This is a genomic window from Acinetobacter lwoffii (genome assembly GCF_024129735.1).
Taxonomy (GTDB): Bacteria; Pseudomonadota; Gammaproteobacteria; order Pseudomonadales; family Moraxellaceae; genus Acinetobacter; species Acinetobacter lwoffii_H.
This window is the reverse complement of record NZ_JAMXXK010000010.1, coordinates 1-57,671: the sequence shown is the minus strand read 5'-3', so window position 1 is coordinate 57,671 and position 57,671 is coordinate 1. Positions and strand designations below refer to the sequence as shown.

Sequence of the window (57,671 nt, the reverse complement as noted above, 5' to 3'; positions counted from 1 at the left end):
ATAGGAAAACTCTTGAGGTCTGTTTATCGTTTCCCTTCTATCTGAAGAGCGGTCGAAATTATTGATATCTTAATTTTTTAGAGTTAATTCAATTTACTATTTTCCATTGCGAGATAAACAGGCTTCAATTCAGTTAAAGGCGCAGGTTTTGCATAAAAGAAGCCTTGTAGCAGATCACAACCCTGTTGATAGAGCAAACTGGCCTGACTTAAAGTTTCGACCCCTTCCGCGACAACTTCCAAATCCAGCTGATGTGCCAAGTGAATAATCGATTGCACAATTGCAGCATCCTGACCATCGAGGGTCAGCTCTTCAATAAAACTACGGTCTAACTTGATTTGATTAATCGGCAAGCGACGCAGATAACTGAGACTCGAATAACCTGTACCAAAATCATCAATGGCAACCTGTACACCTAAAGCACGTACTGCTTTCAAAATTTCTATCGTTCGATCTGCACCATTAATGATGACACCTTCCGTAATTTCAATTTTAAGTAATTCCGGCGGTAATTGACTGAGTTCAAGCGCATGTTCAAGTACCTGCAAAAAGCCTGCTCTACGGAATTGCAAAGGAGAAATATTCACCGATACTGTGATCTGGCTATTGTGCGTCTTGTTCCACTCCGCAATATCTAGACAGGCCTTTTCCAATACCCATTGACCTACGCTAATAATTTGCCCGGTTCTTTCTGCAAGTGGAATAAAAATCGCTGGGGAAATATAACCCTGCTGTGGATGGCACCAACGGATTAAAGCTTCTACACCTGTTACCAGTCCAGTTTCAGGATGAATCAACGGCTGATAGAACAGGTCAAAATTTTCCTGATTGATCGCTTCCATGAGTTCCAGACGCAGATTCGTATAGTCTATTTCTGCGACATGTTGCATTCTGTTTTTTTCATACCACTGCCACATATTACGACCTTGTCTTTTAGCTTCCTGCATCGCCAAAACAGACTGATAGATCAATTCAGAAGAATGATGGATTGAACTGTCATCTGCCACGATACCAATACTGGCACTTAAATGGATTTTGTACTGATCGACGATAAACAGCATGGAAAGAAGATCAAGAATTTCTCCGGCGATCGCCTCGACTTCAGTGTGCTCATCTGTCCCTGAGAGCAGTAAAATAAATTCATCTTCAGCAAAGCGGCATAGCACATTATTGCCTTGAACAAATTTTTGCAGCCGCTCGCCCACACTTTTGAGAATCTGGTCACCCACCAGATGACCTAAGCTGTCGTTGATATTTTTAAAGTCGTCCAGATCTATATACAGCAAGACTAAAGGTTGTGAGCTCTCGTGCTGTACTTCAAAAATATTTTCCAGAATCTGTTTGAATGCATGCTGGTTCGGTAAACCGGTTAAATGATCATGAGTATGCTGATGTTGAATATATTCTTCGTGAATACGTTGCTGGGTAATATCTTCCTGAATCCCCAAAAAATGGGTGCAGGTTCCTGTCTGGTCAAAAATAGGACCTATAGTTAAACGATTCCAGAACCAGCTACCATCTTTACAGTAACTTTTTATAGTCACCTGAATTTCTTTTTGTTCTTTGACCGCTTGCTTGAGTAATGCAATCTGATCCGGATCAGTATCTGGACCCTGTAAGAAAAAACAGCTTTGTCCTAATACTTCTGCTGCTGTATAACCGGTGAGCTTTAGAAAAGCCGGATTTACATACACCATTAGCCTTTCTTCAGAGACATCGGTAATAAAAAGACTATTCGGACTGGCCTCTACCCCCCGTTTTAATAATCGTAGAGACTCCTTGTTTTCACGCGATACAGTAATATCTCGGGCAATGCCAATAATACCGGTGACTTTCTGATTTTGAATAATCGGTAAATTGGTCAGATCCAGCCATAAGATATCGCCTGCAACATTATAAATTGGAAGTTCATAATGTTGAGATTTACCTTGCGCCGCTTCTGAAAATGAAACGTTAGCAAGTTCATGGAATTCGGGCGGTATGAAGGCACAATAGTGCTGACCATAGATTTGCGCTTTAGAAAAACCTGTAATTTCTTCGCAAGCAATATTGGTATTAAGCACATGTCCCTGTAGGTCAAGTTCAAAAATAATATCTGGATGATAGGTATAAAATGAGCTGTATTTTTCATTAAGCTCATGTCTTTTTTGACGTTCCTGATCAAGCTCAATTGCGAGAGCAACTAATTTTGCCGCTTGCTGTAAAAGCTGAATATGATGTTCAGTCGGTATTTTCGGTGTTCGATAATAAGTGGCAAACGTTCCGTACAAAATATCTGAAGCATTAATAATCGGCATAGACCAGCAGCTAGACAATTTTTCTGCATTTACCAAAGCACGGTAAGACTGCCAGTTTGGGTCTTTCATTAAATTCGGACTAATGACCAACTGACGTAAGAAAGCAGCTACGCCACACGATCCTTGATTTGGCCCAATTTTCAAATCTTGAATAGCATTACAGTACTCTTTTGAAAAGTGCTGTTTGCCACTTATAACATTTAAAGTTTGGGTGTCATCCTGATAGAGCATAATGGTGACAAGCGCATCTGGAATGCGCGATTCAAGCCACTGGCTAATGACATCGAGGATAGGCTTAAGTTCAGTATGGCGACCAATCAGATTAAAAATATGAAAAATTTCTTGATCATCACAATTATTATTCATTCAGACTATCACCTTCCTTAGCTTGTTAACATTTTAGACTTATTATTAAAATAATCATTAGCAAAAGTTTGTATTTATATCTTTAAAATACGGAAATATGGTCAATATTACGTGTATTTGATAATAATTCTAAAATTTAAAAATCACAGCCGAAGCTGTGATCTAAAACTATACTTTTACTCAATCAGAATATTACGGACTTATTTTTAGGCTGCTTGTTGACGACAGTCCACTAATTTACAGCCAGTCTGCCGTTGCAATTCTTCAAAACTTAAGCCATCCACTATTTCAATAACCTGAGCCTGGTTGTCTTTTAATTCAATCACACAGAGATCGGTATAAATACGGTTGACACAATGTTTACCTGTTAGAGGATAAGTCAGTTCTTCAACAATTTTTGCCTCACCGTTTTTGGTCACATGTTCCATGCAAACATAGACACAGCGAGCACCCACTGCCAGATCCATCGCACCGCCTACAGCAGGTACAGCATCAGCATTACCGGTATGCCAGTTCGCCAGATCACCATTAATAGCGACCTGAAAAGCCCCCATGATACAGATATCCAGATGCCCGCCTCGCATGATATCGAAAGAGTCGGCAGAATTCATAAAACTGCCACCTTGCAACATGCTTACGAGTTCTTTGCCGGCGTTAATCAGATCATCATCTGCCTGTTCAGGATCACTCAATGCAGCAAAACCTAAAACGCCATTTTCCGAGTGTAGAATTACTCCTTGTTCAGGTTTTAAATAACCTGCTACGCGTGTCGGTAAACCAATACCCAAATTTACAAAAGAGCCGGTTGGAATGTCTTGTGCAACTTTAGCTACAATCTGTTCACGACTACGTTTTTGAATATTCATTATTTAATATCTCCAACCTTGACCACATGCTGTACAAAAATTCCTGGCGTTACAATGATCTCTGGATCAAGTTCTCCCAGTTCCACAACTTGATGGACTTGTGCAATGGTGGTTTTTGCTGCTTTGGCCATGATCGGACCAAAATTCCGTGCTGCCTTACGGTAGGTCAAGTTGCCCCACTGATCTGCCTGATTGGCATAAACCAAGGCATAATCAGCATGTATCGGATATTCCAGCACATAATCTTTTCCATTGATATTTCGGGTTTCTTTACCCTCAGCTATCTTGGTACCAAAACCGGTTGGAGTAAAAACAGCCCCTAAGCCAGCACCGGCTGCCTGAATACGGCAGGCCAGATTACCCTGTGGTACCAGTTCTAGCTCAACTTTTCCTGCTTTATACAAATCTTCAAATACTGTTGAGTTATTGGCCCGTGGAAATGAACAGATCATTTTTTTAACCAGTCCAGACAACAGCAGATTGGTTAGACCACGATCTCCAGAAGCTGCATTGTTGTTAATAATGGTTAAGTCTCTAGGACCAAAGTCAATTAATGCTTCGATTAATTCTACCGGCTGACCTGCCAGGCCAAAACCACTGGTCATAATGTGTGCACCATCAGGAATTTGCTTAAGTACCGTCTCGATATCCTGCGTGATTTTATTCATCATATTGCTTCCTAGCATGTTCTATCTATATTACGAGTGCAGATTAATCTGCCTTTTGTGGATCAAATAAGCGGTCTTTAATAAAGAAAGCGGGTATCAGGCCGCAAAGAAAATAGGCAATGCCCATAATCAGTAAGCCGGTACCAATTGAGCCTCCTTGAGCAAAATAGCCAATCGTAAGAGGTGCAAACACCGCACCCAGTCGGCCCACGTTATATGCACCACCTACTGCTGTTCCACGTACTTTGGTGGAGAAGCTTTCTGTCATGTAAGTCGCATTAATACCGTATGGAATACCATAGAGAAAACCGAAAAATAACATCAGCCAGAGAATGTTATCTGGCGTATTACCAAAGACAATCACAGGGATAAAAATCGCAGTACCCATGGTACCGAAAGCAAATACCGCACGGCGGCCAATCCGGTCAGCGATAAAACCGGCAATGACTTTGGTACACATCATGATCAGAAAAGTTCCGATCATATACATGGTCATTTCTTTAAACTTGATTCCCAGATCAGTCTCTAAATAGGCCGGTAGCCAGTTGCTGACTCCATAATAGCCAAACTGTAAAAATGCGGTACTGAAGGACCAGAGGATAAACATGCGACGGCTGAGTGCATCTTCAAAAATCATTTTGAAAGTGTTCTTGGGCTTTTCCTGCACAATGCCACTGGCTTTTGCATCCAGGCGTGCTTGACGCGCATCTAACCAGGCTTTCGGTTCAGGCACCAAGAAGTACATCGCGAAGGCCAGTACAATTGGAATAATGGCAATATAATAGAGGTATCGCCAGCCAAATTCAGGCAACAGCCATCCAGCCAGAACAGTTGCGACCACCGAGCCTAAAGTCCAGCCAGTCATGAGCGTTGCCAATACTGTAGAGCGATATTTGGTGGGTACATACTCTGCCATGAGTGTATTACAGGCAATATATAGAGCACCTAGTCCAATCGCAGACGTAAAGCGCAGCCATTTGAACTGATCATAACTTTCCACGAATCCCAACCAGAAAGTTAATGAAGAAAATAATGCAATGGCAATGACGATCACACGAACCCGGCCAAAACGGTCACATGCCCAGCCACCAAAAAAACCGCCGATAGCCATGCCTGCAAGCGTCCAGCTCCCTAAGGCACCGGCCTGCATATTACTTAATGAAAACTCTTGTTTCAGACTGGTCAGACTGTAGGCTAATAACGCAATATCAGCACCATCAACCAATAATGCTAAAAATGAGAAGATAAAGGCCAGAATCCAGACTCTTTGCTTGGGTTCGTTTCCACCTTCCACTGGGTGTTGTTGTGAACTGATCGTATCCATAATGCTCTTTCTACTTTTCGGCACTCCTGTGCCTTTTTAAAATGCATATTTCACTTAATTATTTAGGTGAAATATAGAATATTTACTGATCATTACCACGCTTGAACCAGGTGGTATAAAAATGATTTTCAAAGTTTTTGATAAAGTTGCTCTATAGAAATCACATAGCAATACATTGAAAGATGTGATTAAGCCGCGATTCTTAACCCCGAAAACAATCTAGCCAGCAATGCTGGCTAGAAGTTGATGTCAGGTTTAGTTGCAAAAGGCTGCAATTCCGGTTTGTGCACGACCTAAAATCAGGGCATGTACATCATGGGTACCTTCATAGGTATTTACCACTTCCAGATTAACCAGATGACGGGCTACACCGAATTCATCGCTAATGCCATTTCCACCCATCATGTCACGGGCCAAACGGGCAATATCCAGTGCCTTGCCGCAGTTGTTGCGCTTGATCAGTGATGTACCTTCAACTGAAGCAATGCCTTCATCCTTCATGCGGCCAAAACGTAAAGCCACCTGCAAACCGAGTGCAATTTCAGTTTGCATATCTGCCAGTTTCTTCTGGATCAGCTGATTCGCAGCGAGTGGTCGACCAAACTGTTTACGGTCCATGGTGTATTGATGTGCGGTATGCCAGCAGAACTCTGCAGCTCCCATGGCACCCCAGGCAATCCCGTAACGTGCACTATTCAAGCAGGTAAAAGGCCCTTTTAAACCGCGAACTTCCGGAAATGCATTTTCTTCTGGAACAAAGACGTTATCCATTACAATTTCACCGGTGATTGAGGCACGTAGACCCACCTTGCCGTGAATCGTTGGAGCAGAAAGCCCTTCCCAGCCTTTTTCTAAAATAAAGCCACGAATGTCACCGATATTACCTTCGGCAGAAACTTCTTTGGCCCAAACTACAAATACATCGGCAATCGGACTATTGGTAATCCACATTTTTGCGCCAGTTAAACGGTAACCACCCTCGACTTTTTTAGCACGACTAATCATGCTGCCCGGATCCGAACCATGATCCGGCTCGGTCAAGCCGAAGCAACCAATATATTCACCGGTTGCTAATTTTGGTAAATACTTCTGCTTTTGCTCTTCAGAACCAAATTCATTAATGGGTACCATCACCAGAGAGCTTTGTACGCTGGCCATTGAACGGTAACCTGAATCGACACGTTCAACTTCACGCGCAATCAGACCATAACTGACATAATTTAAACCTGCACCGCCGTACTGTTCCGGAATGGTTGGACCGAGTAAACCCAGTTCTCCCATTTCACGGAAAATAGCCGGATCGGTTTTTTCATGACGGAACTGTTCCAGTACACGCGGCATCAGTTTGTCTTGACAGTACGCTGCCGCTGCATCGCGAATCATGCGCTCTTCTGATGTCAGTTGCTGTTCTATTAAAAACGGGTCTTGCCAATCAAATCTAATTTTTGTCGTCATTTTAATATTTCCTTATTTTAAAATTATGAGATCAGGCGGTTGCTTGTTTAATCATTTCACGCGCAATAATAATTTGCTGGATTTGTGTCGTTCCTTCATATAAACGGAACAGACGCACATCACGGTAGAAACGTTCAATTGAATATTCACTGATATAACCCGCTCCGCCATGAATCTGCAAACAGCGATCAGCAACTCGACCACACATTTCAGTTGCAAACATTTTGGCACAAGAGGCTTCAGTCGTAACATTTTGGCCAGCATCACGCAGACGTGCAGCATCCAGCACCATACATTTGGCTGCATAAATCTCGGCTTTGGAGTCTGCCAACATACCTTGAATTAGCTGGAAATTCGCAATGGGCTGACCAAACTGTTTGCGTTCCACTGCATAGTTAAGTGCGTCTTCTAGCATGCGCTCAGCCATGCCGACGCTATAACCGGCAATGTGCAGACGGCCCTTATCCAGAACGCGCATTGCTGTTTTAAAGCCGATCCCTTCTACACCGCCAATCAGCTGATCTTTATGTACTTTACAGTTATCAAAAATTACATCACAGGTATAGGAACCATGTTGGCCCATTTTCTTGTCAATTTTACCTAGGCTTAAACCAAGTGTGCCTGCTTCGACTAGAAATGCTGAAATACCGCTCGCACCTTTAATCTCTTGATTGGTACGTGCCATCACGGTAAATGTCGTGGCACGTGGTGCATTGGTGATAAAGCGTTTAGTTCCGTTTAAAATATAATAATCGCCGTCTTTGACTGCACTGGTTTTTAAAGCAGCAGCGTCTGAGCCGGAATCCGGTTCGGTCAAACAGAATGAACCAATAATTTCGCCTGTTGCATAACGCGGTAAATATTTCTGTTTTTGCTCTTCTGTACCATCAATTACAATGCCACTTGAGCCAATGCCGTTGTTAGTACCAATTAAAGAGCGAAAGGCAGCCGATGTATGACCTAATTCCATCGCCACCAGAATTTCTTCTTCCATGGTAATGCCTAAACCGCCATATTCTTCTGGAATCGTCAGGCCAAACAAGCCCAATTCTTTCATCTGTTCCACAATATGTTCAGGAATGGCGTTGTTCTCTTCTACTTCATGCTCAAGAGGCACCAGTTCATTTTTTACAAAATCGCGAATCGTTGACAGAAGTTGGTCTAGCATTTCCGGATCACGAATCATATGAATCTCCATGGATATAATTTAGGTAAATTCCTTTACCTTTATTTTTGTTTCGTATTGCGAAATAAATAATCATAAAAAATCATTTTGAGCAAGTGAAATTATTAAAAATTTTATGTTTTAACTAAAAAATGAAATTTTTCTGGTATTCCAGTTGATTTGTGTTTAATATTTAATTTCACGATACGAAATATTTTAATGAATGATTGTTTTATTTATCAGTTTTTTTGAATAGATAATTAAACCTTTTTTCTTGCTGTAATACTTATCGGTCACTGACTCTTTCGGAGAAATCGAAACTTTTTAAATGTGTTGGCTACGTATTAAACCTAAAAAACTAGATGATTTTATGTTGTCTTTAAACTTGGGTAACAGAATTCTTTCCGACTACAAATAATTTCGGCACTTTTTCTTATATTTTATCTTTTGTAGAAGTGTTTTATTTTGTATCGTGAAATTATGTTGCTATCATATTCATTAATTTAACTTTAATTGCCCTGACCATGACAAAAAATAAAACTGGTGAAATTCCCAACTTTGATGAAATCCGTTTAGATCCGATTTCACATATTCATAGAGAAAATAATCCTCAATTTATTGCATCTATTGCGCGTGGATTAGAAATTTTGCGTTGCTTTTCAGCGACCAATCAATTGCTTGGCAATCAGGAAATTGCACAATTAACCAACTTACCCAAGCCAACTGTGGCCCGTATTACCAGCACCCTGGTTTCTTTAGGTTATTTAAAACAACTACCGAATACCACGAAATATCTGTTGGATGTTGGCGTATTGGCTTTGGGTTATGCAGCTTTGAGTAATATTTCTGCGCGGACTCAGGCTTATCCGTTTATGGAAGAAATGTCACGCTATTCCCAAGCCCCTGTGGCAATGGCTACCCGTGACCGTTTGAGCATGATTTATCTGGAAGTGGTACATACAGAATCGACGCTAACCATGCGCCGCCCTGTCGGTTCGACTTTACCGATTCATAGCAGTGCCATGGGACGGGCCTGTCTGGCAGCGATGGATGTGAAGGAACGCGAATATTTATTTGATGCCATCAAGAAAAGAAACGAAGATCAGTGGCCAACCATCAAGCGTAATCTGGAACGTGCAATCCGTGATTATCAGGATTATGGCTATTGTCTGTCTTTAGGTGACTGGGCAAAAGATGTGAATTCCGTGGCAGTTCCGTTGGTTCACCCCAAACATGGGATATTAACGTTTAACTGTGGTGCCCCAAGTTATCTGTTAAATCAGGAAAAACTGGAAAATGAAATTGGACCGCGTCTGATTCACATGGTGAATAATATTGCAATGAATCTCAATAACATATAAAAAAATTAATTATCAGAGCGACATTAAGTCGCTCTTTTTATTGAATACCCAATCTACACATCTTCTTCCTTTATCCAGAATTCTCAGCAAACCTTTTTAATGCTGCGAAATAGATAAGATTTAAAAAAGATAAAGTCCTATTTCAAATAAAAAGATCAAAAATAAGCTTCATAACCGATTTAGATAATGCTATAAATATCGTATAGCGAAATTGAATTTTATATTATGGAAGATATAACAAGAGAATCGATGGAGTTTGACGTCGTCATCGTAGGCGCAGGCCCTGCGGGTCTTTCTGCTGCGATCAAAATCCGTCAACTTGCAATTGAAAACAACTTAAACGATTTGTCCGTTTGTGTCGTAGAAAAAGGCTCCGAAGTCGGTGCACATATTCTGTCTGGTGCTGTGCTTGAACCGCGTGCCATGAACGAGCTGTTCCCGGACTGGAAAGAACAGGGTGCCCCGCTGAATGTCCCGGTGACTGAAGATAAAACCTTCTTCCTGCTGTCAGATGAAAAATCACAGGAAGCACCGCACTGGATGGTGCCTAAAACCATGCATAATGATGGCAACTATGTCATCTCGCTTGGCAACGTGGTGCGCTGGTTAGGCCAGAAAGCCGAAGAACTGGAAGTGTCGATCTTCCCAGGCTTTGCCGCGTCTGAAATTCTGTATCATGCCGATGGTACAGTCAAAGGCATCCAAACCGGTGATATGGGTATTGGTAAAGATGGCGAACCAACGCATAACTTTACCCCGGGTTATGAACTGCATGCCAAATACACAATTTTCGCTGAAGGCTGCCGTGGTCATCTTGGTAAGCGCCTGATCCAGAAATTCAACCTGGACAAGGATGCGGATCCACAACATTACGGTATCGGCATTAAAGAGCTTTGGGAAATCGATCCTGCCAAGCACAAACCGGGTCTGGTGATGCACGGTGCCGGCTGGCCACTAAATGAAACTGGTTCTTCAGGTGGCTGGTGGTTATACCATGCTGAGAATAACCAGGTGACTCTGGGCATGATCGTAGATCTGTCTTACACCAACCCGCATATGTATCCCTTCATGGAAATGCAGCGCTGGAAAACCCATCCATTGATCAAGCAGTATCTGGAAGGTGGTAAGCGTATTTCTTATGGTGCGCGTGCCGTGACCAAAGGTGGTTTTAACTCACTACCAAAATTCACCTTCCCGGGTGGCTCGTTAATTGGGGATGATGCGGGCTTCCTGAACTTTGCCAAGATCAAAGGTTCTCATACGGCGATGAAATCCGGCATGCTCTGCGGTGAAGCGGTGTTTGAAGCGATTGCTGCCGGTGTAGAAAAAGGCGGTGATCTGGCGGTGGCACGTGTTGTAGAGGGTGAAGATTTCTTTGTGAAAGAACTCACCGCATATACTGACAAGTTTAACAACAGCTGGCTAAAAGAAGAACTCTATAACTCGCGTAACTTCGGTCCTGCCATGCACAAGTTCGGTCAATGGATCGGTGGTGCCTTTAACTTTATCGACCAGAACGTGTTTAAAGTTCCGTTCACCCTGCATGACCTGCTGCCTGACTTCAAGGCATTAAAAACCGTCGATGAAGTGAACTTCAAGCCAAACTATCCAAAACCGGATGGCAAGCTGACCTTTGACCGTCTGTCTTCAGTGTTTGTATCGAATACCGTGCATGAAGAAAACCAGCCAGCGCATTTAAAACTCACCGATGCCTCTATTCCGGTGGAAGTCAACCTGCCGACATGGGACGAGCCTGCACAGCGTTACTGCCCGGCGGGAGTCTATGAAATTATGGAAAATAATGACGGTTCCAAGCGTTTCCAGATCAATGCAGCCAACTGTGTGCACTGCAAGACCTGTGACATCAAGGATCCGTCCCAGAACATCACCTGGGTGACACCGGAAGGTGGTGGTGGTCCGAATTACCCGAATATGTAAGGTAATTCCTGTGAATGAGAAAAATACATCTATTTCTCACATTCATATACCCACTCTTGAAGCAGTTAGTATTAACACTTCACTTTAATTTTTTAGGTAATCCCAGCTCCCTCGGGAGCTGGAATTAATAAGTTAGAATAGAAATAATAGAAAAGATTTTATAGCGTACTGGATATAAAAATGGCTTAACCAAAATGAGCTAAGCCATCTTTAAAATTTAAAACCAATGACGAAAAATTTTAGTCATTCATTAAGATTTTTGATTTGCTACAAACTTGGCGCGTGCTGCATGCAGTTTTTTATAGCTGTCAATTAAACGTAGATGACGGTCCAGCCCTTCAAGCTGCATGTTGGTTTCGGTCAAACCATAGAAACGAACTGTGCCTTCGATTGAACCGAGAACGGCATCCATACGGGCATCACCAAACATACGACGGAAGTTGTGTTCATAATCTTCCAGTTCCATTTCATCATCCAGAATGACTTCCAGAACGACATTCATGCACTGGTAGAACAAGCTACGTTCAACGGTATTGGTATTGAACTGCAGGAACTGCTCAACCAGATCTTTGGCTTCTTCAAATTGCTGCAAAGCCACATAAATTAGAAGTTTCAGTTCCAGAATCGTCAGTTGACCCCATTCAGTATTTTCATCGAACTCGATACCGATCAAGGTTTTGATTTCGGTATAGTCATCCTCATCTGCTTCTTCCAGACGCTCAACCAATGCTTCCAATTGTTCATCATCCAGACGGTGCAGATTCAGGATATCTTCACGATATAACAAAGCCTTGTTGGTATTGTCCCAAACCAGATCTTCTACCAGATAAATTTCCGAATAGCCCGGTACCAGAATACGGCAAGCTGTTGCACCTAGATGCTGATACACCGCCATATAAACTTCATGGCCCATGTCTTCCAGAATCGTGAATAATTCCTGAGCTTCGTCCGCATTCGAATTTTGACCGTTATTAGTGAAATCCCACTCGACAAAATCATAATCTGATTTCGCGCTGAAGAAACGCCAAGACACTACACCGCTCGAGTCGATGAAATGCTCGACGAAGTTATTTGGTTCAGTCACGGCATTACTGCTAAAGGTTGGTTTTGGCAGATCATTCAGACCTTCAAAACTACGGCCTTGCAATAACTCAGTCAGACTGCGTTCCAAAGCCACTTCAAAGTTTGGATGGGCACCAAATGAGGCAAATACACCGCCGGTACGTGGGTTCATCAAGGTGACACACATGACCGGGAACTGACCGCCTAAAGATGCATCTTTGACCAGAACCGGGAAGCCCTGTTCTTCTAGGCCTTTAATGCCTTCAACAATTTTTGGATATTTTGCCAGAACATGTTCAGGCACATCCGGTAGTGCCAGTTCACCTTCCAGAATTTCGCGTTTTACCCCACGTTCGAAAATTTCAGAAAGACATTGTACTTGCGCTTCAGCCAAGGTATTGCCGGCACTCATCCCGTTACTTAAGTAAAGGTTTTCGATTAGATTTGATGGGAAATAAACGGTTTCACCATCAGATTGACGTACAAATGGCAGTGAGCAGATGCCACGTGCTTTATTACCAGAGTTGGTATCATAAAGATGGATACCCAATAATTCATCTTCAGGATCATAAATTTCACGGGTATGTTCATCTAAAACTTCTGCAGGTAGTTCGCCATTCGGACCTGGCTGGAACCATTTTTCATCTGGATAATGCACAAATTCGGCATTGGCAATATCCTCACCCCAGAACTGGTCGTTATAGAAGAAGTTACAGTTCAGACGCTCAATAAATTCACCCAAAGCAGATGCCAGCGCACTTTCTTTGGTCGAACCTTTACCGTTGGTAAAGCACATTGGCGACTGCGCATCACGAATATGCAATGACCAGACATTCGGCACGATATTACGCCAAGACGCAATTTCAATCTTCATGCCGAGGCCTGCCAGAATGGCAGACATATTGGCAATGGTTTCTTCCAGCGGCAGGTCTTTACCTGGAATGAAAGTCGTATGATCAGAAGCCAGACTTGGCATCAATAAAGCTTGAGCATCCGCATCAATGCTTTCCACTTCTTCAATGACAAATTCAGGACCGGTTTGAATTACTTTCTTGACAGTACAACGATCAATCGAACGTAAAATCCCTTGGCGGTCTTTTTCAGAAATATCAGCCGGCAGTTCCACCTGAATTTTAAAAATCTGTTTATAGCGATTTTCAGGATCAACAATATTGTTTTGCGAAAGGCGGATATTATCAGTCGGAATGTCACGTGCTGCGCAATAGACTTTGACAAAATAAGCCGCACAAAGTGCTGATGACGCCAGAAAATAATCGAATGGGCCGGGTGCCGAACCATCACCTTTATAGCGGATCGGCTGATCGGCAATCACCGTGAAGTCATCGAACTTGGCTTCCTGGCGAAGATTATCGAGATAATTGACCTTAATTTCCATGTGGATACCTAAATATTCTTATGTGCCGTCACGGACAGATAAGATGCTGAATCTGAATATACAAGCCGGTTCACGGAGGAGAACTTGAATGAAAAATAGAAAATGGTCAGGTTATACCATTTGACGAAGTGTCTGGATAACGCTGCCGAGAATGGGCGCTATTATAGAATTATTTTATGAAATTGATAATATTTGTCTGAAATTCTGCCAGATTAAACCAGATCCTCAGTCTTTCCTGAGCTGCCGGAGCATGAATCAACTTCAAGTCATGGCTTATACTATTAATCAAAGTTGCAGATAAGGCAGATTTTCACCCGCCTAGTCTGAATGATTTCATAATTTTAAAAATCATAACTCAGTGCAAATACTGCAAGATTACGCTGCTTGTCATCATAGCGGTCATAACCGCCAAAGATATATTCACCTGACACACTCAACTGCGGTAAAAGCGCATAACTGAGTCCGGCAGAAGCATAACGAAAGGCAAACTGCTTTTCGGTATCGCCCAGTTCACCGCCCTCATATTTGCCTTCATCGTTAAAATAGCTTCCCGCTGCCGTAACGCTGGCATTCAGGCGATCATTCAACTGATGATTCAGGTTAAGCGTATAAAAAGTATCGCCCTGATTGGCATAAGCCACATCATACAGATAGGTCGATACACTGGCGCCAATACTGGTCTGATCATTCAATGCACGACTTATATTTAAACCCAGCTCATTTCCGGTAGTATGCTTGCCGCCCGGATAATAATAGGTTGCGTTCCATAGATCCCAATCATAATTTTCGCTGCTATGGGTATAACCCAGCAGAAAGTTATGCTCGAATTTGTCTGAACGATGTCCCTGACGCCCCTGCACTTCTGCATAAGAGTATCCAAGCGTAGATCCCCAATATCCGACATAAAAATTACCATAAGCCAGATTCAATGCAGCCTGTACAGCAACATCATCATTTTCAGGCGCATTGGTCAAACCGCGGGAGACGTATTTGGAGACCACACTCAAGTTTCCGCTTGCTTCTATTTGTTTTACTTCCGCATCATCGGCATAACAGTAAAAACTTGAAACAGCAGCACAGCCAAACAGCACTGTTTGATTGAATATTTTCATAAAATATAAATGTATTAAGTAAAGCGGAGATAAAACGACAGCAGTCGAGGTTTTATCTCCGGCTTTGGGAAAAAATTGAAATTCGTTTTACTCCTGCTTTGCCAGATGACAGGAATAAAACCATGATTTAAGCGCGAGGCGCCTTGTAAAAAGGTGCCGATGAAGGCGCAAGAGCAGGTTTGCCACGAATATGGTCTGCCAGTTTTTCAGCGATCATAATCGTAGTTGCATTGAGGTTACCGGTAATGATCAAAGGCATTATCGAGGCATCAATCACACGCAGACCCTGCATTTCATGTACGCGTCCATAACCATCGACAACCGCCATGTCATCCTCACCCATTTTACAGCTACACGATGGATGATACGCGGTTTCTGCATGATTACGAACAAATTCATCAATTTCAGCATCTGTTTGTAGATGTTTTCCCGGACTGATTTCTTCACCACGATAGGGATCCAATGCCGGCTGATGCATAATTTCCCGGGTAATGCGGATGGCATCACGGAATTCACGCCAGTCCTGCTCGGTACTCATATAATTAAACAGAATACTTGGATGCTCAAACGGGTCTTTGGATTTCAGACGAACACGGCCACGTGACGGCGAACGCATTGAACCAACATGAGCTTGAAAACCATGCTCATGAATGGCATTGGTGCCATTGTAGTTAATCGCAATCGGTAAAAAGTGATACTGAATATTCGGCCATTCAAATTCATCTGAAGAGCGGATAAAACCACCGGCTTCAAACTGGTTGCTGGCTCCAATACCTTTACCTAAAAATAACCATTCAGCGCCAATCATCGGCTGGTTATACCACTTGAGTGCCGGATATAAGCTCACCGGTTTTTTGCATTTATATTGCAGGTACATTTCCAGATGGTCTTGCAGGTTTTCACCCACACCAGGCAAATCCTGAACCACAGGAATATCCAGACTTTTTAACAGTTCGGCCGGACCTACACCGGAGCGTTGCAGGATTTGCGGCGAGGCAATTGCACCTGCACATAGCAATACTTCACGGTCTGCAAAGACCTGAATCGGCTGTAAGGTATTTTGTCCTTCAAAATATTCCACACCAATCGCCTGATTACGATTAAACAGAATACGGTTGGTCATGGCGTGGGTAATAATCGTGAGATTATCCCGGCCTTTGGCTATATCGAGATAACCACGTGCTGTACTGGAACGACGGCCTTGCGGCGTTACAGTACGGTCCATCGGCCCAAAACCTTCCTGCTGATAGCCATTCAGGTCATCAGTACGTGGATAACCGGCCTGTACACCTGCCTCGACCATGGCATGGAACAGTTCATTATTGCCATTTTTAGGTGTTGCCACCGAAACCGGTCCAGAATCACCATGATAATCATTGCCGCCAATATCGCGCGTTTCAGCTTTTTTATAATACGGCAGACATTCAGCATAGCTCCAGTGTTCTAGCCCCTTCAGGCTGGCCCACTGTTCAAGATCCATAGCATTACCGCGAATGTAACACATGCCGTTAATTAATGAAGAACCGCCCAGACCTTTTCCGCGCCCGCACTCCATACGACGATTATTCATATGAGGTTCGGGATCGGTCAGATAGGCCCAGTTATAGCGTCGTCCCTGTAATGGATAAGCCAATGCAGCAGGCATTTGTGTTCTGAAGTCTAGACGGTAATCCGGCCCACCTGCTTCCAGCAATAGGACTTTCACATCCGGATCTTCAGTTAAACGCGCTGCGAGTACATTCCCTGCCGAACCTGCACCGATAATAATATAGTCGTAATTCATCCAATCCTCCCTTATGCGCTAAATACAGACTGGAAAGGACTAAGTTCAACTTGCACCGACTTGGTCTGGGTATATTGCTGTAGCGTGACAATACCGTTTTCGCGACCGACACCTGAATGTTTATAGCCACCGACAGGCATTTCTGCCGGTGATTCGCCCCAGGTATTAATCCAGCAAATGCCGGCTTCGATTTGATGAATAATACGATGCGCACGTGCCAGATTCGGTGTCACGACACCAGCTGCCAAACCATATTCGGTATCATTGGCACGACGAATGGCTTCTTGCTCGGTGTCATAACTCAGAATACTCATGACTGGACCGAAGATTTCTTCACGTACAATGGTCATGTCATCGCGGCAGTCGGTAAATACGGTTGGCAGGACATAAGCCCCTTGGGCAAACTGTCCATCCTCAGCACGGCCGCCACCACACAATAAGCGTGCACCTTCGATCTTGCCCTGTTCAATATAGCCCAGCACTTTTTCCATATGAGAGAAGCTGGACACTGGACCAAAATTGGTCTCAGGATCAAGTGGATCACCCATACGGATATGTTCAACACGCTGCAAAATCTTTTCTTCAAATTCTGCTTTCAATGCCAAAGGCACAAATACGCGAGTACCGTTGGTACACACCTGACCGGAACTATAGAAATTGGCCATCATGGCAATATCGGCCGCCAAATCTAGATCGGCATCTTCACAGATAATCAGCGGAGACTTACCGCCCAGCTCCATCGTGACTTCTTTCAGGCTAGAATTTGCAGCTTGCGCCATGACCTTTTTGCCGGTAGAAACGCCACCGGTAAACGACACTTTGGCAATATCAGGATGCGAAGTCAGATAACCACCAATTTCACCACTGCCGGTAACCACATTAAAGACACCATGCGGCACACCTGCTTCAGTATAAATTTCTGCCAGTTTTAATGCAGTTAAAGGCGTCACTTCACTGGCTTTAAAGATCATGGCATTGCCTGCTGCCAGTGCAGGTGCTGATTTCCATAAGGCGATTTGAATCGGGTAATTCCATGCACCAATCCCGGCAACCACCCCCAAAGGTTCACGGCGAGTATAGACAAATGAACTGCTTCTGAGCGGGATTTGCTGGCCTTCTAATGCTGGCAAAATACCTGCATAGTATTCGAGCACATCTGCACCTGTCGCAATGTCGACGGTGGATGTTTCACTGAAAGCTTTACCACTGTCGAGACTTTCTAAACGAGCCAGCTCGTCATTACGTTCGCGAAGAATAGCAACAGCCTTGTTCAAAATACGGGAACGTTGAATCGCCGTCATTTCTGCCCAGACTTTTTGCCCTTGCTGTGCCGATTCAACAGCGCGATCGATATCATCTTGTGTACATACCTGCACATCTGCCAGAATTTCGCCAGTTGCAGGATTAATTGTTTGAAACGTGCTATTGGATGTTGCATCGACATATTGTCCATGGATATAAGGACGTTGCAGTTTGAATGTTGTCAATGGAATTTCCTCGCAGATGGGTTATTTGAGTTGTTGCCGGATATATTCACTACACAGTTCAATCGGCAGTTCTGGATCAATTTCGCCACTTACCAAAGCACCTCTTAGCCAGAATCCGTCAATCAATGCTGCCAGACCTTGAGCGGATTTCTCTGCCTGGTCTTTACTCAACTTTTTCATGAATTCATATTTGAGATTGGAATGTAAACGGTAATGATTGATTTGCTGTAAACGGTGTAATTCAGGTTGGTGCAAACTGCTAGCCCAGAACGCCAACCAGACTTTCATGGCTGCTTTGTCCGTTTGTGGAGCAGCAAAATTACCGCGTACGATCGCCAGCAGGCGCTGCTCCGGTAAGTCATCAACCTGTATCTTTATCTGTGCAACAGATTTACCCAATTGCTGCAATAAGTAACGCATTGTGGCTTCAATCAGCCCATTTTTACCTTGAAAATAATGACTTATGATACCAGTTGAAACACCTGCCCTCTGAGCAATCTGACTAATTGACGCTTCTGCAAAACCTAGCTCATTCACTGCAGCTAAGGTGGCATCGATCAGTTGCTGACGACGGATCGGTTGCATACCAACTTTTGGCATAGGACTAACCTGAATAACGGATATAACAATAGAAAGCCACTCTGCTAAAAAATTAGCAGAATGAGGTAACAATTCATAAACGCTTTTTTAATTGAACGTTCAATTAATAAAAATTATAGTGCCAGCTCACCCTTGATGTACAGCGCAGTTTGTTTTGGATTTGCAAAAGTTTGTAATTCACGAAAATAAGAAAGCTTTACCGCAGGCTTTTGCTTTTAAATCACACTGCACTGTAGATCATCCGGCAACAAAACGATGGTCATGGATTTATGCAAAAGAAAAATGAAGAGATGCGAGATGGTCTGAATAAAGTAGTTTTTTATTTTTCGGCGACACTTATTCTGCTGTTTTCTATCATCACCATTTTATTTAATGAACAAGCCAATCAAGTCATTATCAATATCTTAAACTGGGTTAGTCGTACCTTTAGCTGGTATTACCTGCTGGCGGCCACGCTGTATCTGGTTTTTATCGTCTTTATCGCCTGCTCACGTTATGGCGAAATCAAACTTGGACCGAAACATTCTAAACCTGAATTCAGCCTGCTGAGTTGGTCGGCGATGCTATTTTCTGCCGGAATCGGGATTGACCTGATGTTTTTCTCGGTGGCGGAACCGCTTTCCCATTATATGAATCCGCCTGTAGGCGAAGGTGAAACCTTCGAAGCTGCGCGCCAGTCCATGGTATGGACCCTGTTTCACTACGGTTTAACCGGCTGGAGTATGTACGCGCTGATTGGGGTCGCCCTAGGTTATTTCAGTTACCGCTACAATTTACCGCTCACCATCCGATCAGCACTTTATCCTATTTTTGGAAAAAGAATTAATGGCCCGATCGGCCATACGGTGGATACGGCTGCAGTACTCGGCACAATTTTCGGGATTGCCACCACCTGCGGGATTGGCGTTGTGCAATTAAATTACGGCCTGCATGTATTGTTTGATTTACCAGAAAATATCTGGATTCAAACTGCACTCATCGCCGTTGCCGTGATTATTACTATTATTTCAGTCACTGCCGGTGTCAATAAAGGCATCCGGATCCTGTCTGAGATTAATATCTATGTGTCAATTGGGCTGCTGCTATTCATTCTGTTTGTAGGCAATACCGAGTTTTTATTAGCCGCCTTGATTCAGAATTTTGGTGACTATATCAGCCAGTTCCCGAAGCTTTCTTTAACCAGTTTTCCTTTTGAACAACCGAAAGAGTGGATGAATAGCTGGACCCTGTTCTTCTGGGCATGGTGGATCGCCTGGTCACCTTTTGTCGGTCTGTTCCTGGCCCGTATTTCCCGTGGTCGTACCATTCGTGAATTTGTCACCGGGACTTTGGTTATTCCTCTGTTATTTACCCTGACCTGGTTGTCTATTTTCGGTAACAGTGCTTTATACAGCGTGATTTTTGATGGTAATACTCAACTTGCTACGACAGTTTTAGAAAATCCGGCACATGGTTTTTATGATCTGCTGGCGCAGTATCCAGGCTTTACCTTTACTGCAGGTGTCGCCACTATTACCGGCTTGCTGTTCTATGTGACCTCAGCGGATTCAGGGGCATTGGTATTGGGAAATTTCACGACCAAATTCACTAATATTGAGCATGATTCACCGCGCTGGCTCAGTGTGTTCTGGGCCATTGCCATCGGTTTGCTGACTTTGGCAATGCTCATGGCGAATGGCGTGACAGCATTACAGAACACCACAATTATTATGGGTCTGCCTTTTAGTTTCGTCATTTTCTTTGTGATGGCGGGACTCTATAAGTCCTTGCGTCTGGAGGATTTTCGTCAGGCAAGCACCAGCCTGAATGCGGCACCTGTGGTCGGTAATGTGGATATTTTGAACTGGAAGAAGCGTCTGAGCCGGGTCATGCTGCATCCAAGCCTGTCCCAGACGCGGACCATGCTGGACAATGTTTGCAAACCAGCCATTGAGGCCGTTGCAACCGAGTTAATTGACAAAGGTATTCAAGTCAATATTCAGGAAAAATCGCTGGAGGAAGAACCTGAACTGTATCATCTGGATCTGACCATTCAGCTCGATGAAGAAGAAAACTTTGTCTACGAAATATGGCCGGTACGCTATGACACGCCAAATTTCAGTTCACGTGGTAAACGAACCAAACGTTATTACTATCGTCTGGAAAGTTATCTGTTTGAAGGCTCTCAGGGCAACGATCTGGTCGGTTATAGTAAGGAACAGGTGATCAATGACATCCTGGATAAATATGAACGCCATATGATGTATCTACATATTAACCGTATTAGCCCAGGTAAACGTCCGCTGTTCCCGGATCGTGAAATCTAGGATCTCTCAACTACGGAAGGAATCAATAATGTCAGAAAGTTTGAATGCATTTGCCCTGTTTTTCTCCCTGCTCAATCCTTTTCTGATGAGTATTTATATGCTCGGAATTATCCGTAATTCCGACGCAAAAATATTCAACATGGCATTGATTCAGGGCAGTCTGATCAGCTTTATTGTGTTCATGATTTTTGCAAAAACCGGTGAAGCCTTCTTTAATGAATTCTTGCATGTACGGTTTGAGTCCTTCCAGATTTTTGGCGGTATTATCTTTTTGGTGATTGGCTATCGTTATGTCTTTGAAGGTGCTGATACGATTGGCGTGATGCGTGGAGCGCCCAGTCATCTGGCGGGCACGATTGCCATGCCGTTTATGATTGGTCCGGGCACCATTTCGGCATCTGTGATCACCGGTATACAGCTCAGTTTAATGCAAACCATTCTGGTGATTTTCTTTACCCTGTTTCTGACTTGTAGTCTGCTGATCCTGATGAAATACCTGCATGATCATTTACAACATAAATATTCCAACTACATTGACCTGTATGTCGATATTGTAGGTCGTGTTGCTGCGCTTTTAATCGGTACCATTGCCATCGATATGATTGTGACGGGCGTTACCGGAATTTTAGAAACCTGATAAATCCTTTCTATCAATAAATAAAAAGAGCGGTTTTTACCGCTCTTTTTTTGATTTTAAAAAATTAAAATTTAAATGACACACCGGCATAAGTAGAGAAACCTTCACCTGGCGAAGAACGAGCTTCATCTTCCCCACCGTCGTTAAGACCAGGAATCACGACCGCAGCATATTTCTCATCGGTGATATTTTTGAAGTTGATCCAGGTTTTCCATGATTGATGTGCTGGCGCATAGCCCAGGTCAATGCCCCAGATCTGATAATCATCGCTAAAACGGCTGTTGGCATAATCGTGTGCCATTTTGGATGCATATTCAGTATTCAGACCAATATAGAGGCCATTATTCAAAGCATAACTCAGTTGAGCCTGATAAAGATGTTTTGGTATTCCCGGCAACTGGTTCTTGTCAAACAATGGATCATTTTTATACTGGAAATCGCTAAGCGTATAAGCCTGTTGCAGACGCAGTTCGCCATATCGGGATTCATGCAATGGCGTATCCAGACTTAGCTCTATCCCTTGATGAATCGTTGGCGTCGCATTCGATTCAACAGCAATTGGCTCTGAAGGTCGATTTGATCCATCTTCATAGGTTTTAATCAGTTCCGAGGTTAATAGTTCATTTTTCACTTTAGAATAATAGTAGCTCAGTGCCCAATCTCCAAAGCCTGATTGTCCACGTCCACCCAGTTCAAAGCTATTGGCGGTTTGCGTGTCCAAATAGATTGGCGCACGTACCCGACCAGAAGCGACCCCACTATCAAAATAATACGGTGAAGACCATGCCATCGCCCAAGGATGTGCCGGTTCAATGCTGCGGCTTAAATTGGCAAACCATTGCACAAACTCATTCGGCTGATAGGTCAACCCAAGTCGCGGTGCAAAATTCCATTCATAACGACTGACTTCAGGGCTCGCCTCGGGATAAGTCACTTCACTTTCCCGATGGGTATACACCGCTGCCAGTCCCAAATCTAATTTGAACTGATCATTTAATGCGGTTTCCTGATCAAATTGCAGGACATTGTCCGAACCGCGATAGCTATAACGGCGGGTGACTGTATCTGCCGGATATGATGGAGTGTCAAATCTTAAAGTTTCAGTAACCCCACTGTCCGGGCGGTGTGTGGTACTGCGCAAGGCAATACGCCCCTGATGCTCAAGACCTAGAAACTGGTAAGGCTTTTCATACTGGAAACGCGCTGTAATATCTTCATAATCAACATTGGTACGATAACTGCTTTCACGTAAATCCAGCGGATAATGATGATAAGCCAGACTGCCGGTCAGTTTGGCATCATCCTGCAAATTCCATGTCGTGGTATTGGCCAGCCAGGTACTGCCCGGCTGGATCCGTTTGGCATCAATAGCTACAAAATTACTGTCAGCCGTTTCAGGGTTATTTTTAAGATCTTTTTGTTTAATCCGCCCTGGAGTTAAATGTTTGCTCTCACGGTAACGGGCATAAAAACGGGTTTCAATATCCGGACTAATTTGATAGCCCAAATTAAAAGCCAGACCCTTACCATCGCCTTCAGCATGATACTGAATCCCGTCAAACTGGGTACCCGTCAGCGCCAGATAATAATCCATCTGATCCAGCTTTCGGCCGGTACTAAACTGATATTTTTGATAACCATGGCTGCCCATTTCATATTTGAGTTCAGAGCCATCCTGATCAACGCCAGTCTTGGATTTGTAATTGATTGTTCCACCTAAGGCCAGTCCACCCTGTTTAAAACCATTGGCTCCGCGATAAACCCCGACATGATCAATCCACCAGGGTTCTAGCAGTTCATAAGCTGTACCGCCCGGCCCGGTAAATGGAATATCGTCAATCAGGACGTGCGTACCGGATGCGTGTGCACCCGAAGTCCGGTTGATGCCTGAGCCACGGATTGAGACTTTTGCACCTTCATTCCCCGCAGACTGGGCATAAATTCCGGGTTGTAAATGGAACACATCGGCCGTGGTGGCAAGTCGCTGCTGTTCTAACTGCTGCTCGCCAATAAAATTCGTTCCTCCTGAAACCTGAGCCAGCTCTTTCTGATATTGCTGCTGCGGATTGGCATTTTGCTCAGCGCTGATCACAATAGTATTCAGCTGTTGAACATTGTCCGGTTCTACGGCAGTTTCAGCATAAAGATGACCTGAGACAATCGACAGAATCATGAGGCTCAGCGGGCTTTTCTTGAGAGGAATTTTTGTCATGTGCATGGCGATTTTATACAGTCCTGTATAAGTGATTCCGTTTTATGAGAGGAAATCAGTTTAAAAATTATGCTGTAGCATAGATCAACATTGTTATTTTCAGGAGTTATTTTCTGCCAAAAAATTGACTGATCAGCGTATGTTTTTTCATTTTATTTAATCTTTTTATTAAAAATCAACTTGCAAGATCAAAACCACATCCTCACAAGTTCCAAGAAATTAATTTTTAAGTAACTGATATTTAATAATATGTAATTTAATTCTGCACAGATGTATTTCCACTTGGCAAAATGTGATAAGTGGAAAAATTTATAATCGACCAAACCAGTTCTTTAATTTCGAAAGTTGGCCGAAGTTGTATATTTTCTGATTTAAAGTAGACAAGATTAACCTCATCACCTTATAGAAAAATTGAAATCCTTGAGAGAAAAACAATCAATTTTTAAAAATCCTGACGATGCAGGATTTTTAAGAATCACGGGCTTATAGATATTCACCTATTCATTGATCAATTGTAGTAGACCTGTCTTTTTTTGGAAAACCGATCCAGCTGTTTCAAGAAGCCTTCAAAATAATCTTTCTGTTTTTCTTCTGTGCGATAGCCGGCGTATAAAGTTCGACGTAAGCCTTCAGGCGCCACGCAGTCTAAACGGCGTGATGTCACCCAGCCTTTCTGCTCATATTCATTTATCACCCAATCGGGTAATGCACCAATCCCGCGACCACTTGCCACCAGCTGAATCAGCATTTGGGTCAAGTCGGTGGTACGAATGGCTTTTGGTAGAATATTAGCTGGAATAAACAAACGCGACATGATGTCCAAACGGTGTTTATCCACCGGATAAGTTACTAGCGTTTCTTCAGCAAGTTCCTGAACAGTAATCTCTTTAGCACGTACTAGTGGATGGGTATTGGATAAAACCAAGCGTGATTCGTATTCAAATATCGGAAAATATTCAATGCCTTTAAGCGCAATCGGATCAGCCGTAATTAAAAGATCAAACTCTCCAGTTTGCAATAATTCATGCGGATTCGACTCAAAACCTGAGGCAAAGTCCAGGTCTACATCCGGATATTGCATCCGGTATTGATTGAGTAGCGGCATCAACCAGTCAAAACAGCTATGACATTCAGAGGAAAAAACAATTCGTCCGGTCTGACCATGCACAATTCGGCTGATATCACTCTGTGCAATTTGAACTTGCGGTAATATTTCATCTGCCAGTTTTAGCAACCGCTCCCCAACATTTGAAAAGCTCACAGGGCGACTACGCCGATTGACCACTTCGACGCCAAACCATTGGTCGAGTTCACGTAGCTGATGTGACAAGGCTGATGGGGTTAAACATAAATCACTTGCTGCTGCAACCAGAGAACCATGCTCCCGCAGAGCAGTTAAAGTTCTTAAATGGCGAAGTTCTATCATGAAAAATACCGGAAATTTAAAAGACGGATGACACTTAATCTGTCTTAAGCATAACCCATTTTTCTTATTTTATTTAGTTTTTCTCATTTCAAAACCAGAATAATGAGATATATTCAACTATTAGGTTTATAGGTTTAAATTACTATTCCCTTAATTTCATTAATTTAATTTTCTTGGTTAACTTAACCATCATTAAAATAACCCATAAAATATTGATTAAACTTACAGCAGCAACAAGATAGAAAACTAACTCAGGCATAAAAGTCACAGAATAATTTTGCTGCACTCATACAATAAAAATTAGAAAGTATTTTAGAGGATGAAAGACTATGTCGAATCCAATCGATCGAAATGATGAAGAACTCACTGAAGAACAACTTGATCCTCAAGAAAAACAGGATCGTGAGATCCAGCGAGGTCAATTAGGCCTTCATGATCCACAGAGACAACGTGATCAGCTGCGTCAGGAAAGACAGGATGAGGAACAAATTCAGTAATTTTCCCTGAGATGCAAAATAAAAAACTCCCCATTCTTAAAATAGATGGGGAGTTTTTTTTCAGTATTAAAAAGTTAGGGACTAGTTTTTCGCATCACCACATCTTATACATCTGATCTAATCTGAACAGCTCACCTTCTTGGATGAGTGCTATTTTACTATTTCGTTTCTGTAGAGGCTTTTGCTTGTAGGGACTGCGCTTGTATTTCTGCCGTTTTTTTCTTGGCCTGAATTTGTGCCGCTATTTCCTGATTTTTCTCAGCAAAACGCAAGCCACCATCTCCGGCGAGACTGGTTTGGCTCATCACCATGCTGCTGCTCAAGATTAAAATCAGCTTAAAAAATTGAATTTTCATGTCTCATCTGCCTTTTTATTCTAATGGTATTAAAAATAAGCAATTATTATTCCAATGTTTTTATGCTTACTTAGATTTTAACTGCACTTTCTATTTTATAGGGATAATCTTCGAAAACACAGAGTCAATCATCGTAAAAATAGAAAAATCTGCAATAAGAATAAATAGATATTTTGACTACATCTCAGCTCAAATCACATCTGATTTTTTACTTCAGTCAAAAAAAATCGTTCAACAGCTTATTTGGATTATTTTCATTGGCTAAAATATAGTGCAAACACCCAGAGCAATAACAAAAAAAGAATCGCTGTGCAGGATTTCCAGAAAGTGACTGGATGCTTTTCAAGCATAGGGCGTGAAACTGATTTTTTAAATTTGATATCTGGGTGTTTCAGATCATATATAAAGGCTGAAAGTGCTTCATAGCGCTGCTCCGGGCGAATGGAAAGCGCTTTTTTAAAGATTGCGTCCAAGCCATGTGGCAGATCCGGTCGATACTCATAGAGAGGATGATATCGAACCTGCTTTAAGGCCTTTTTGGTCTTGCAGCGCGCGAGGTCCGTCCCATAAGGCAACTGTCGGGTTAATAAATAATAACTCATCACCGCCAGCGAGAACTGATCTGATTTTACTGAGGGCGAGTGTCCAATAAAATACTCAGGTGCCATAAAGGCCAGAGTTCCCAAAGGAACGTCTGCATGTTTGGGATTCAGTTCAACCAGACCTCTGACCGCTGTCGATCCATAATCAATCAGTTTCACTTTTAAAGCATCAGCAGGTTCAAGCAGCATGACATTTTCTGGCCGTACATCCTGGTGCAGCATTTCAAGACGGTGCATGGCATTCAGTGCCTTGGCCACCTGCTCAATGATCGGGAGCAACTGCTGTAAAGTTAAAGCTGTTTTTTGACGATGCAGCCAGCGACTTAAGCTTTCCCCTTGCAAGTATTCATAACTTTGAAATAAAAATTTTTTGCTGCCCTTATGCGGATAACATTGCAGCAGATTTTCATGTTTTAAGCGTTTCGATACCCATTCTTCTAACTGAAATTGTTCTACGGCTTTGAGATCATCCTGCACATCGACAGACAAGGTTTTAATGACCAACTGATTTTGTGTCGCTTCATCATGCGCCAAATAGAGGCTGCTGCGATGATTTTGGTGCAGGATTTTATCAATCCGATAACCTTCAAACAGATCACCATGACTTAGCTGTTGTGGAAATAAAACATGACTTTTAATCTGGAAGTATTTTTCCTCTGGTAGTTGATCCACTTTAATGATTTGAATGGTGAGATTGTCATCACTACCCCGCTTTAAGGCCAGTTCGACTATAGACTTGGCAATGATATCCAGATGTTGTTGCTGTTGCAGCATCTCCGATATGAGCTGCATATCAATAAACTCATAGACACCATCCGTCATCAAGATAAAGAAATCATCTTCACATAATTCAAGCTGCTGATAATCGACATCGATACGATGGTGGGCACCCAGTGCACGACTTAAATAATGTTCTGTTGATGACAGGCAAACGCGGTGATCAGCCGTCAACTGTTCAATGGCTTGTGTCTGAATGCGATAAATCCGGCTATCGCCTGCATGAAAGATATGTGCCCTATTTTGTTTCAAAATCAGTGCACTAAAGGTGCAGATATAACCCCGGTCTTTATCAAAACGTCCGCGGCTTTGCTGGGTTTGTGCATACAACCAAGAATTGGTCGCACGAATGACCCGTGCTGCCGAAGTTTGGGTGCTCCATGCTTCCGAAGTCGAGTAATAATCCGATAAAAAACTGCTGACTGCAGTTTCTGCTGCAATATGACTGACATTGCTGCTGCTGATCCCGTCTGCTATTGCACAGGCAATGCCCTTACTGCTAAGCGCGTGACCTTCAGGAATATAGACCCCATGGAAATCCTGATTCTGTACTTTGATTCCAGCGGAAGAATATTGCCCGACACTGATCTTTAATTTTTTATTCATTTTAAATACTCAAAAAGGGATCGAATTGATCCCTTTAATCTCAAGACATAAATCATCATGCTCAGATTAGAATTCTTTTTTATCGCCAGTACGTACATGCGTGGTATAGAGCGCCAAACCTGTCAGTGCCAGACCACCCACCAGATTCCCCAGTGCCACCGGTAATTCATTCCACAAGAAATAGTCTGTAATCGAGAAATCACCGCCCATCATCATGGCAAATGGGAACAGGAACATATTTACCACTGAATGTTCAAAGCCCATGGCGAAAAACAGCATGATTGGCATCCACATCGCGATGAATTTGCCGCTGACCGTGGTTGACATCATGGCGCCAATTACCCCGAGTGACACCATCCAGTTACACAACATGCCGCGGATAAAAATCGTCATCCAGCCAGCAAAACCATATTCGGCATAGCCCAAAGTCCGGTCTTCCCCAATATGGGCAATTTTCACCCCGACCACATTCGGTTCAGCTGCGAAACCCATGGTATAGACTGCGGCCATCAACACTGCCACGGTTAAACATCCGGCAAAGTTACCTAAAAAAACCAGTCCCCAGTTTTTTAAAATACGTGCCCACGTCACCCCAGGACGTTTGTCTAACCAGGCTAATGGAGTCAATACAAATACCCCGGTCAGCAGGTCATAGCCTAATAGATATAACATGCAGAAACCGACTGGAAATAGCAGCGCACCGATCAGTGGCACCCCTGTTTGTACCGCAATCGTCACGGCAAATACTGCTGCCAGTGCCAGAATTGCACCTGCCATAAACGCACGAATTAAAACATCACGCGTTGCCATATGAAGTTTTGCCTCACCGGCATCGACCACTTTTTTTGCAAACTCTGCAGGAGCAAGATAAGCCATATTTTTATCCCCTTTATATAAATTACTTGCCTGTTTGCAAATAAAAAACGCCTAAGGTCTATTTCAACCCTAGGCGTCTTTGCCTTGCATTATTCAAACAGATCAATTGTGTTATGGCGCCGTTGCCATATTTAATATAGATTAAAGCAAATAGCATGCCATATATTTTAAATAGCTAATAAAAATCCTATAAATTATTTTAAAATTTCATCCTTATAATTATATTGGCACAATCTCTGCATTATCTATAGCGGTCATTTTTTAAATATAGCTATTGGAGAAAATTATGATTAGCCATCGTCAACAAGTGACAGACATGATTATTTCAGCGAAAGTTTTAAAGTCTATCAAATGGGCAGATGTCGCTGAAACAATAGGCCTTTCTAAAGAATGGGTGACAGCCGCATGTTTGGGTCAGATGGCTTTTAATAAGGAACAGGCGGAAAAAATTGGTGAAATATTTGGATTGACTGATGAAGCCATCGCCTGGCTGCAAATCGTACCCTATAAAGGTTCTCTGCCAACTAGCGTGCCGACAGATCCGCTGATTTATCGCTGGTATGAGGTTGTCAGCGTCTATGGTATGACTATTAAAGAACTGATCCATGAAGAATTTGGTGATGGAATTATGAGTGCAATTGATTTCAATATGGATATTCAACGTGAGAAGAATCCAAACGGAGATCGGGTGAACGTCGTATTATCCGGAAAGTTTTTACCTTATAAAACTTATTAATCCTCCACCATAAGCATAAAAGCCATTATTAAAATGGCTTTTATTTTATCTACACTTATTAAATTCATTTATTTTTTTAAAAATCATTATTAAAATATATATAATTTTTTCATCTCAAATTAAACATATAAACTATAAATGATTTTACTTTTATTCGATAAATTCAACCATTCTGTACTTTTTAAATAATATTTTCCTATCCTGAATATATAGCTCATCATTTTATTATTGCGTTAGCAAAAACAACAAAAAGGATATTGCTATCCTTTTTGTCAATTCATTTTATATCAGGGCGTGTTGTGTTATTGCTGTACTTCCGCCAGATGACGTTCAGTCACGGCCTGTTCATATAAACGCTGTTCTTTTTCTTTATGCTCGACAGAGAAACGGATCATCAACACACAACTTGCAGCAATCACCACCAAGCCACCCAGTACCATCAAAGTGGTTTGAATATCCAGCATGCCTTTTAACAGGAAACCCGCAGCCACCGCGCCGACATTGCCACCTGCTCCAATAATACCGGCCACACCGCCCAAGGCATCACGGTCGATAAAAGGCACCAGTGCATAGGTAGCGCCACATGCCATATGGGTAAACAAGGCAAAGATGGTCATAGCCATAATAGCCAAGGTCGCGCTGTTCATTTGCGAAAACAGAATAAGAAACAGACCTTCCAGCATGATCAAGGCAAACAGGACTTTGGTTCGACCATCCAGACCTTTTTGAATCGCAACTTTGTCTGAAACAATGCCACCCAAGGCACGGGCAAACAATGCCAGTAAACCAAAAATCCCGGCAGCCATGCCTGCTTCTTTTAGGCCAAACTGGAAGTTGTCGACAAAGTACAAGGCAATAATGTTATGGATGAAAATTTCAATACCAAAACAGGCTGCATAAGCTCCAAACAAAATCCACACACGGTAGTTACGTGCGGCATGCATCAGAATGGCAAGACCACCTTTTTTATCGCTACCGACAGAAATACCTTGCGCACGGAGTTCTTTAAAATTACCTTGTGGACAGTCTTGGGTGAATTTCCAGTACAGCACACCGACAATGATCATCAGAATACCCGGCACCAGAAGCGCAATTCTCCATCCCATTGCCTGTTCTACACCGAACATCACCAAAGCAGCCAGCATTAAAGGCATCAGGGCTTGAGTCGCACCGCCACCGGCATTACCCCAGCCTGCTGTAGTCGCATTTGCCGTTCCCACCACATTCGGCGCAAACATGATACTGGTATGATATTGGGTGATGACAAAACTGGCACCAATTGCGCCAATCAATAAACGGAAAAACAAGAAAGATTCATAACTGTTGGCCGACGCCACACCAAACACCGGAATACTGCCAATAATCAATAAAGCGGTATAGGTTTTACGCGGACCATATTTATCACACAATGGCCCCACGATCAGACGCACCAGAATGGTAATCGCGACTGCGGCAATATTGATATTGGCGATCTGCTCTTTGGTCAGGCTGAATTCACCGGCAATCACAGGCATTAAGGGTGCACAGGCAAACCATGCAAAAAAACAGACAAAAAAAGCGAGCCAACTCATATGGAAGGCCCGCATCGCTGAACTACTGAAGTTAAATAGACTTATTTTTGTTGCTTTATTGAGACTTGTATTTGAAGACATAGCCATTTCCTTACCAGAACTGAACGTATTTAAGTCACTGTGATGCACCAGGCATATCAGTAACGATCAGAACGGACGTCATTGGCCGTCATACAAATGTAGAGTCTTCTTTGACTTTAATTAGATATATGCATAGGTCATGCCAGATTATTTTTAACATAAAATAAACTATTCTTTTATATAAAATAATTTTTATTTCACTTTCAAATTTAGACTTTTCTTTCTTAAAAATAGAGAGAAAAATAGATATCTTCTGAGAAATTATGAGCAAAACAGCGATAGGATGACCTGCCCGGAGTCATTGCTGGTTTAAATCGGTGCAGGGCTGGATCAAATAATTTTTCCCTTTTCAAAATGCAGCAGTTGTGCCTGTAAATACGCCACTTCATCTACATGATGAGTCACATAAATCATGGGTAAATCTGTTTGATGAATCACAATTTTCAGAAAAGGTAAAATCTGGTTTTTCAGCTTTTGATCCAGTCCATTTAAAGGCTCATCCAAAAGTAATAGGTCGGGAGAAGATAAAAGTGCACGACCGATAGAAACGCGCTGTGCCTGTCCACCAGAAAGCTGATGCGCCCGATGCCGAAGTAGTGGCTTTAATTCGAGTAACTCCACAATGTCTTCAAACGTAAATTTCTGCTGACCTTTATTTTTTATATTTAGCTGTTCTGCATATTTCAAATTCTGCATGACATTCAGATGCGGAAACAGTAGGGCTTGCTGAAAAATCAGGGCAATTTTTCTTTGATGAACAGGAATATTCAGTTTCTGCTGATGATCAAATAATATTTTTTGCTGAAAATGAATAAAGCCTTGTGATGGTTTTAATAGCCCTACAATATTTTTTAAAAAGGTGCTTTTCCCACTTCCTGAGGCTCCCACAATACCAATCAATTGTGTCTGCATATCCAGACTGGCCTGTAGCTGGAAATTTGCGTAATTAAACTGAAAATCACACTTCAGCATCTTAAGCCTCCAATTTACGTTGATACTTCTGCATGATCCAGTAATTTGCAATCAAGGCTGAAAAAGCCAGAATCAGAGATAAAATGACCAAACGCATAGCCATACTTTCTCCATCAGGCTGTTGTAACAGGCTATAAATGGCGATGGGAATGGTACGGGTTTCTTCTGGAATATTGCCAACAAAGGTAATCGTGGCACCAAATTCTCCCAGACTGCGGCTGAAACATAAAATGCTGCCGATTAAAATTCCAGGCAAAGCCAGAGGCAGGCTAATGCTACAGAATACCCGCCATGGTGTGGCGCCCAAAGATCCTGCCACCTGTTCTAACTGCCGGTTGATCATTTGAAAAGACAAGCGAATTGGTTGAATCATTAAAGGAAATGCCACAATCATTGCTGCCAGTACCGCACCTTTCCAGTTAAATATCAGCTGAATTCCCCATTTATGTAGATATTGCCCCAGCATACCCTGATGACCAAATAGCAGGAGCAGAAGATAGCCCAGTACTACCGGCGGTAGCACCATAGGCATCTGCAATATTGCCTCTACGAGAAATTTGGCCCTGAATTCATAACGCGCCAGTAACCATGCTACGGCGATAGCAAATGGCAGACACACCGCTGTGGCAAAGCCCGCTACTTTGGCTGAAAGCGCTAAGGCACTCAGTTCTTCTGGTGTAAGCATGAGCAGTTAGCCTACCTTAAGCTTAAAACCATATTTCTGGAAAATCTGCCTGGCCCTTGGACTCGTCTGGATAAATTCAGAAAATTGGACTGCTGCCTGATTTTTCTGGCCCTGCCGGGTTAAAGCGATTGGATACACAATCGGACGATGTGTACTGGCTGGAAATACTCCTGAAATTTTAACTTTTTTACTCATCAAGGCATCAGTTCTATACACAATGCCGACCTGACATTCGCCACGTTCTACAAATGCGAGAGTTGAACGGACGCTATCTGTACCGACAATTCTGCCCCGAAGCGGATTCAACCAGCCCAACCGGGTTAAGCTTTGCTGGGCATATTTCCCGGCAGGCACCGATTCCATTTGTCCTGTACATAAATAACCCTGAAAGGCTTTAGCAAAATTAAAGTCGGCTGACATTTTAAAATGATTTTTTTTCTGAATAGGACTAATCAATACAAGTTCATTCAAGAGCAAAGGTCGAATCTGACCGATCGAAATTTTTTGTTTTTTAAGTAAATTATGCATCCATTCAAGATCTGCAGAAAAAAAGATATCACTCTCAGCTCCCGCTGCAATTTGTTTCGCCAATACCGAAGACGCAGCAAAAACCGGAACGATCTGGATGTCCTGATGCCGTTGCTCATATAGTCTGGAAATATCAGTAATCGCATTGGTCAGGCTGGCTGCGGCATATATTTTAACTGTTTCGGCATACAGCATGGGGCTAGTCAACAGCACGCCAGTGAGTAGAACTTTGAATAAATCCATCTTTCTCATTCTGCGTGGCTTGAATATTGAGAATTGTGACAGGCATTTCAAATCAGCAAACCCTGTACCACTTGCCCGGCTTGGATTTCTGTTGCTGCCGGAATACGTATCAGACAATTGGCCTGCATCAGATTACTCAACATATGCGACTGCTGTTTCGCCAGGCTCTTGAGTTTTAAAGTGCCCTGATCAAATTCTGCAGCCATTCTTAAAAAACGTTCGCGTGCATCCGCTTTCAAATCATGCGTCATTACCGCACTAAGCCATTCAGGTAGCTGCTTTTGCCCCTGTAAGGCATTCAGTAAAGTTACCGTATAGATTTGCATCCCGACATAAACGGCAGCCGGATTTCCCGGTAAACCCAAGAGATAACAGTAACCTTGATCATCTCGACGATACTTGGCAAATAACATCGGTTTTCCGGGTTTCTGCTTCACTTTCCAGAAAATCTGCTCAAAACCCTGCTCCAGGGCAACAGGACGAATGAAATCATAATCACCCACCGAAACCCCGCCTGTGGTCAATATGAAGTCGTATTGGTTTTTAAGACGATGTATTAACGTTTGCAGCTCATACTCATTATCTGAAACATGCAGAATATCTACGTTTTGACCCTGTGATTGAAACCAGGCCTGAATCAGCGGAGCATTGGCGTCAAAGATTTTTCCGGAATTCAGGTCTTCAATGCTGGAAGCCACTTCATCTCCAGTAATCACAGCAGCAATTTTAGGATAACGATAGACTAAAACCTGCTTTACGCCTGCCATACTTAAAGCTGCAATTGCACCTACATGCAGTTTTTGTCCTACATCTGCCAGACGTTGTCCTTGTGCGATTTCCTCGCCTGCATCACGTATATCCGCATGCGGTTTTAGGTCTGTTGTGATAAGGATTTGATTGGCATGGCATTCGACAATTTCCTGACGGGCGACTGTTGTAGTTCCTGCCGGAATCCTGGCACCGGTAAAAATCCGAACCGCCTGACCTGGACGCAGTTCAATTTCAGTACTTTGCCCTGCCCGAATCTCTCCAATGAGTTCAAAAGTGCTGTGAGCACTAACATTTTCTGCACTACAAAGCGCATAGCCATCTACAGCACTTTGTGAAAACAGTGGCAATGGAATGGCCGAATCAATCACTTCTGCCAGATAGCGATTCAGAGCCTGAGCAAGCGGCAGGCTTTCAGTTGCCAGGATATGCGTCTGTTCCAGTATCATCTGCAGCGCCTGATCAACAGAAATCAATCCCGGCTCAGCACCGCAGGCTGAATGCGATAGTGCCTGATTCATTGATAGCCCCCCGCATGTGGAATATTTTTTTGCACATCAAACAAATGTACCAATGCTGGAAGTACCGCGATCAGGGATTCTTTTGCACCCTGCCGACTTCCCGGCAGGGTCATTACCAGACTGTTCTCAATATAGCCAGCCACACCACGACTTAATGCTGCATAAGGGGTACGTTTTTGCCCAAAACTACGTGAAGCTTCCATCAAACCGGGAATTTCTCGTTGCAGTAAAGGTTGCAGGGTTTCGACCGTCAGGTCTTTAGGGCCTAAGCCGGTGCCCCCTACGGTTAGAATCAGTGGATACTGATTTTTCTGCTGATCAATCAGGGTTAAGAGCTGTTCTGGGCTATCGGAAATAACTTGATAACTTATAGGACCAAAACTGGCTTCTTTTAAAATTTCCAGTACGTTTTGCCCGGCAGTATCCGGCTTTTTGCCTGCTGCAACCGTATCGGACAGCACAATAACTGAAGCCGGCAGACTCTCTTTCAGTACCCGGGTAAAATGCGATTTTCCACCTTTTTTCTGCTGCAATCTGCATTGATCCAACGACAAATCTTCCGGTTCACAATGCGGTTTCAGCATGTCATACAGGGTCAGACCGGCCAGACTGACTGCGGTCAAAGCTTCCATTTCCACACCAGTGGGTCCAATGGTTTCAACGGTAGCAATAATTTCGATATGTGCATCAAACAGTTCATATTCCACATCGGCACGATAAATCGGCAATGGATGGCATAGTGGAATCAGCTCATCGGTACGTTTGGCACCGAGAATGCCGGCAATGCGTGCTGTTTTCAGGGCATCACCTTTTTCAGTATTGCCATTACGCAGCAACTCAATGCAATGTGGCGGTGCATGCAGGATTCCAGTGGCAATTGCTGTACGGTAACTTTCTGCTTTCATCCCTACATTTTTCATGATTCATCCCAGGCTAATTTTTAAAATCTGTTTTAAAGTGATTCATCTTATGCATCCTCATTGGACGCATTTAATTAGATGGTGATTGGCAAGCGTGTTCTGCTACATGGTGATGGTGACAATGCGCTTCTTCTGCATGATGAGAGTGATCCGTTTCAGGTCCATGATCTTTTCGGATACAACAGCCTTCGACATATTGACTGCTACCATCCGTATAAAATTCTTCTTTCCAGACCGGAACTTCATGCTTCACCCGTTCCACAGCTTCCTCACAGGCCGCAAAAGCCTCACGACGATGGGCGGCATAAGCCATAGCAATAATGGCTATTTCTCCAACCCCCAGCTCACCTATCCGATGTACCACCCGCACATAAGACACCTGATATTTGGTCTGGATCTGCTGTTCAATTTCACGAATCATTTTTTCAGCCACAGGCGCATAGGCAGTATATTTCAGGGCACGCACAGCTTTTCCCTGATGATGGTTACGTACTGTTCCGACAAAGATGCCGATTCCACCACATTCCGGAAAATGCTGGATACCATCAAAATCCTCCAGACTAAAAGCAGTCTGCTGGATTCGGGCAAATTGTTTTAATGACTTGAGTTGCATCTCAGCCTCCTGCTACCGGCGATAACAGCACCAGCGTACTGTCACGATTTAAAACATTCTGTCTGGAAATAATGTCTTCACCGATTGCACAGGCACAACGTTCCAGCATGGGCTGTATATCGGGATAGAGGGATAGCAACTGGTTCAGGACTTCAGAAACCTGAATTTCAGACTCGCATTGCAAATTTAAATCTGTGGGAATTTGTCGTTCAATCGCACCGAAGGCTTCTATTTTGATATGAATTAATTTTTGCTGAGTGAGTGACATATTTATCCTCCAATGCTGTGCATGCTGATTTTTCGGATCGGCTTTTGTATTGGTGATTGCTGGATCGCATGGAAACCGGCTTCTTTATGCCAGATATAAGCGTGAAGCTTGTGCTGGAATGTCTGTGTGGCGAAATGATCCAGCGCCAGTTGTTCGATATCTGCCTTAAGGTTCAGGCCTTGTCTGGCAAATAAACAGTTATAAAATTCGCCTTGGGCATTGAGGCGTAGACGATCACAATCACCGCAAAATGAATGGGTAATGGTGGAAATAATCCCCAAAGGCTGCCCATTGACCAAATAGCCGCGGGCTGGATTGGCGCCTTGTCCTTGAGATACCTGGACATCAAATTCAGTTTTCAGTTGATCCAGGATATCCTGCTCACTGATGACATCAGACGGATTCCATTTCTGATCGCCATCGAGGGGCATAAACTCAATAAAACGCAGTTCTATAGCCTGATGCTGTGCCCATTTCACCAAAGGAATAATCTGATTGTCATTGATGCCTTTGATGAGCACACTATTGATCTTGACGGTCAAACCTGCCTGCTGTGCGGCAGAAATACCTTGAAGTACAGGCTGTAACTGTTTTTGGGTCAGTTGCTGAAACTGCTTTGGATCAAGACTGTCTAGACTGATATTCAGATCGTCCAGTCCTGCCTGTTTAAGCGCTTGAGCATAATCTTTTAAATAATGGCCATTACTGGTCATGGAAATACGTTTCAGGCCAATTGCTTTCAGTGTCTGTAAGCAGGCAATAAAATGAACAATACCCTGACGCATCAACGGTTCGCCCCCCGTCACGCGGATCTGCTCAATCCCTTGTCGCACCATAAACTCGCAAAAAGCATACAGGGCTTCAAAACTGAGCAAATCTTTTTTATTTATCCATTGCGGATGTTCAGGCATGCAATAGCTGCATTTAAAATTACAGCGGTCAGTCACTGAGATCCGCAACTTACGTTTCTGGCGTCCAAACTGATCCTGAAAGATACTGCGAGGTGCTAAAGCTGTCATGCTGTTCATTGCTGCGGTCCATGATGAGATCTGCACGGTTATTTAACAGTCTTGAGTTACTGCCCTATTTCTTCATAATGAATGAGCAAAAAGTGTTCCAACTTTGCACAAATTTATGTTTAATGAATATTAATGGGTAATATTTGTTCTTTTTTAGTCCAAAAGTTCGCTCGAAAAATAAAAAAAGCAATATTTTGGTGAACCAGAATATGATAATTCGACTTTTAGCATTTTAAACGCTAGAGAAAGTTAAGCTGTTGATGCTGCTGTAGCTCGTCAAATGAATTAATACTGTGAAAAAACAGGGCACGATTTTTAAAGCTTGCCCGCTGCATGTGCATGTCAACAAAACAGAGTTTTAAACTGTGCTGATCATTTTCAAGATGTTGTATAAGCGTGGGTAAGCTGCTGCGTTTCATCAGACAGAATGGAAACAATGCCTTTTCATTGATTTCAACTACCGCCACTTCACATAAGGGATGTCGTTGCAAGGCCTGATGTAAACGTGAAATGACCTTTTTGGGGATATAGGTCACATCACAAGGCACGAACAGCACATAATCAGATTCCACATGTGACCAGGCACTCTTCATGCCCATCAATGGTCCCTGAAAGCCGGGTTCATCGTCCTGATAAAAATCAATCGAAGGAATCATCCGTTTATAAATAGAGTGATCCCGATGGCTATTGACCCAGACTTTGCTTGCCCGGGACTTCAGTTGCTGATGGATTTTAATCAGCTGGATTTCATCATCAAATTTGTGCAGCAATTTATTGATGCCATTCATGCGCCGCGCTAAACCTCCGGCCAGAATCACCACGTCGGTTTCCGGATAAGACACCGTCTTCATCACTCTTCTTTTCATTCTATGCACTCCGTCTGGCAGGCTTTAATCAGGCCTCTAATTTCTGGCAAACACGAACCGCAATTTCCTCCGGCTTTTAGACATGCAGTCACCTGTTTTTCATGCGTGATATTTTTATCTTTAATGGTTTGAATAATTCGGTTCTTGCCGACCTTAAAACAGCTACAGACCAATGCTCCTTCACTATTTCCCATCGACATGGCCTGACCTGCCAGCAATGCTTTACGATGTAATGCACTCAGACGTTCACGTCTAAACAGGCCAGCCACCCAGTCACGATCTGGCAATAATGCCGCCGGTGCGATATAAAAACTGGCAATTAACTGGCCATCCTGAAGAACCACACTATGACTGATATGCGCCGTTTGATCTTCGAGATTCAGCCATTCAAAGCTTTCATCATTAAAGTCTAAGAGACTCTTGATCTGCCCGGTGATGTCAGAAAACCTGCGCCGGTCTGCCAGTTCATAACGGATGGCCTGAGTGGTTTGAATTTTGCTCCACCACACCATATTTTCAATCATGGTCTGGATCTGTTGTTCAAAGCCTTCCCGTACATACAGCACGCCCTGCCACTGAGTATAAAATGGCTGGATCATCACCGGAGTATGCTTAAACTCTGGCTCGCCGGAAATCGGGTCAACCACCGGATTCACCACTTTGCCAATCCGCGCATCGGACGCAAACTGGTCGTTCCAGTGAATCGGTGCAAAAATCTGGCCACGTCGCATATTTTGTGAAAATTGCACACGGAGTACACAACTTCCCCAAGCTGATTTCACCTCGACCAGCTCGGCATCTTTCAGGCCATATTTTAGCGCATCGTGCGGATGCAGCTCACAATAAGGCTCGGCACGATGCTGGGATAAACTGGCAGATAATCCGGTACGGCTCATGGTGTGCCATTGATCGCGAATGCGTCCGGTATTCAAGATCAGAGGATATTCAGCAGAAATAGCATGTACCGGATCGGCTGCAACTGTTGGCACCAATCTGGCTTTGCCATCTGCATGGCTAAACTGGCCTTGACTAAATAGTTGACTCACCTGATGGTCTTCTTGTTTATCCCAGACCGGCCACTGGGCTGGTGTCAGATTCTGATATTCCGCAAAACCGAGATGAGTTAAACCTTGCAGGTTGAAATAGCGGAAATTGGGTGTATCTTCACGTTGCGAAAGCGAACTATTCTGATAGGCAGATAAACGGGCATGTTCCAGAAAAATGTCATGGCTATTGCTAAAGTTGAAACCGCGAAAACCTAAAGCTTGAGCTACCCGAGAAATGGCCCACCAGTCTGCTTTGGCTTCACCCGGAGCCGTCAAAAAAGCCTTTTGCCGGGAAATACGGCGCTCCGAATTGGTGACTGTGCCATCTTTTTCGCCCCAACCCAATGCCGGTAACAGTACATCGGCATATTGCGTGGTATCGGTGTCGAGACAAATATCGGAAACGACCACAAATTCACACTTTTCCAGAGCGCGTTTAACCTGATCTGCATCGGGCAAACTCACGATCGGATTGGTGGCTATAATCCAGATGGCTTTGATTTTCCCGCTTTCCACCGCTTGAAATAAATCTACCGCTTTTAATCCGGGCTGCCGCGCGATGACCGGGCTTTGCCAGAAATCCTGCACCAGTTGCTGATGCTGCGGGTTATCCAGATCCAGATGACTGGCCAGCATATTAGCCAGCCCCCCGACTTCCCGTCCGCCCATCGCATTCGGCTGACCGGTCATAGAAAAAGGTGCCGAACCGGGTTTGCCTATTTTTCCTGTCAATAAATGACAGTTGATAATGCTATTGGCCTTGTCTACCCCTTGAGAGGATTGGTTTACGCCCATGGAAAACAGGCTCATAATTTTATCAGTCTGGGCAAATTTCTGAAAAAATAAGGTTAATTTTTCAATAGTAATCCCGGTTCGTTGAACCACGCTTTCAATCGATGACTCTGTCGAGCTGCTGGCAAGCGCCTGCTCCAGACCTTGAGTATGTTGGGTAACAAAATCCAGATCGGCATGACCATTTTGCTGAAGATAATGCAACAAACCATTAAACAGCGCGACATCCTGACCCGGTAAAATCGGCAAGTGTAAGTCTGCCGCTTCACAGGTTGCAGTAAAGCGCGGGTCAATCACCACCACAAATAAATCCCGCTCTTCTTTGGCTTTCATGATGCGCTGATAAAGCACCGGATGGCACCAGGCGGTATTGGAACCCACCAAGACCACCATTTCTGTCTGCTCAAAATCTGTGTAGCTGGCCGGTACCAAGTCTTCGCCGAAAGCCCGTTTATGTGCCGCCACAGCAGAAGACATACACAGTCTTGAATTGGTATCAATATTGGCAGTACCCAGATAGCCTTTTACAAACTTGTTCACCACATAATAGTCTTCAGTCAAAAGCTGGCCGGAGACATAAAAGGCGATGCTGTCACGTCCATACTGATCAATACATTGCTGAAATTTATTGGCAATACTTGAAATGGCATGATCCCAAGTGCTTATTTGCCGCTGCTCTTTTCGACCTGTCATCGGATGCAGAAGCCGGGTTTTTAAGCCAAGTGTATCGGCAAGATGACTGCCTTTAATACACAACTTGCCCAAGTTCGCAGGATGCTGAACATCGCCTTCAATCTGAACCTTTTCACCCATCGAGGTTTGGCTTACGTGCGCGATGACACCACAGCCTACTCCACAATAAGGACAGGTCGTCTGAGTGGTTTTTATTTGGGATTCAGTAGAGCTATGTAGTTCCATAACCGGAATACTATTCATTGCTGCTGCGCTCCTTAATCATCCAAATTCACTTGTTTCACCAAATCTCTGATATCTAGCTTTTACAGGTTTGATTTAAATTTTTTCTATGTCTCAAAAGTTTTAATCCTCACCAACCCTCCTTTAATAAAAGAGAGAGGTTCCCCTCTTGTTTAAAGAGGGGTTGGGAGATTGATCCGATTACCCTGCCTTTTTTAATGCAAAATCCCGACCAAAAAGCAGTTTGCTGCGGATATTACTAATCGGTGTCTGATCTGCAATCAGTTCTGCATACCAAGCTCCATCTTCGGTATCGCCAAATAGCACCGCACCAATGACCTTGTCCTGCTGGATAATGATCCGTTTATAGATTTGACGTTTTTCATCATTCAGCACGATATCTTCAAAATCATCCTGAGGTTCAAAATTTCCGGCTGAGAAGACATCACATCCGCTAACCTTGAGTTGGGTCGGAACAGTCGGTGCCTTAAAGGTCAGTCGGCCATGTTCAGCCAGATGCGTCGCGCAGATAAAGGCCTGTCCCCATAATGGCTCAACCAGTCCAAAGGTCTGGCCACGATGCTCAATGCATTCACCCACTGCATAAATACTCGGGTCATAGGTTTGCATGGTGTCATTCACCAGCACCCCACGATTGCAGCGCAGACCAGCCTGTTCAGCCAGGGTTTTATTTGGTCGAATCCCGACGGCAAAGACCACCAAATCGGCATCCAGCACTGTCCCGTCTTTTAAACGCAGTTGAGTCACGTGACCATCCATACCGAGCAGCTCTTCGGTATTGGCTTCGGTGATGATCCGGATACCTTTATCTTCTATTGATTTTTTCAGCATTTGACTGGCTTTCATATCCAGTTGACGATCCATAATACGGTCCATCAGATGCAGCACAGTTACATTCATCCCCTGCTGCTTCAGTCCATAAGCTGCTTCTAGACCCAGCAACCCACCTCCAATCACGACGGCATTTTGCTTGGTTTTGCAGTAATCCAGCATGTGGTTAACATCCTGAATATCCCGGAAGCTAATCACGCCTTCAAGTTCAGCACCTGAAATTGGTGGTATAAAGGGTTTGGAACCAGTAGCGAGGATCAGACGATCATAAGCAACGATTTCACCTTTTTCGGTATGAACCTGCTTACGTGAACGGTCGATAGAGCTGGCAGCATCTCCAGCGATGAATCGAATGCCTTTTTCGGCATACCAGTCGGCTGAATGCAGCATAATTTCTGCAAAGCTTTTCTCACCAGACAATACCGGTGACAACATGATCCGGTTGTAATTGCCCCATGGCTCTTCCCCAATCACGGTAATGTCATAACGATCTGGCGCCATATCCAGCAAGTCTTCCAGACAGCGCATGCCCGCCAGCCCATTTCCGACCAGTACCAGTTTTAAACGCTCTGTGTTCTGACCATTACTGGAAATATAGGTCTTTTGTGGAGTCGGACTCACCAGAACTTTGCCATTTTCAATTCGGGTTGGAAATACCAGTAATTTCTGGTCTTGCTCTTCCAGACAACGGCCGGTCACCAGACTGAAATGCTGCTTATAAATTGGGGATGCGACTACACGCTCACCTTGCAGATCACCCAGAATGCCACGTGCCATGACATTGGCCAGACTAAATGGATCTTGATTGCTGAGTGCATACACCCGCTGTTCCTGACCCACGCGAAAAATTGCAATCTGCTGATCTTCAATCAGGGCTGCCACACCGGTATTCGGAGTGATCTCATCCAGATTGCAGACTTCGTACCAGTTCAGTTCGTTCATGTCTTTTAAAATTGTCATTTTCATTCTCCCTGACTGTGGTATTTAGGCTTCAACCACTGGAATACGGTTTAAATCACGTTCAGCTTCTGTCTTTGGACGAATCTGGCCACGTACAGGTGCAAACTGAATATGCGGGTCATTCTGCTCGGCTGCTTTGGCATTAATAAAAGTCTTAAAGCGTTTGCGTACTTCAGGATCTTCAATCGCGGTGCGCCATTCATCCTGATAAGTGCCAATCACATGCTGCATACGGTTTTCCAGTTCAGCAGCAATGCCTAGTGAATCATGCACAATGACATCTTTCAGATAGTCCAGACCGCCTTCCATATTGTCACGCCATACGCTGGTGCGCTGCAGACGGTCCGCCGTCTGGATATAGAACATAAAGAAGCGGTCGATATATTTGATTAGGGTGGAAGTATCCAGATCCGAAGCGAGCAGTTCAGCATGGCGCGGTTTCATGCCGCCATTGCCGCATACATATAGATTCCAGCCTTTTTCGGTGGCAATGACACCGACATCCTTGCTCTGTGCTTCTGCACATTCACGGGTACAGCCGGATACTGCCATTTTGGTTTTATGTGGTGAACGCAGGCCTTTATAACGATTCTCCAGGAAAATCGCCAAGCCGACAGAATCATCGACTCCAAAACGGCACCAGGTACTGCCCACACAAGATTTCACCGTACGTAAGGATTTGCCGTAGGCATGTCCGGACTCGAAACCGGCATTAATCAGTTTTTCCCAGATTTCAGGCAGTTGGTGTACCTGCGCCCCAAACATGTCAATTCGTTGTCCGCCGGTGATTTTGGTATATAGACCATAATCTTTGGCGATCTGACCGATGGTAATCAGACCATCCGGGGTAATTTCGCCACCTGCCACACGTGGCACAATCGAATAGGAACCATCTTTCTGAATATTGCCGAGGTAGTAGTCGTTGCTATCCTGCAAACCGGCATGACTTGGTTTTAAAACAAAATCATTCCAGCAGGATGCCAGAATATTGGCTACAGTCGGTTTGCAGATATCACAGCCCATGCCGTGCCCATGTTGCTGAATCAGATCAGAGAATGTCTTGATTTCATGCACTCGTACCAGGTGATACAGTTCCTGACGTGAATAGGCAAAGTGTTCGCACAGGTGATTGTTCACCGTGACACCCTGACGCTGTAATTCAGATTTGAGAACCTGCGTTACCAGTGGTGCACAGCCACCGCACGCCGTTGCAGCCTGCGTGCATTTTTTCAGTGCACCCAATGAAGTTGCACCGCCATCAATGGCTGAACAGATATCCGCTTTGGAAACGTTATTACATGAACAGATGGTCGCACTGTCAGGCAATAAATCGACACCACTGCCACCTGATTTGGAAGTTGACTGATCAAAGCCCGGCATGATCAGGCTTTCCGGTTGCTCCGGTACCGCCAGACCATTCAGCATCATTTGCAGGAGATCGCTATATTCTTTGGCACAGCCCACCAGCACCGCGCCCAGCAGCCTGGTCTTATCTGCTGACACCACGATTTTTTTATAAACCTGCGCGGCTTCATCAGCATAGAAATAGCTCAAAGCACCTGGGGACATGGCATGTGCATCACCAATAGAAGCAACATCCACGCCCATCAGTTTGAGCTTGGTACTCATGTCCGCACCAGCGAATGCATGACTTTCTTGGCCTAGGACATGTTTTGCCGCGATCCGCGCCATGTCATAGCCTGGTGCAACCAGACCATAAATTTTATTGTCCCAAAGTGCACATTCACCAATGGCATAAATGTCCGGATGTGAGGTCTGGCAATAATCATTAATGATGATGCCGCCACGCTCACCAATCAGTAAACCACTTTGGCGTGCCAGTTCATCACGCGGACGAATGCCGGCCGAGAACAGGATGATATCGGTTTCAAGCACCGAACCATCTCCGAACTTCATTACATGCTGAGTGCTGTCACCATCTTCAATACTTGACGTGGCCTTTTGAGTATGTACCTTGACACCAAGGTCTTCAATTTTAGAGCGCAGTACCCGGCCGCCCAGATCATCAATCTGCACCGCCATCAGACGCGGAGCAAATTCTACGACATGGGTTTCCAGATTCAGATCTCGCAGGGCTTTCGCTGCTTCCAGCCCTAGCAAGCCGCCGCCAATCACTACGCCAGTTTTGGCATTCAGACTGGCTGCACGAATGGCATCCAGATCTTCAATGGTACGATAAACAAAGCAATTCTGACGGTCATTGCCCGGGATTGGTGGCACAAAGGCATAAGAACCGGTAGCGAGAATCAACTTGTCAAAACTCAGCACATCACCCTGGCTGGTGGTGACGGTTTTATGGAGCTGATCAATTTCAACCGCTTTAGTATTAAGTCGCAAATCAATGCCATAAGCATCGGCAAAATCACTACGACACAGACTCAGATCCTTGACCGACTTGCCGCTGAAATATTCGGTCAAATGTACCCGGTCATAAGCTAAATGTGGCTCTTCTGCCAAAATGGTCAGCTCAATGTCATCACCGGCCTGTTCCAGTACAGATTCGATGAATTTATGCCCCACCATGCCATGCCCAATCATGAGAATTTTCATATCTGCACTCCAACTATTGTTTTTTTAAAGATGATAAAAAGCCGCATATCACGTCTAGGCATTGATATGTCTGCTGATTGAATATGTTGTAAATACCGCAACCCAGCGCTTTGTAATGCTGGAGGAAGGGTTGAAACGCTTGTGCGTTTTGTATTGCTGAACAACTGACCATGTCATTTATCCTGTGCTGAACGAAATACCAATCACACTCCTTGAAAGTGCAATTACGATCAGAACGGACATCGTTGGCCGTTGTTAGTATTGAAAGTCATCTTTGACGATTTAATAAATGCAGAAATCGTGCCAACTTTTTTAATAGAAAAATGCCTTGTTTCAGGCAGATGATCTACCTAAATGCTTCATTTTGATCAGCTATCAGCTGAAATCCCTAAAGCTGTGCACTAAATTGAACAGAAAAACGAAATTTTATGCACCAATTTAATGGCATGTTTTTTGCTTTAATCCTGCTTGAATATTCCTTAGGCCTTACTTGAAAATATTCCATGTCCAAATTACGAATTGCTCTTATTGATGATGATCTGGAGCGTGCCCAATTCATCCAGGAATCCCTGCTTTTACATGATTTTCAGGTGGTGGCCTGCTTAATCCTGAATGACCTGAATATGGTACATGTCAAAGGCATTCATGCAGATGTGATCCTGTTGAATATGGATCATCCGCATCGGGATATTATTGAAAGTTGTGTCAGCCAATATGAACTCCCGACCGTGCTGTTTACCCAGAACTCCAATAAAGACACCATCAAGAGTGCGATTGATGCCGGAATCACGGCCTATATTGTCGATGGTATTGATCCCACCAAACTAGAGAGCATTCTGGAAATTTCAATTGAACAGTTTCGCAAGCATAAAAAGCTGCTGAATGATTTAAAAGAAACTCAGGACAAGCTGATTGACCGTAAAGATATCGATAAAGCCAAAGCGCTGCTCATCCAGCTGCATGCCTTAACGGAAGAACAAGCCTTTGCTTTATTGCGTAAAAATGCCATGAGTCACCGGATTACCATTGGTGAAATGGCCAGACGCTTACTGGATGCACAGAAGCTGTTACTGGGCCAATAAGGAAAAGCATATGTCCACATTAGAAAAAACTGAACTCAATATTGGCTATATTCCTTTACTTGATTGTGTTGCCATTCTCTGGGCTGAAAAACAGGGTTATTTTGCCGAGCAAGGATTAACCATCAATTTAATCCGCGAAGCCTCATGGTCAAGTTTGCGTGACCGTCTGGCCTATGGCTTTCTGGATGCTGCACATTGTCTGTCCGCCATGTTGCCCGCTGCTGCCCTGGGCACAGACCAGTTACAGGTGGCTTTGCAAACCCCTCTAGTACTGAGCGTGAATCAGGCTTTTATTAGCCTGCGCCAAGATCTGTGCTATGAACTCGGCATCCAGCCTGAGGATGATGAACAAAGCACCTCAAAGAAACTGGTACAGGCTTTACAACAGAATCATCCCATCAATCTGGCCTATGTGTATAAATATTCGATTCACCATTACTGCTTAAAAGAATGGCTGGCACTGACTGATCCACAACTGGCCAAGAATATCCAGCTGATGACGTCTCCACCGCCTTCCATGGTAAAAGGAATCGCGGAACAGGTATTCGATGGCTTTTGCGTGGGAGAACCCTGGAATATTCAGGCCAAACTTGAAGGCTATAGTTTTATCGTCGCGGCAAGCCAGAATGTCATTCCAAAAGTTGCCGATAAAGTCTTGGCCATGACCCAGGAATGGGCAGAACAGCATCCATTTACTGTAGAGGCAGTGGTCAAGGCAGTACAAAAAGCGCAGGATGATTTAAAGCAGCGCAGTGATTTATCAGAAGTATGGGACATGTTAGTCGATTATCAGATTATTCAGTTTGAATGTTCCGCCCAGCGGCATGTCTATGACTTTTACAAGATCAAGAATATTATCCGGAATTTTGTTGGGAAAAGTGCCCAACCGAAAGTCGATGATTTTATCTGGCTCCTGCAGCAGATGCAGAAATGGGAAGATATTGAAATGACCGTAGCCGAGAAAAAACAGATTGCAGAACAGTGCATCTATAGTTTGCAAAGCCAGCATGCAGACATTATTGGCTAAATGATGTTACTGAAAAAAGAGGCCTGATTTTTCAGGTCTTTTTCATTGAGTCTATTTTCCAAAAAATGATTAAAAAATCTCTGCATTCTGATCTAACTTCTTGAATATGATTAAGAGTTGTCTGCTAATTTTTGCTATAAAAATAAGTCCTTTTTAAAGTCATTTCAGGATTTGGGATGAAATGGCATCCATTTTGCTTATTTAGTATTACGTTTTATAAAATTTGTAATATTGAGGGGCAACACTATGAGTTACGTTGCACGTGAACTCAGTCAAAGAAATAAATTGCTGTTTGGCTTGGGGTCTTTTTTAATACCAATTTTAATTTGGTGTGCAGTCAGCTACTTGCCATTTATCTGGCATCCACAAGTCCAGATTACTGATTCAGGTAGTGTTGCCTATTTACAGGTCGAAAGTCGTATTGATAAAGACCAGTTTTTTTCTGCTGCTCAGTCTGCGGTAGATCAGGGTCTGGCTCCGCCGCAGGGTATTCTGGTCAACCCGATTTATCTGCCTGCACCACATGAAGTTGCGATTGCACTGGTCACGGCCTTTACCACGGAGCCTGCTCAGGCCAATGCACCCTGGTTTCATGAAAGTCTGTGGCACAGTATCAAGCTGGTCTTTACTGCGTTCTTTATTTCTTCCTTGGTCGGTATTCCACTCGGTATTTTATGCGGGTTTTCAAATAAAATTTCCCAGCTAACCGAACCCTTTGTCGAATTCTTCCGCTATTTACCTGCTCCGGCCTTTGGTGCACTGGCAGTGGCAATTCTCGGAATTAATGATGCACCCAAAATTGCCATTATTGTGATAGGAACCCTGTTCCAGCAAATCCTGATTATTGCCAATACCACACGTCTGGTCGATCGCAGCCTGATTGAAGCCGGTTTTACCTTGGGCACCAATAAATTCAAAAGCCTGCTGCATGTGGTGATTCCTGCCGCCCTGCCTGAAATTTACCGCAATCTGCGTGTGCTGCTCGGCTGGGCATGGACTTACCTGATCGTAGCAGAACTAATCGGCAGTACCTCCGGGATTACCTGGTTCATTACCCAGCAAGCCCGTTATCAGAACTTTGATAATGTCTTTGCCGCGATCCTGATTATCGGGGTGATTGGTCTGCTGTGTGATGTGATTTTAATGAAACTGGGACAACGCTTATTTAAATGGAAACCGGGAGCTAACTGATGAAAAACACTGAATTTAATACCCGCGAATACTTTGACAAGATTTATAGCCGTCCAGTGATTCTGGAAGCAAAGCAATTGACGCAAAAATTCAGTCATGGCAAAACCGAGCGTACGGTTTTAAATGCACTCAATTTGAAAATTCATAAGCGTGAATTTATCTGTGTGATTGGGCCTTCCGGTTGCGGCAAGTCAACCTTTAGCCGTGTCGTCGCCGGTCTGGATCCTTATAGCAGTGGTGAGATTCTGGTGGATGGCCAGCCAATTACCGGCCCAAGTCCGGAGCGTGGCATGGTGTTTCAGGGCTATACCCTGTTTCCATGGAAAACCGTCAAGGAAAATGTCATGTTTGGTCCGCGCATGAAAGGCCAAAGTAGTGCAGCGGCAGAAGCACAGGCACGTGAATGGATCAATATCATTGGTCTGGAAAAGTATGAAAACCAGTATCCGCATGAGTTGTCTGGCGGGATGAAACAGCGTGTCGCGATTGCCCGAGCTTTGGTCAATGAACCGAAAATCCTGTTGATGGATGAACCTTTTGGGGCACTTGATCCACATACGCGGCAAAAAATGCAGCGTCACCTGATGGACCTATGGCAAAACATTGATATTACCATTATTTTTGTCACCCACGATATGGATGAAGCCATTTTACTGGCCAACCGGATTGTGGCACTGAAAGCCAATCCGGGTGAAATCAAGGAAATTATTGAAGTCGATTTACCTCGCCCACGTCATCCTGATGTGATGCTTAGCCCTGAATTTAAACAGTTAAGACAACGGGTCGATTATCTGGTGCATGCTGAAGAAGATGAACTGGATCCGGCACTGGCAGAACTGCCGGTTATTCCACGAATGACCAAAGTCAGCAGCAATAAATAATCTTATTCAAAATGCCTTTGGGACGACCCGAAGGTTTTAATCGCTGTGTTGGACGACCAACATTAGAGGTGATTGCCATGCAAGCGCAATATGTACTCCCCCTTGTTGATATTTCTAAACTGCAAAGTCCGGATTTAGCCGATCGTATTGAAGTTGCTCATGCTCTGGATCAGGCCTGTAAAGAAGTCGGATTTCTCTATCTGCAAGGTAGCCAGTTTAATTTTGACTACGCCAACGCCTTGATTGAAATGGCCCAGTCCTATTTTTCTCAGGATCTGGACACCAAAATGCAGCACTATATTGGCAAATCAAAAAACCATAGTGGCTATGTGCCGATTGGCGAAGAACAGTTTGCCGGTAACAGTTATGACTTAAAAGAAGCCTATGACGTCAATTATGATTATCAGGGGGTAAGAAAAGACTGTCCTTTACTTGGGCCCACCTTATGGCCAGACCATCGGGATTTCAAGTCTATTGTCAGCCAATACTATAGCCATCTGCGTGAGATCAGCCAGCAGATTTTTTCTGCCTTTGCACTGGCGTTGGGCGTTCGTGAGGATTTTTTTGAAAGCAAAATTACTGATGCACCAAGTCAGCTACGTTTGATTCATTATCCCTATAATCCGGAAGTGCAAGATGCCGAAGGTATTGGCGCACATACCGATTATGAATGCTTTACCCTGCTGTTACCCACCGCGCCCGGCTTACAGGTTTTAAATAAAACCGGCGAATGGATCGACATTCCTCTGATTGAAAATACCCTGGTGATGAATATCGGTGACATGATGGAAATTCTGTCGAATGGTAAATATCTCGCCACCAAGCACCGCGTGAAAAAGGTCTCGGAAGAACGTTATTCATTCCCGCTGTTTTGCGCCTGCAATTATGACACCGTGATTGAACCGGTTATTCACACTGAAAATTCCAAATATTCTGCCCTGATCGGGGGCGAGCATCTATTTAATCAGACCGCCCAGACCTTTCAATATTTAAAACATCGCGTTGCTAGCGGTGAACTGGTCTTAAAAAATGCTGTACCACTTTCCTCTTTTGGACTTGAAGAACAGGCGGAGACAGCATCATGAATCTGTTTGAAGTAATTAAAACTTTAAAGCCCACTACCCCTCAGCCAGAGATTATTCCGGGCTTTTTATATGGGGCATTTCGGCGTAAAAGCATCAGTTTTTATAATGGCCTAACTGATGAAAATACCATTGTGTACTGGTTTCAGTCGCACAGTTTTACCATTGATCTTCGTCTAAAAAGCCAGACGGGAACTGCTGTTCAGGAACGCCAAGGCTGGATTGGCAATACGTTTTGGGATAACGCTAGCCAACTCTTGTCCTGGGACGTGAAAGACTACGCCAATTACCAGAATCATGTGCAATGGCCGGAACCAGCCAGGTTGCATGCGATTGGCAACTGCATTCTGGAATTTTCTCCAAGTAATGTGTATGTCGAAGACTGGCGCCAGCAGGTACAGCACGGTTTATTTTTAGGGCTGCGGCTTCAGTCTGCGCTTGATGTTCAATCTGGTCAGGAACTGGAAATGGATGGTGGCCTGATCATTTGTGCTGATCATATTGCCTATGCCCTGACGCGTTTGCCTGAAGTGCAAAGTGCAGTAGCTCAAATGGATTTGAAAGCTGTCGATCCGACCGTGTTTGCCTTGGTGGAAAGTTTTGAAGTTTCTATCGGGACTGATAGTCAAGCTAAAACTTACAGCACCCGCAGCAGTGAGACAGGCAAACTCTTTAACCTGGAAAATTTTGAAGTTCTCAATGGAAGCAGTCTGGTTCAGCATGTCATTTTAGATGGTCGCGACATTGACCTGATTTTTGAGCTGGATATATACCAGCCAGATTACCAATTTCAATATACAACCCCCACGACTACACAAGCTGAAATCTGGCTGAAGTCAGAACAGGATCACCTGATGCAACATGCAGAACGGGTGTTATAGGGAGAAATATGTCTTTTTTATATCTGTCGATTGCCATTATTGCAGAAGTCATTGCCACTTCTGCATTGAAAGCTTCCAATGGTTTTAGCGTGCTCTGGCCTTCACTTGCCACCATTGCCGGTTATGCCGTTGCCCTGTTTTTCCTGTCACTGACCATGAAAACTATTCCGATGGGCATTGCCTATGCAATCTGGTCTGGTGCCGGCATTATCCTGATTTCAACGGTTGGCCTCTTGGTGTTTAAACAGCAACTGGATCTTCCCGCGCTGATCGGTCTGGCGTTTATGATCATTGGCATTATTTTTATCAATGTCTTTTCCAAAAGTACGCAGCTTTAATTTTTTGATATTAGCGTTCTTTCATCAGTCATTTTTAATTATTAAGAAGTAAATTGCCTCTCCTTGTAGGAGACTTGCGGAGCATGCTCCTCAGGGAGGGGCTCTTTCTAATAAATACCCTCATCCTCATGCGAAGCTATGCCTCTCATCCCAGAAGGAGAAGGAGCTTTTCAATATCCCTTCAATCATTTTTTGATTTATAAAAAATATCTACTCATTTAACAATAAGAAATCCCCAGACCGGGGATTTCTTATGTAAGAGATTAGGCTTTATTGCAGCTCTTGCACCAGCGTTGGAACAATCACGCCATCTACGTTCATTTCAGTCGTATAAATGCCGTTGGCCACATTGAACTTGTTCACATGATAGCTGGAACCATAGATCGAGTCGAAACCATCACCTTTGGTAAAGACTTTCTTGTTGGCGGCCAGATCAAGTAAATGCGTACCATCAATGAACTGCATATAGGTTTTCGCATCGACACCAACACGTTTGGCCATGATCTGTGCGGCATCTTCACGAGTCGCCGGGTCATTGATGTATTTGACGGTTTTATCCCAAACCTGAATCACCTTTTTCCATTGCTCTTTATTGGCTTCCAGATGGGCTGGATTCACGGTCAAGGTATCGTAAATTAATCCCGGCTTGTCTTTAGAGGTGAAAATAATCTTGGAACCGGCCACCGCGGATAAAGCCTGATTCGCCACTGGCTGCCATACCGCAATCGCATCAATATCGGGAGTGGCAAACACCTGTGGCAATTCATTGGTCATGGTATTGACCAGTTTAACTTCATTCAGTTTAACCTTGGCATCATCCAGTGCAGTGGACAGTAACAAGTGATCAACGAGGCCTTTTTCAGTCGCGATTGTTTTACCGCGCAGATCCTGAATCGAATTAATGCCATTCTTGGCAATAATCACGTCATTTCCAGCTGAATAATCAGTCGCCATGATCATCACACCCTTGGTACCGCCAGAGCCAGTGACCAGATTATCACCATTGGTGACCATGACTGCATCCAGCTGGTTGGCAGCAAAAGCTGACAGTGAGGCTGAATAATCAAACCATTCGAAATTGGCATTTACCCCTGCTTCTTTTAGCCAGCCTTTTTCAATCGCCACCTGCCAGGCCACAAATCCCGGCCAGTCACTATAACCAATCCGGATGGGCTGAGTATTTACACTCCCTTCTGCCTTGGCATTTGGTTCAGGTACTTTAGCGGTATTGTCACAACCGCTAAAAAGGATTGCAGACAGTACGGAAACGGACATCAGTGCTTTTTTGATCATTTTGCGACTTCCCCTATGCATTCACATTTAAATTTGGTATTTGAAAGTTGTTGAGATTTCATAAATTCGCGCCAGCCACCGAAATGACTGATATCTGTTGCATCTTCAAGTGCATAGCCTTCACAGATAAAGCCTTTCACCCAAGTACCATCAATCAGCTGAACATTGCCGATCCCCAAAGGTGCCGGAACTTCTGCAACAATGTCCCCGAACAGTGCACGCGGAATGTCCCAGACCTCTACTTCAATTGAAAAGCCTTTCGCGTTGTATTGCAGGCCAGGTTTTGGCGGTGTCGTATTTTTTAAAGCATAGAGTTTGTAATGCGAAGCAGTCCGGGTCTGCTTGATCAGGGTGCCACTGCGTGTGGTCAGCTGAAAATTCAGTGGCATACCGGTCAGATGTGCTCCGACGACAGCCAGTTTGAGGCTGTGCCCCGATGAGATTTCAGTTGTTTTTTCATAGCTAAGTTCAGATGTGCCTAGCTTTAATTGGCTCGCTTGCTGCCATTTTTGCCCGAATTTGGCCAGTGCTTCATCCATCCAGGCTGGCGCAATAAAGGTCACGCCCGTTGGCAGACCATCGGCACGAATGCTATTTGGTAGCGCCAAAGCTGTCAGATCGGCAAAATTGACAAAATTGGTATAAGCGCCCATGTGGCTGTTTTTGACCAGAGGATCCGCTTCTACTTCTGCAATGCGATAAATTGTGGGTGCAGTAGGCACCATCAAGGCATCAAATGGTTCAAGTGCCACATTAATTTTTCTGGCCAATTGAGCACGTTCATATTCATCCTGCATGGCATCGACCGCACTGAACCGGTCTGCCTGCGCAATAATCTGGCCAATTACCGGATGGGTCTGCTCACGTTGCACCATTTTTTCCACGGCACTGGTACGTTCAGCCACCCAAGAGCGATTGTAAAGTGCAGTCGCCAGTTGTTGAAATGGAGCAAAATCAATCGGCTCAACCGTATAACCCAAGCTTTGTACACGTGCGATCGCCAGATTAAACGCTTTTTCAGTTTCAGCATCGCCATAAAATTCCAGTGTATCCGGAATGACAATTTTCCCTTTTGAAAATTGGCTCGGTACATTTTGAGGATGCATTCTGGAATACTCATCGCTGGCATCATAGCCTTGCATGACTTGCACCACCTGCCAGGCATCATCCACCGTTAAGGCAAAAATCGAAATCACATCGATGGTGCGGCAAGCCGGAATCAGGCCTGTAGTCGAGAACCAGCCTTTGGTCGGTTTGAGTCCGACAATGTTATTGTGGCCTGCCGGTACACGTCCTGAACCTGCAGTATCTGTACCCAGTGAAAATGGCACTAATCCATTGGCTACCACCACGCTGGAACCCGAACTCGAACCGCCACTGATATATTCAGGATTAAAGCTGTTCTTCACGGCGCCGTATGGGGAGCGCACCCCAACCAGACCTGTCGCAAACTGATCCAGATTGGTTTTACCCACGACAATCGCGCCGGCAGCTTTTAATTTGGCTACTGCGGTTGCATCGGAAGTTGCCAGATAAGCTACCTCTTTACATGCTGCTGTGGTATAGAACCCTGCAACATCAATATTGTCCTTGACTGCAAATGGCACCCCATAAAGTGGCAAGCTTGCACTATCTGCACCAGTCAATGCATCAATTTGTGCCTGTAATTGTGCTGCTGTTGCAATTGAAATCCAGGCATGATCGTCATTATTCAATCCGGCAACATACTCAATCAGGTCACTAAGCTGGATATTGTTATTCTGGTAGGCGTGTTGCCAGTCCTGTACAGTCCATAAGTTGTGCACAGCTGTTCTCCTTAAGTGTGTTCGGTATTTTGTGGAATGGGTGGCATGACGGCATCCATCAGTTCGAGATGCCCTTTAATCACGCCTTTCAGTGCAATAAATTGTTCGCTTATTTCTTTTAAATCACTGCTCGCGCCCTGCATCAGCATGACTTGCAGAATTTTTTCATCATCCAGCTGGATATGAAGCGAATTGATCACTTGTGCCAGATACTGCTGCTGCAGATCGACCAGCTGACTGCGCAGCGGTTTCAAGCTGACGTCATAGAGCAAGGTAAGCGTGCCAACCATGACTTCATCGCGAATCACCAGATCATCAATCAGGTGGCGGTTAATCATATCGACAATGGCCTGCGAGCGGCTTTCATAGTGCTGCTCGACAATTTTTTGATCCATTGCATGTAGCGTGGTTTCTGGCACGGTAATACTGATCCGTGCCAATTTTTGTTTAGGCACGATGTTGATCCTTGGGTTGATATTGGGAAGACTGTTTAATGTGAAAGCCTGCGCGTACGCTAAGAAGCTCAACCAGAAAGTGAAGCCATGGATGCATTTTTTTATTTGATGTCAGATTGTTCATGTGCATCTCCTAGGGATATTACAAAACCAAAATTTCGTATTACTTAGGAAAATGCAGAAAACGTGCCAATTTTTAGTTATTTGGATAAGGTGAATAAACTTACATAAAAGGGCAAAAAAAAGCCCCATAACAGTGAGATGGGGCTTGTTCTAAAGCAAAAGTAAGTTTTGTATTTCACCGATTTATTCCATTTTGATTGCTCATGTCCTTGCTATTCTTTTTATACATGAATGGTTAACCGATGTTTGTGCTTATGAGTGATCAAGTGTATTGCTCTCCTCTATTTATGTTGTATATAAATAAATGCATTAAGCGTGCCACAATATAAAATAGAATAGATTCAAGAATAATTCTTTTAAAATTATATACATAAATATATTATCCAGAATAAGGATGATTTAATTTTATTAAGTGCGGATAAAAAATAACCCATTTTGCACCATTGGGGTTCGAGGGTGCATCAAAGTGTGGCTGAAAGATGATTTAGCAATGGCAAGCACTTCCAGAAAATTTTTTCACATCTTTTTATAAATGGTATCCCTGCGGTCTACATCTAAAACCAAAACTACAATTTTTGAATCGATGACTTGATAGACCAAACGGTAGCCTGCCGATCTAAGTTTCACTTTATATAAATCAACAGAGCCACTGAGTTTGTTTTTCGGGATTTTGGGGTTATCTAATATTGTTTCGAGCTTACGAATGAACTGTTCTGCGATTTGCGGATTCAGCTTATCAAACTTTTTAAGCGCGGTTTTTGTGAACTCGAGCTCGTAGGTCATCTAGGCTTACCTTTACAGTGTCTTCTGTTTGCGCTTCTTCGGCTAGTATCAATAGTTCTTTGTCTTCAATCAGATCCATCAGGCGTTCATACATATCCGCAGGTACGCAATAGAATGCTGGATTATTACGATTAAGGATGGCAACTGCTTCACCAAAGCCGTTATTGACCACTTCCATTGGGTTCTTTTTTAGGTCTGATACGCTTGCGACAAAGCGTGAATGGATAATATTGTTCATCTTGGCGATGTCCTAGACATGTAAACAATAGTCAAATGATAACCAATTTAGAGATCTTTTAAAAGGTCTCCAAATCGGTCTATTTCTTAACGATGTAAAATATTTTCAATGTGATTATTTAACATTTCTATACTCTCTATTACTTTATCTAGTAGAAAGTCTAAAGCCTTCCCATAGCCACTACTTACAGATGATGGGTCAAATCCTAACCTTCTTAGAAGCTCTAATGCCTCTCCAACAGATTCGTGTGCTTCCGCATTTCTTAGATCATTATTTATAAAAAGTGGTGCCATTTTAAAATTAGGGCGTGTCCTCATTTGGCTTTACACCAAATAAATATGCAAGCAATGTAAATCATAGACTGGTAATTTCGTGCAAGCTTATCAAATC

The 57,671-nt window shown here is 43.7% G+C and carries 49 protein-coding genes; 13 read left to right on the top strand and 36 right to left on the bottom strand.

The features are described from left to right. Positions 1 to 83: 83 nt before the first annotated feature. From NI469_RS04615 to NI469_RS04590, 6 genes are all read right to left on the bottom strand, one after another. Complete coding sequence (locus NI469_RS04615) at positions 84 to 2,663, bottom strand: bifunctional diguanylate cyclase/phosphodiesterase (RefSeq protein ID WP_253174518.1); 2,580 nt, start codon at positions 2,661 to 2,663, stop codon at positions 84 to 86. A gap of 206 nt (positions 2,664 to 2,869) precedes the next feature. Continuing rightward, complete coding sequence (locus NI469_RS04610) at positions 2,870 to 3,529, bottom strand: 3-oxoacid CoA-transferase subunit B (RefSeq protein WP_253174517.1); 660 nt, start codon at positions 3,527 to 3,529, stop codon at positions 2,870 to 2,872. Next, a complete protein-coding gene (locus NI469_RS04605; RefSeq protein WP_004730985.1) occupies positions 3,529 to 4,200 on the bottom strand; it encodes a 3-oxoacid CoA-transferase subunit A in 672 nt (223 codons plus the stop codon). Before NI469_RS04605 ends, NI469_RS04610 begins: the two co-directional genes overlap by 1 nt. Positions 4,201 to 4,240: 40 nt before the next feature. Further along, positions 4,241 to 5,521: an MFS transporter gene (locus NI469_RS04600; protein WP_253174516.1), complete on the bottom strand. Its 1,281-nt coding sequence runs from the start codon at positions 5,519 to 5,521 to the stop codon at positions 4,241 to 4,243. 255 nt (positions 5,522 to 5,776) lie between these two features. Further along, positions 5,777 to 6,976: an acyl-CoA dehydrogenase gene (locus NI469_RS04595; RefSeq protein ID WP_004646973.1), complete on the bottom strand. Its 1,200-nt coding sequence runs from the start codon at positions 6,974 to 6,976 to the stop codon at positions 5,777 to 5,779. A gap of 31 nt (positions 6,977 to 7,007) precedes the next feature. Further along, on the bottom strand, positions 7,008 to 8,162 hold the full coding sequence (locus tag NI469_RS04590; protein ID WP_005106932.1) for an acyl-CoA dehydrogenase family protein: 1,155 nt from the start codon (positions 8,160 to 8,162) through the stop codon (positions 7,008 to 7,010). Positions 8,163 to 8,665: 503 nt separating this feature from the next. On the opposite strand from NI469_RS04590, the gene NI469_RS04585 reads away from it, so the two are divergent. After that, the gene (locus tag NI469_RS04585; RefSeq protein WP_004280319.1) at positions 8,666 to 9,502 is read left to right on the top strand and encodes an IclR family transcriptional regulator; all 837 of its coding nucleotides are present in this window, start codon (positions 8,666 to 8,668) and stop codon (positions 9,500 to 9,502) included. 225 nt (positions 9,503 to 9,727) lie between these two features. After that, positions 9,728 to 11,440, top strand: coding sequence for an electron transfer flavoprotein-ubiquinone oxidoreductase (locus tag NI469_RS04580; protein ID WP_253174515.1), 1,713 nt, complete (start codon positions 9,728 to 9,730; stop codon positions 11,438 to 11,440). A gap of 250 nt (positions 11,441 to 11,690) precedes the next feature. Here NI469_RS04580 and NI469_RS04575 read toward each other — a convergent pair whose 3' ends face one another. The 5 genes from NI469_RS04575 to betI all read right to left on the bottom strand — a co-directional run bounded on the left by NI469_RS04575 (position 11,691) and on the right by betI (position 18,880). Continuing rightward, on the bottom strand, positions 11,691 to 13,898 hold the full coding sequence (locus NI469_RS04575; RefSeq protein WP_253174514.1) for an OsmC domain/YcaO domain-containing protein: 2,208 nt from the start codon (positions 13,896 to 13,898) through the stop codon (positions 11,691 to 11,693). Between the two features lie 341 nt (positions 13,899 to 14,239). Next, the gene (locus NI469_RS04570) at positions 14,240 to 15,010 is read right to left on the bottom strand and encodes a TorF family putative porin (protein ID WP_114541253.1); all 771 of its coding nucleotides are present in this window, start codon (positions 15,008 to 15,010) and stop codon (positions 14,240 to 14,242) included. Between the two features lie 127 nt (positions 15,011 to 15,137). Then, positions 15,138 to 16,793, bottom strand: coding sequence for a choline dehydrogenase (gene betA / locus NI469_RS04565; protein WP_253174513.1), 1,656 nt, complete (start codon positions 16,791 to 16,793; stop codon positions 15,138 to 15,140). Positions 16,794 to 16,804: 11 nt separating this feature from the next. Beyond that, positions 16,805 to 18,280 carry a betaine-aldehyde dehydrogenase gene (gene betB / locus NI469_RS04560; protein ID WP_253174512.1) on the bottom strand — a complete coding sequence of 492 codons (1,476 nt, stop codon included), beginning with the start codon at positions 18,278 to 18,280 and terminating at the stop codon, positions 16,805 to 16,807. A 21-nt stretch (positions 18,281 to 18,301) separates the two neighbouring features. Further along, positions 18,302 to 18,880 carry a transcriptional regulator BetI gene (betI, locus tag NI469_RS04555; protein ID WP_004280326.1) on the bottom strand — a complete coding sequence of 193 codons (579 nt, stop codon included), beginning with the start codon at positions 18,878 to 18,880 and terminating at the stop codon, positions 18,302 to 18,304. A 269-nt stretch (positions 18,881 to 19,149) separates the two neighbouring features. On the opposite strand from betI, the gene NI469_RS04550 reads away from it, so the two are divergent. Then, a complete protein-coding gene (locus tag NI469_RS04550; protein ID WP_253174511.1) occupies positions 19,150 to 21,186 on the top strand; it encodes a choline transporter in 2,037 nt (678 codons plus the stop codon). Between the two features lie 28 nt (positions 21,187 to 21,214). Then, a complete protein-coding gene (locus NI469_RS04545) occupies positions 21,215 to 21,823 on the top strand; it encodes a MarC family protein (protein ID WP_253174510.1) in 609 nt (202 codons plus the stop codon). 64 nt (positions 21,824 to 21,887) lie between these two features. Here NI469_RS04545 and NI469_RS04540 read toward each other — a convergent pair whose 3' ends face one another. Beyond that, positions 21,888 to 24,041: a TonB-dependent receptor family protein gene (locus NI469_RS04540; protein ID WP_253174509.1), complete on the bottom strand. Its 2,154-nt coding sequence runs from the start codon at positions 24,039 to 24,041 to the stop codon at positions 21,888 to 21,890. A gap of 502 nt (positions 24,042 to 24,543) precedes the next feature. After that, positions 24,544 to 25,461 carry a LysR family transcriptional regulator gene (locus tag NI469_RS04535; RefSeq protein WP_253174508.1) on the bottom strand — a complete coding sequence of 306 codons (918 nt, stop codon included), beginning with the start codon at positions 25,459 to 25,461 and terminating at the stop codon, positions 24,544 to 24,546. A gap of 329 nt (positions 25,462 to 25,790) precedes the next feature. Between NI469_RS04535 and NI469_RS04530 the strand changes: the two genes are divergently transcribed. Next, on the top strand, positions 25,791 to 25,958 hold the full coding sequence (locus tag NI469_RS04530; protein ID WP_004280333.1) for a hypothetical protein: 168 nt from the start codon (positions 25,791 to 25,793) through the stop codon (positions 25,956 to 25,958). Between the two features lie 158 nt (positions 25,959 to 26,116). On the opposite strand, the gene NI469_RS04525 is transcribed toward NI469_RS04530, so the two are convergent. From NI469_RS04525 to NI469_RS04515, 3 genes are all read right to left on the bottom strand, one after another. Beyond that, complete coding sequence (locus tag NI469_RS04525; RefSeq protein ID WP_004646985.1) at positions 26,117 to 26,314, bottom strand: hypothetical protein; 198 nt, start codon at positions 26,312 to 26,314, stop codon at positions 26,117 to 26,119. A 254-nt stretch (positions 26,315 to 26,568) separates the two neighbouring features. Then, positions 26,569 to 28,299, bottom strand: a complete 1,731-nt coding sequence (locus NI469_RS04520) for a bifunctional protein-serine/threonine kinase/phosphatase (protein ID WP_253174507.1) — start codon at positions 28,297 to 28,299, stop codon at positions 26,569 to 26,571. Positions 28,300 to 28,365: 66 nt separating this feature from the next. Further along, positions 28,366 to 29,175: a formate/nitrite transporter family protein gene (locus NI469_RS04515; protein WP_253174506.1), complete on the bottom strand. Its 810-nt coding sequence runs from the start codon at positions 29,173 to 29,175 to the stop codon at positions 28,366 to 28,368. A gap of 286 nt (positions 29,176 to 29,461) precedes the next feature. Here NI469_RS04515 and cynS point away from each other — a divergent pair, with 286 nt between their 5' ends. Continuing rightward, positions 29,462 to 29,911, top strand: a complete 450-nt coding sequence (gene cynS, locus NI469_RS04510) for a cyanase (protein WP_253174505.1) — start codon at positions 29,462 to 29,464, stop codon at positions 29,909 to 29,911. Between the two features lie 302 nt (positions 29,912 to 30,213). Here the strand turns inward: cynS and NI469_RS04505 are convergent, their stop codons facing one another. The 13 genes from NI469_RS04505 to nirB all read right to left on the bottom strand — a co-directional run bounded on the left by NI469_RS04505 (position 30,214) and on the right by nirB (position 46,102). Continuing rightward, entirely contained in the window at positions 30,214 to 31,563 is a 1,350-nt protein-coding gene (locus tag NI469_RS04505; protein WP_253174504.1) for an MFS transporter, read from the bottom strand. Between the two features lie 330 nt (positions 31,564 to 31,893). Further along, positions 31,894 to 32,535: an ATP-binding cassette domain-containing protein gene (locus tag NI469_RS04500; protein ID WP_253173397.1), complete on the bottom strand. Its 642-nt coding sequence runs from the start codon at positions 32,533 to 32,535 to the stop codon at positions 31,894 to 31,896. A gap of 1 nt (position 32,536) precedes the next feature. Beyond that, complete coding sequence (gene modB / locus NI469_RS04495) at positions 32,537 to 33,220, bottom strand: molybdate ABC transporter permease subunit (RefSeq protein WP_253174503.1); 684 nt, start codon at positions 33,218 to 33,220, stop codon at positions 32,537 to 32,539. Between the two features lie 6 nt (positions 33,221 to 33,226). Then, a complete protein-coding gene (gene modA, locus NI469_RS04490; protein ID WP_253173399.1) occupies positions 33,227 to 33,991 on the bottom strand; it encodes a molybdate ABC transporter substrate-binding protein in 765 nt (254 codons plus the stop codon). A gap of 47 nt (positions 33,992 to 34,038) precedes the next feature. Continuing rightward, entirely contained in the window at positions 34,039 to 35,280 is a 1,242-nt protein-coding gene (locus NI469_RS04485; RefSeq protein WP_253174502.1) for a molybdopterin molybdotransferase MoeA, read from the bottom strand. After that, the gene (gene moaCB / locus NI469_RS04480; RefSeq protein ID WP_247143721.1) at positions 35,277 to 36,200 is read right to left on the bottom strand and encodes a bifunctional molybdenum cofactor biosynthesis protein MoaC/MoaB; all 924 of its coding nucleotides are present in this window, start codon (positions 36,198 to 36,200) and stop codon (positions 35,277 to 35,279) included. The genes NI469_RS04485 and moaCB overlap by 4 nt, the downstream gene beginning before the upstream one ends. Positions 36,201 to 36,270: 70 nt before the next feature. After that, positions 36,271 to 36,813, bottom strand: coding sequence for a molybdenum cofactor biosynthesis protein MoaE (locus NI469_RS04475; protein ID WP_005266362.1), 543 nt, complete (start codon positions 36,811 to 36,813; stop codon positions 36,271 to 36,273). A gap of 1 nt (position 36,814) precedes the next feature. Further along, complete coding sequence (locus NI469_RS04470) at positions 36,815 to 37,081, bottom strand: MoaD/ThiS family protein (protein WP_005266361.1); 267 nt, start codon at positions 37,079 to 37,081, stop codon at positions 36,815 to 36,817. A gap of 2 nt (positions 37,082 to 37,083) precedes the next feature. Next, positions 37,084 to 38,109 (bottom strand): GTP 3',8-cyclase MoaA, encoded by a 1,026-nt coding sequence (gene moaA / locus NI469_RS04465; RefSeq protein WP_253174501.1) that lies wholly within the window; start codon positions 38,107 to 38,109, stop codon positions 37,084 to 37,086. A 230-nt stretch (positions 38,110 to 38,339) separates the two neighbouring features. After that, entirely contained in the window at positions 38,340 to 38,966 is a 627-nt protein-coding gene (locus NI469_RS04460; RefSeq protein WP_253174500.1) for an NTP transferase domain-containing protein, read from the bottom strand. Next, entirely contained in the window at positions 38,963 to 41,740 is a 2,778-nt protein-coding gene (locus NI469_RS04455; RefSeq protein WP_253174499.1) for a nitrate reductase, read from the bottom strand. Before NI469_RS04455 ends, NI469_RS04460 begins: the two co-directional genes overlap by 4 nt. Positions 41,741 to 41,920: 180 nt before the next feature. Then, on the bottom strand, positions 41,921 to 43,531 hold the full coding sequence (nirD, locus tag NI469_RS04450) for a nitrite reductase small subunit NirD (RefSeq protein ID WP_253174498.1): 1,611 nt from the start codon (positions 43,529 to 43,531) through the stop codon (positions 41,921 to 41,923). Between the two features lie 24 nt (positions 43,532 to 43,555). Next, entirely contained in the window at positions 43,556 to 46,102 is a 2,547-nt protein-coding gene (gene nirB / locus NI469_RS04445) for a nitrite reductase large subunit NirB (RefSeq protein ID WP_253174497.1), read from the bottom strand. Positions 46,103 to 46,605: 503 nt separating this feature from the next. Here nirB and NI469_RS04440 point away from each other — a divergent pair. From NI469_RS04440 to NI469_RS04410, 7 genes are all read left to right on the top strand, one after another. Beyond that, entirely contained in the window at positions 46,606 to 47,184 is a 579-nt protein-coding gene (locus NI469_RS04440) for an ANTAR domain-containing response regulator (protein ID WP_070154220.1), read from the top strand. Positions 47,185 to 47,194: 10 nt separating this feature from the next. Next, a complete protein-coding gene (locus NI469_RS04435) occupies positions 47,195 to 48,211 on the top strand; it encodes a CmpA/NrtA family ABC transporter substrate-binding protein (RefSeq protein WP_180190999.1) in 1,017 nt (338 codons plus the stop codon). Positions 48,212 to 48,457: 246 nt separating this feature from the next. Beyond that, positions 48,458 to 49,402 carry an ABC transporter permease gene (locus NI469_RS04430; protein WP_224216661.1) on the top strand — a complete coding sequence of 315 codons (945 nt, stop codon included), beginning with the start codon at positions 48,458 to 48,460 and terminating at the stop codon, positions 49,400 to 49,402. Next, positions 49,402 to 50,283 carry an ABC transporter ATP-binding protein gene (locus NI469_RS04425; RefSeq protein ID WP_253174496.1) on the top strand — a complete coding sequence of 294 codons (882 nt, stop codon included), beginning with the start codon at positions 49,402 to 49,404 and terminating at the stop codon, positions 50,281 to 50,283. The genes NI469_RS04430 and NI469_RS04425 overlap by 1 nt, the downstream gene beginning before the upstream one ends. A gap of 77 nt (positions 50,284 to 50,360) precedes the next feature. Continuing rightward, entirely contained in the window at positions 50,361 to 51,368 is a 1,008-nt protein-coding gene (locus NI469_RS04420; RefSeq protein ID WP_253174530.1) for an isopenicillin N synthase family dioxygenase, read from the top strand. Then, on the top strand, positions 51,365 to 52,246 hold the full coding sequence (locus NI469_RS04415; RefSeq protein ID WP_253174495.1) for a hypothetical protein: 882 nt from the start codon (positions 51,365 to 51,367) through the stop codon (positions 52,244 to 52,246). Before NI469_RS04420 ends, NI469_RS04415 begins: the two co-directional genes overlap by 4 nt. Before the next feature lie 8 nt (positions 52,247 to 52,254). Then, positions 52,255 to 52,584 (top strand): DMT family transporter, encoded by a 330-nt coding sequence (locus NI469_RS04410; RefSeq protein ID WP_004280373.1) that lies wholly within the window; start codon positions 52,255 to 52,257, stop codon positions 52,582 to 52,584. A gap of 270 nt (positions 52,585 to 52,854) precedes the next feature. Here NI469_RS04410 and NI469_RS04405 read toward each other — a convergent pair whose 3' ends face one another. From NI469_RS04405 to NI469_RS04380, 7 genes are all read right to left on the bottom strand, one after another. After that, positions 52,855 to 53,877 carry an ABC transporter substrate-binding protein gene (locus NI469_RS04405; RefSeq protein ID WP_253174494.1) on the bottom strand — a complete coding sequence of 341 codons (1,023 nt, stop codon included), beginning with the start codon at positions 53,875 to 53,877 and terminating at the stop codon, positions 52,855 to 52,857. Further along, complete coding sequence (gene atzF, locus NI469_RS04400; RefSeq protein WP_253174493.1) at positions 53,874 to 55,682, bottom strand: allophanate hydrolase; 1,809 nt, start codon at positions 55,680 to 55,682, stop codon at positions 53,874 to 53,876. Before atzF ends, NI469_RS04405 begins: the two co-directional genes overlap by 4 nt. 11 nt (positions 55,683 to 55,693) lie before the next feature. Continuing rightward, complete coding sequence (locus tag NI469_RS04395) at positions 55,694 to 56,137, bottom strand: CopG family ribbon-helix-helix protein (protein ID WP_004280384.1); 444 nt, start codon at positions 56,135 to 56,137, stop codon at positions 55,694 to 55,696. Beyond that, positions 56,130 to 56,261 carry a hypothetical protein gene (locus tag NI469_RS15835; RefSeq protein WP_276528689.1) on the bottom strand — a complete coding sequence of 44 codons (132 nt, stop codon included), beginning with the start codon at positions 56,259 to 56,261 and terminating at the stop codon, positions 56,130 to 56,132. Before NI469_RS15835 ends, NI469_RS04395 begins: the two co-directional genes overlap by 8 nt. Before the next feature lie 515 nt (positions 56,262 to 56,776). After that, positions 56,777 to 57,043 carry a type II toxin-antitoxin system RelE family toxin gene (locus NI469_RS04390; protein WP_243474320.1) on the bottom strand — a complete coding sequence of 89 codons (267 nt, stop codon included), beginning with the start codon at positions 57,041 to 57,043 and terminating at the stop codon, positions 56,777 to 56,779. Next, positions 57,006 to 57,281 carry a type II toxin-antitoxin system Phd/YefM family antitoxin gene (locus NI469_RS04385; protein WP_253174492.1) on the bottom strand — a complete coding sequence of 92 codons (276 nt, stop codon included), beginning with the start codon at positions 57,279 to 57,281 and terminating at the stop codon, positions 57,006 to 57,008. Before NI469_RS04385 ends, NI469_RS04390 begins: the two co-directional genes overlap by 38 nt. 86 nt (positions 57,282 to 57,367) lie before the next feature. After that, complete coding sequence (locus NI469_RS04380) at positions 57,368 to 57,598, bottom strand: hypothetical protein (RefSeq protein WP_253174491.1); 231 nt, start codon at positions 57,596 to 57,598, stop codon at positions 57,368 to 57,370. Between the last annotated feature and the right edge of the window lie 73 nt (positions 57,599 to 57,671).

What these genes read in the sequence shown, in the direction of transcription:
- NI469_RS04550 (WP_253174511.1), top strand. Translation starts at nt 19,150, where the DNA reads ATGCAAAAGAAAAATGAAGAGATGCGAGATGGTCTGAATAAAGTAGTT.
- cynS (WP_253174505.1), top strand. Translation starts at nt 29,462, where the DNA reads ATGATTAGCCATCGTCAACAAGTGACAGACATGATTATTTCAGCGAAA.
- NI469_RS04460 (WP_253174500.1), bottom strand. Translation starts at nt 38,966, where the DNA reads ATGAAAAGAAGAGTGATGAAGACGGTGTCTTATCCGGAAACCGACGTG.
- NI469_RS04515 (WP_253174506.1), bottom strand. Translation starts at nt 29,175, where the DNA reads ATGGCTTATCTTGCTCCTGCAGAGTTTGCAAAAAAAGTGGTCGATGCC.
- NI469_RS04390 (WP_243474320.1), bottom strand. Translation starts at nt 57,043, where the DNA reads ATGACCTACGAGCTCGAGTTCACAAAAACCGCGCTTAAAAAGTTTGAT.
- NI469_RS04430 (WP_224216661.1), top strand. Translation starts at nt 48,458, where the DNA reads ATGAGTTACGTTGCACGTGAACTCAGTCAAAGAAATAAATTGCTGTTT.
- NI469_RS04610 (WP_253174517.1), bottom strand. Translation starts at nt 3,529, where the DNA reads ATGAATATTCAAAAACGTAGTCGTGAACAGATTGTAGCTAAAGTTGCA.
- moaA (WP_253174501.1), bottom strand. Translation starts at nt 38,109, where the DNA reads ATGAACAGCATGACAGCTTTAGCACCTCGCAGTATCTTTCAGGATCAG.
- NI469_RS04415 (WP_253174495.1), top strand. Translation starts at nt 51,365, where the DNA reads ATGAATCTGTTTGAAGTAATTAAAACTTTAAAGCCCACTACCCCTCAG.
- NI469_RS04440 (WP_070154220.1), top strand. Translation starts at nt 46,606, where the DNA reads ATGTCCAAATTACGAATTGCTCTTATTGATGATGATCTGGAGCGTGCC.
- betI (WP_004280326.1), bottom strand. Translation starts at nt 18,880, where the DNA reads ATGCCAAAAGTTGGTATGCAACCGATCCGTCGTCAGCAACTGATCGAT.
- nirB (WP_253174497.1), bottom strand. Translation starts at nt 46,102, where the DNA reads ATGAAAATTCTCATGATTGGGCATGGCATGGTGGGGCATAAATTCATC.
- NI469_RS04600 (WP_253174516.1), bottom strand. Translation starts at nt 5,521, where the DNA reads ATGGATACGATCAGTTCACAACAACACCCAGTGGAAGGTGGAAACGAA.
- NI469_RS04385 (WP_253174492.1), bottom strand. Translation starts at nt 57,281, where the DNA reads ATGAACAATATTATCCATTCACGCTTTGTCGCAAGCGTATCAGACCTA.
- NI469_RS04585 (WP_004280319.1), top strand. Translation starts at nt 8,666, where the DNA reads ATGACAAAAAATAAAACTGGTGAAATTCCCAACTTTGATGAAATCCGT.
- NI469_RS04575 (WP_253174514.1), bottom strand. Translation starts at nt 13,898, where the DNA reads ATGGAAATTAAGGTCAATTATCTCGATAATCTTCGCCAGGAAGCCAAG.
- modB (WP_253174503.1), bottom strand. Translation starts at nt 33,220, where the DNA reads ATGCTTACACCAGAAGAACTGAGTGCCTTAGCGCTTTCAGCCAAAGTA.
- NI469_RS04580 (WP_253174515.1), top strand. Translation starts at nt 9,728, where the DNA reads ATGGAAGATATAACAAGAGAATCGATGGAGTTTGACGTCGTCATCGTA.
- NI469_RS04530 (WP_004280333.1), top strand. Translation starts at nt 25,791, where the DNA reads ATGTCGAATCCAATCGATCGAAATGATGAAGAACTCACTGAAGAACAA.
- NI469_RS04485 (WP_253174502.1), bottom strand. Translation starts at nt 35,280, where the DNA reads ATGAATCAGGCACTATCGCATTCAGCCTGCGGTGCTGAGCCGGGATTG.
- moaCB (WP_247143721.1), bottom strand. Translation starts at nt 36,200, where the DNA reads ATGAAAAATGTAGGGATGAAAGCAGAAAGTTACCGTACAGCAATTGCC.
- NI469_RS04605 (WP_004730985.1), bottom strand. Translation starts at nt 4,200, where the DNA reads ATGATGAATAAAATCACGCAGGATATCGAGACGGTACTTAAGCAAATT.
- NI469_RS04615 (WP_253174518.1), bottom strand. Translation starts at nt 2,663, where the DNA reads ATGAATAATAATTGTGATGATCAAGAAATTTTTCATATTTTTAATCTG.
- NI469_RS04425 (WP_253174496.1), top strand. Translation starts at nt 49,402, where the DNA reads ATGAAAAACACTGAATTTAATACCCGCGAATACTTTGACAAGATTTAT.
- NI469_RS04455 (WP_253174499.1), bottom strand. Translation starts at nt 41,740, where the DNA reads ATGAATAGTATTCCGGTTATGGAACTACATAGCTCTACTGAATCCCAA.
- NI469_RS04570 (WP_114541253.1), bottom strand. Translation starts at nt 15,010, where the DNA reads ATGAAAATATTCAATCAAACAGTGCTGTTTGGCTGTGCTGCTGTTTCA.
- NI469_RS04595 (WP_004646973.1), bottom strand. Translation starts at nt 6,976, where the DNA reads ATGACGACAAAAATTAGATTTGATTGGCAAGACCCGTTTTTAATAGAA.
- NI469_RS04420 (WP_253174530.1), top strand. Translation starts at nt 50,361, where the DNA reads ATGCAAGCGCAATATGTACTCCCCCTTGTTGATATTTCTAAACTGCAA.
- NI469_RS04590 (WP_005106932.1), bottom strand. Translation starts at nt 8,162, where the DNA reads ATGATTCGTGATCCGGAAATGCTAGACCAACTTCTGTCAACGATTCGC.
- NI469_RS04500 (WP_253173397.1), bottom strand. Translation starts at nt 32,535, where the DNA reads ATGCTGAAGTGTGATTTTCAGTTTAATTACGCAAATTTCCAGCTACAG.
- NI469_RS04505 (WP_253174504.1), bottom strand. Translation starts at nt 31,563, where the DNA reads ATGTCTTCAAATACAAGTCTCAATAAAGCAACAAAAATAAGTCTATTT.
- NI469_RS04525 (WP_004646985.1), bottom strand. Translation starts at nt 26,314, where the DNA reads ATGAAAATTCAATTTTTTAAGCTGATTTTAATCTTGAGCAGCAGCATG.
- betA (WP_253174513.1), bottom strand. Translation starts at nt 16,793, where the DNA reads ATGAATTACGACTATATTATTATCGGTGCAGGTTCGGCAGGGAATGTA.
- NI469_RS04520 (WP_253174507.1), bottom strand. Translation starts at nt 28,299, where the DNA reads ATGAATAAAAAATTAAAGATCAGTGTCGGGCAATATTCTTCCGCTGGA.
- NI469_RS04410 (WP_004280373.1), top strand. Translation starts at nt 52,255, where the DNA reads ATGTCTTTTTTATATCTGTCGATTGCCATTATTGCAGAAGTCATTGCC.
- NI469_RS04545 (WP_253174510.1), top strand. Translation starts at nt 21,215, where the DNA reads ATGTCAGAAAGTTTGAATGCATTTGCCCTGTTTTTCTCCCTGCTCAAT.
- NI469_RS04435 (WP_180190999.1), top strand. Translation starts at nt 47,195, where the DNA reads ATGTCCACATTAGAAAAAACTGAACTCAATATTGGCTATATTCCTTTA.
- modA (WP_253173399.1), bottom strand. Translation starts at nt 33,991, where the DNA reads ATGGATTTATTCAAAGTTCTACTCACTGGCGTGCTGTTGACTAGCCCC.
- NI469_RS15835 (WP_276528689.1), bottom strand. Translation starts at nt 56,261, where the DNA reads ATGAACAATCTGACATCAAATAAAAAAATGCATCCATGGCTTCACTTT.
- NI469_RS04380 (WP_253174491.1), bottom strand. Translation starts at nt 57,598, where the DNA reads ATGAGGACACGCCCTAATTTTAAAATGGCACCACTTTTTATAAATAAT.
- NI469_RS04405 (WP_253174494.1), bottom strand. Translation starts at nt 53,877, where the DNA reads ATGATCAAAAAAGCACTGATGTCCGTTTCCGTACTGTCTGCAATCCTT.
- NI469_RS04540 (WP_253174509.1), bottom strand. Translation starts at nt 24,041, where the DNA reads ATGCACATGACAAAAATTCCTCTCAAGAAAAGCCCGCTGAGCCTCATG.
- NI469_RS04470 (WP_005266361.1), bottom strand. Translation starts at nt 37,081, where the DNA reads ATGTCACTCACTCAGCAAAAATTAATTCATATCAAAATAGAAGCCTTC.
- NI469_RS04535 (WP_253174508.1), bottom strand. Translation starts at nt 25,461, where the DNA reads ATGATAGAACTTCGCCATTTAAGAACTTTAACTGCTCTGCGGGAGCAT.
- nirD (WP_253174498.1), bottom strand. Translation starts at nt 43,531, where the DNA reads ATGACAATTTTAAAAGACATGAACGAACTGAACTGGTACGAAGTCTGC.
- NI469_RS04475 (WP_005266362.1), bottom strand. Translation starts at nt 36,813, where the DNA reads ATGCAACTCAAGTCATTAAAACAATTTGCCCGAATCCAGCAGACTGCT.